The sequence below is a fragment of the Sphingobacterium sp. UBA6320 genome (assembly GCF_002440335.1).
Classification (GTDB): domain Bacteria; phylum Bacteroidota; class Bacteroidia; order Sphingobacteriales; family Sphingobacteriaceae; genus Sphingobacterium.
On record NZ_DJTA01000011.1, the window covers coordinates 1 to 57,671 of the forward strand.

The window sequence follows — 57,671 nt, forward strand, 5'->3', positions numbered from 1 at the left end:
AACTTATTTCAGGACGGGACAAAGTTAACAAAAAGAGCCACCTAAAATTAAGTGGCTCTTTATTAACTCAGTAGTCGAAAACTACCAACCTGCTGTTTGTGTTAATGTATATCCTCTATCCTTATACTCATTTATTTGAGCTTGACCTACAGGAGCCATATAAGAACGATCTGTAAAAGACTCTCTATTTTGTGCGTTTTCAACCATGTAGAAACCAACCAACTGATCCGCATTCTTACCATCATAAGTAATGATCGCACCCGATGCATTCACAATTCTTAATTTACCTTGATTGCTAGCACTTAACAAGCTTGGCATATCCGTTTTAACATCCAACCAGGGACCTAAGAAGTAGTCTTGATTTTTACTATAATTCATATAATCAAGTTTTTTCCAACGTTTAATATCCAATAATCGAAAACCTTCATATACAAACTCCATGCGTCTTTCACGACGTATTTCCCACATTAAAGGAGAAACATCTGCGTCACGAGAAGGATCTGCTACTATACTTCCTAGGATTAATGGAGCAGTCTTTTTAACACCTTTAGATGTTGCAACTGCATCAATAGGACGATTTCTGATTGCATTAATTGACTTATCTAAATCTGACTGGGTAACAGCAGCTCCACCAAATCCTTCAGCTAAAATCTGTTTAGTTTCCACCCAATTAAGCACAACTTCTGCCAAACGAATGACAGGGGCATCACTGGTGTTTGTGTTGCTAGCCCAAGCTGCAGGATATGTTTTGCCCAAATAAGTAAGTGCCTCACGAGATGCAAATTTAAAAGCATACAATAAAGTAGCAGAAGAACTTAACGGTTTTTCATAAAACGAAGCTTCAAACCTAGGATCTCTAGAGACTGCTAAATCCTGTATTTTGAAACTATTTGCATTGGTTACAGCAGAATTTTGCCAAGGTTTACCATCGTTACAAATAAACGATTTCATCAGTATTAGATTTGCTGCTGAGTTTTGTCCTTCAGTCCCATTACTATAAGATCCTACACTATGGGTAACACTTTTACCATTATCATAAGCTCTATACATAATCACCTCTTTGTTAGCACTTAGATCATCAGAAGAAAACAAACTTTTGAAATCACTGGTAAATGAATATGCATTTGAGCTAATGACGATTTCAGAAGCCTGCTGTGCTAATTCTAAATATTTTTTTGCTCTATCTTTATCCAAATTATGATAGTATTGAAATGATCCTTCAAACAACATTAATCTAGAAATAAAAGAGGCTGCAATATATCTATTCAAATATTGTTTACCATCATTGATTCGCATATTTTCCAAGGCATATTTAAAATCTTCGTAGACTCTATCCATCACCTCACCGCGTTTATCACGATCTTTATACATCAATTGATTATCATTATCTGCTAATTCACGATCAAAATATGGAACATCACCAAAAACTTCCACTAAGCGACTATACTCAAACCCTCTAAAAAAGCGAGCAACTGCAGTCCAATGATTATAGGCTTCAGCCGTAATATTTGGTTTTGTCCTAGTATCGATTCTATTGATAAAAATATTTGCTTTTCTTACCCAGGCAAAATTCCATGTAGGTCCAGAATATTGAGTCAACATAGAGGGAGCCTCCATCGCAGTAATAGTAGACCCAGAACCCACACGAGATGCAGGTATAGAATTCTCAAAATTGGTTTGAACATTTCTATTGGTTAGATCATCCGAGAATGTATATCCAATTACCGGAGCATAATCTGTGCCCCAAGCACTATTATAACCCACAAAGTAATTTTGATAAAATCCATTTGCATATAAGCGAAGCCCTAATTCATTTCCCCAACTATTTTCATCTTCCAACTGTGTCAATTGATTTCTATCTAACACCTCTTTATTACATGATGAAAACAAAGTCATTGCACCTAAAGCAATGTAAGCTATTTTCTTTGAATATTTCATTTTCATTGTTATTAAAAATTAACTTGAACACCAAACGATACAGATTTGAAAGTTGGCGTACCAATTCCCGTTCTACCCGAATTATAATTTGTTTCATTAAACATAGAATAACCATTGATCACTTCAGGATCAATAGGAAGTCCATTAACATGGTCTTTTGTAAAGAAATTCTCTAATGATGTATACACACGCGCAGATTTAATATAAACCTTATTCAACATAGTTGCCGGCAATGAATATCCTAATGTGATATTTTTAACTCGTAAATATGAAAGATCTAGCAAATATCTCGATTGAATTTGCATATTATTATTCAGATTATTACCACCATTATTATAAGCTCTAGGATAAAATGCCTCTAGATTATCAGCAGACCAAAAATTATCAGCAATAGTCGAAGGCATTGCACCATCAGATGATTGGTAACCAGCTATAGCCAAAGAACCATTTCCCCACATCTCGCGTTTACCTATACCTTGCACAAAGGCAGAAAAATCAAAACCTTTAAAATCAAGACCTAATCGGAATCCATATTCATATCGAGGCGTTTCATTACCTAAAATTGCCAAATCGCCATGATCATTAACAGTCTTACTTCCATCATTGATAACACCATCTCCATTTAGATCAGCAAACTTGACATCACCTGGACCAAAGAAAAAGTCGCTACTATTTTGCAAATATCCTTGGTATGCACCATTAGGATCAGATAATTTATTCACTTTCTTACCGTTATTAGTTGTTGTAACTAATTTTCCAGCTGCATCATATTCAAAATCCGAGGCTTGATATAATCGATCAGTTTTATATCCCCAGATTTCTCCCACTTTTTTACCAACATAATAACTACTAATCAATTGAGTGTCGGTATATTTTAAAATAGTGGATTGCGCATCAGCTAATGTACCTCTCATATTTAAACCTAAACCATTACTAAATCTATGGTTAAAGTCTACTGCAAGCTCCCATCCTTGAGTTTTCATATCACCGTAATTACCTTGTGGTGCAGGAGCCCCAAATGTTGCACTTACGTTTCCACTAGGAACAATCATATTTCTCGTATTTCTTCTATACCAATCAAATACAAAACCCAACTTATTATTTAAAACTCTTATATCAGCTCCTAAATTTAAAGTTTCAATATTTTGCCATGATATATCCGATCTCACTGATGTTGGTGTACCAATCGCATATACTCTACTACCATCTGCCGCTAACCAACTCACTTCACCAACATTCATAGTTGAAGTATATAAACTTGGTTTGATAGTTTGATCACCTATTGAACCCCATGAACCTCTAAATTTCAATTGGCTTACAACTGGCTTTGACCACTCCATAAAACTTTCTTCAGATGCTACCCAACCCGCTGAGAAAGAAGGAAACCACTTCCATTTCAAGTCTGTAGGAAATTTGGATGAACCATCGTATCTTATATTACCCTCGAAAAGATATTTATTCTTATAGGCATAATTTACACGACCAAAGTATCCTAACTGCGCTTCCCATCTCGCATCTCCAGTAGCTTGTTGCGATGCAGTATTGATCCCAAATCCTAGTTGTGGGTTATTTAAATCAATTAAATTAAATGTCTGAGAAGAATTCTCTGAATAATCTAATGTCACCCGGTTCAAACCTGCAATAAATTTGAAATCGTGATCATCATTAACTCTCAAATTATAAGTCGTTAATGCATTTATTGTATTATTCCGCTCATTACCTGCTGTTCTTTTATAATGATCCGGATTACCACCGTTTGGTGTATATTGGTAATAATTTAAATCATAAGCACGCATGGCGCCCGCAGCACCCGCCGCTACTACACTTCCCGTGTTATCTACATAAACAGGAGCCCCATTAGCATCATTTCTAACCACACCGGCTACCCATGAATCTGCACCTGTAAATCGTGTTCCTGGATACGTATTGATCATCTCATTATTTGCAAAAGTATAATCAATATCAAACTTCCAATTATCATTAATCTTTACAGTAGCTCCTAAATTTAGATTTAAATAGTTGTTTTGTAAACTAGCAGTGTTAGCAGCAGATGTTTCGCTCCAAGGGCTTCTAATGGCTCTATCATTTTCATCCACTCCCATTGGATATAACGAACTCCATCGGTATAGATATAACCATGGATCGGCAGTTGTTGAGCTAGTCGTATACGGGTACTGTTTATTTCTTCTTGAAACCATCGCACCCGCTCTCACAGTCAAATATTTATTAAGCTCTGTAGAAATTCTCAATGAAGCATTATAGCGTTTAAACTTATCATTATCAGTCGTTTTCATCATACCAGCCTGATTAAGCGTAGCCATGCTTAAATTATAATCAGTTTTACCAGTAGATCCAGAAAAAGATAGATTGTGCTGGGCTGAAGGAGCAACATCACGAATCATATAATCTTCAGGATTATAAGTTCTCACACCATATTTTTTAGTTGGTTCAGCTGGATTCACATACCAATCTCTCCCATATACAGTTGGATCGTTAACGCCTAACTTACCTCCATATAGTTTCTCCCATTCTAAAGCGCGATTATAACTCTCTCTGTTTACTTTATAAAAAGCACCTGCTTCCGTTCCGCCGACACGTTCCACAGCTTCCAGCGTATATTTCAAAGCATTAACCCCTGCCATATTATAATCAATGGCCGAACTTTGAAACGAAAAGTTGTTTGAATAATTGATATTTACTTTTTCTCCCGAACCACCTTTTTTTGTGGTAATCAACACAACACCAAAAGCAGCCTTTGCACCATAAATTGATGAAGCCGCAGCGTCTTTAAGGACAGTTATAGATTCTACATCCGCCGGATTAACCAACTGAATACTCGGAATTTCAACATTATCTAATAAAATCAGTGGATTTGAGGTTCCTGCTATAGATCCCATTTGTCCACGTATTTTCATTACTGGATCAGAGCCCACCTCTCCACTTGGAATAACAACAGTCAAACCAGGAGTAGTACCCTGAATACCTCTTCCAACATCAGCAATTGCTCTTCCCTGTAAATTGTCTTTTACGGAAATCGAAGAAACAGCACCTGTCAAATTCCCTTTTTTCTGTGTACCGTAACCAACAACTACCACTTCTTCCAAAGATTCATTACTTGATTCTAAAGTAACGTTCACAGTGTTAGAACTTACCGTTGCCTCTTTTGTAGCATAACCAATGGACGTAAATCTCAACTTACTCCCGATAGGAGCCGTAATCTTGAAACGTCCTTGAGTATCTGTTTTTGTAGAGGCTGTCCCTCCGACAACAACTACACTTACTTCCGCCATTGGCCCATCTGGCCCTGTCACCACCCCCTGAACTGCATTTTGAAGCACAGCTTTGGATGAAGCTAAAAGTGACTGTGTTACATTAGGGCTATTCAGCACTCCTTCTTTGCTCACATTACTGAAAGACTTAGAAGGCACACTCAGACCCACAGCAACAGAAAATAGTATAAATTTTCTCATTGTATCGTAGCGTTTTATAATAAATGAATTTTTATATTGAAATTTAGTTAGTTTGTTTTATTCAAAATCGGGGTATAATAAATACTTCTTGCGCATCACTTTATATGCCGCTAAATCAGCTGCCCACGAAGCTCTTATCTCCTGTTCCGATTTTCCGGCAAGAATCTGCAGCCTCAATTGATCAGTCCCAGCAAGTTTATCAAAAAATGCAGGTCGAGCGAAAAAAGTAGATTTATCTGGAGTTTTCTTGTAAAAATCCAATACGTATTTTAAGGTAAATTTATGTTCAGAAGGAACTACACCTCGAAGGTCAATCCCATAATTAATAGCACCTTTACCTTCTACATGCTTACTCATACCGTGACGTTCACCAGGAGTAAAAGTAAATGAGCCATACACAGGATTGGTATAACCAATAATTTGAAAAGGCCAATCCGTTCCACGTCCTACAGAAATATCTGTCCCCTCGAAAAGGCACAATGACAAATAAAGTCTGACTGAAAGAGGATTAGGCAAGCTAGGCGAAGGAATAACAGGAAGATCATACATCATCTTATGGTCATATCCTTTAACAGGTACAATGGTCACATCACATTGTTTGCCATTTTCTAACCATTTTTCACCATTGATCATCTTAGCCAATTCACCAATGGTCAAACCATGGATCATCGCTATTTTATGCCAAGAAACATCTGATTTAAACTTATCATCATGTCTTACCGGACCATCCACCTGATCACCATTCGGATTTGGACGATCCAATACAATAAGTTTTTTATTGTGTTTTGCACATAATTCCATCACCCGATGCAAGGAAGTGATATAGGTATAAAAACGCGCGCCAACATCTTGAAGATCAAAAATCATGACATCAATTGCATTTACAATAGAGTCTTGTTTTTGATTACCTCCATATAAAGTATATAATGGCAATCCAGTTTTTGAATCAACATCATTACCAAATTTCTCTCCACGCTCCACATCCCCTCTAAAACCATGCTCAGGCGCAAAGGCAAATTTTAAATCCACTTTCTCACGCAATAACACATCTACCAGATGCTCCTTAGATGCCCCTACGATAGAAGTTTGGTTTCCCATAACACCTACTTTCTTACCTTTTAACATACGCAAGTAAGATGAAAGCTGATCTGCACCGGTTAAAATTTGCGCATTTTTATTTGGAGAAGTAAATGAAGTCTGATTTACGACTACTGATTTACTAGCACATGAAGTGAAAGTAAGAAAACTCATTAATAAAAGGAATCCAAATAGTCTTTTCATATTTTATTAAAAATTAATGGTAGCGTACCTATCATACTGGCAAATAGATGATAATTCGTGAATAAATGTAAGTAGATGTTTTCGTTTTTTTAACTAAATCACTCACAAAAACGCAAAACAAAGTAAGTAGTCACTTTTATTTTCTATACACACCATTAATTGTTATTTAACATTATTTAACAAAAAACATTCAATAAACATGACAAATACCTGAATATCAAAAACATATTAACAATAATTAAGAAATACAAAAGCATAATTAGTGTAACTAATACACATATTTGTAACATTATTATTACAAATAGAAACTGCGGCATAAAACAGCAATTAATGATTTTTCAAAAAATTACATCAAAATACTTTAGAAGAGATAGTAATATGATTAAAAAAACATCCACATTTCAAGAAATCAGATGAAAAAATACAAAAACAAAAAAGGAGTTCACAAGAACTCCCTTTTTGTTTTTTATAATCCTGTTATAAAGATAATAGATTCAAATCAATCAACCTTCTCCTTAATTTGATCATAAAATCATCTCCAGGATCTGACTTTGAAGTGATATAATTTGAATTCGTTTCTTTCCAATATTTTGTATTACGAAAGGTCTTATATTCGTGATGACCAATTACAAAATTTATTGAATACTTGCTTTTTAACTGCCTAATGAGAGCCTCATTCGCCAACAGCTGCTTTTCGGTAAGTGGATACTTATCACCACCAATATTTTCAATACCGATCGCACAATAATTCAAACCAATGGTATGTCTAGCGAATACAGTATCAGGCAAAAATTGATAAATCGTACCATCTCTATCGATCACATATTGCGACGAAACATTTAACGGGCTTGCTTTAGTCAATTCTGGCCTCCCAGGCAATAATACTGGATTAAACGTATTAAAAGTTGCTTGTACACTATTGTTTGCTGTCCAATGCACGACGACCATTGTTGGTTTGATCACAGCCTTTTGCTGCACAATACCATGCCTATTTTGAAGATAATCCAAAGATAGCTGCTCCCGCTCTGCATTCCAAAGAATAGGTTTTTGGATAATCACAGGTGTTTGTGCACAAAGCCAAATTGGAAATAGGGTTAAAATTAATTTTAAATAATATTTCATACTTCTAACTATTATCATATTAATACGAAAGCCGCAAATAGCGGCTCTCAAAGATAAATTATTCTTTTATGTCCCACCAAACCGGAAATGACCAGATATCATCATTCAAAGCATTTGGATGCGAAGCTTTTAAGCTTTCAGAATTGTAATTAATTTCATGTGAGACTTGACGTACCCTCCTGAATTGTTTACCTTGTGGTATTTTTGTTTGTGCTGCCGAAGTTACAGTATACTCATAAGGTACTTTCCAACCTGGATACACCATACTACTAAAATCGTATCTTCTCATATCATTCCAGTTTTGCTGCGAAAATGATAAAGCAATAAATTTCTGAGTCATTATTTTTGCCAAAGTAATATCTGCAGCAGTTCCAATACCTTTAGTAAGAAAATTATCTATTTTACTCTGAGCCATAGGAGATTTACTTACATTTTCATTTCCGTAAGTACTTAGCTTCATATTCATCAAATCAATATGTCCCTTAATACCAGAAACATAAGCATTATAAGCCCCAGCTTTATCTCCTTTATTAAATAAAACCTCTGCCTTTATAAAACACATTTCAGGATACCCTAACAAATGAGTTGGGGCATCAGGACGAGAATAAAATGTTCCCGAAGCTGCTACCACCCCATCCTTCCATTTGTACGTGTCAGATACATCACTATCGTACCCTTTTGAACTACTTTTTATCGAAACGTACACCGTGTCTCCCCAGCGTTCTGAATTTGCAGAATTAACATACCAAGAATGCGGTGGAACCGTGCGACCATTATTTTGAATGGCATTACCGTCCGCATTATAAGAAGCAGCTATTGGCCCAGCATTCATACGGATAGTTGATTGCATATCAATTCCTTTAGATCGAACAAACTGCTTTGGGGATCCATATTGTGCCCAAGGGAGAAGCTTATCGGCCCTTGGGTCTTCTACTCCAGTATTATCAAAATTTGTCAAAATATCAGCATACCATTTTGTCACTAAAGTATTGGTATTCATACCAGCATTATTAAAAACAATTGAAGTCTTCACGGGGTCCGCAAATAAAATATCCCCAATATTATCCGCAGGATCATCCTGATGCGATATTATCGTACTTTCGCCTATAGATAACGGAGATTTTTCAAGCGCAGCCAATACTTCATCAGGCTTATATAAACTCGATTTCTTAGATAGATTATTTAACCATCTTGCCTTCAAACCATAACACATTTTCAGCCATTTATCTACATTTCCTGCATTCCAACTATCTCCTTCAGACAATGCTGTCGCAGTATTGGGCTGAGTCATATTAAAATAAGCTATTGCCTGATCAATATCAGCGAGACAACCTTCATAAATCATTTTACCATCATCAAACTTTGGCGTATTGATTTCCCCCAGTGCTTCACTATAAGGCATCTCACCATACCAATCCGTCATCAACATAAATCCCATAGCACGAATTGCTTTCAAAGCACCTAGATAATGGTAAGCATTTTCGGCTGTGGCTTTTTCTTCCAAATCTTTAAAATTAGATCCTGCACCTACAAAAAAGAATTGATATGGCGTGGTCGACATACCTGCAACGGGGTTCCATCCTGCAGCCATACTTTGTTGCCCAGTGCTACTGATAAAAGTCAATTGTTGGGTAACATATCCTGCCCTTGTACCAGCTGTTCCTTGCGCATACAAATAGTAATGTTGTATCCAAGCCAATCGACTTTTAACAGAAGCAACAGTACTCGATGGTGTATTGGGGTCCACATTAATATCCAACCATTTTTTACTACATGATGAAAACAGAGTTAAAACCACTAGTAGTGATAAGATTTTTTTATAATTATTCATGAGCTTACTATCTTAAAATTTAAAGTTTAATCCAAACATAACTCCAGCTGTGTTAGGTACACCATTGTAATCAATACCAACAGAGCTTGAACCAGTTACCCCAGAACCGGCGGCAGAAGTCTCCGGATCCATACCTTTATAGTTTGTCAAAAGCCATAAATTATTTCCTGTTACTGTTGCAGTTAGACCTTTTACTACGTGCGAAATCCCAGCATTTTTTAGAATTCCGTTTGTAAAATTATAAGACATTGAAATATTACGCAACCTTAACCAATTTGTATTAGTCATAAAATTTGAACTTTCACGAGCATAGAAGTCACTCCAATAATCTTGAATAATCTTTCGCCCACTAGTTTTTACACCTTTAATATCATAAATTTCATCTGCTAAAAAAGTAAAGGTTTTATCTTCATAAATGGGAGCCTGTTCGGTACCGCCATTGCGAACTGCTCCATTTAAAATCAATTTATTACGATCTTCCGAACGCTTACTCATACCATTAAGTGTCATTGCATAATCTGTCCCATTATATATATCTCCACCTATTCTGAAATCCAATAAGAAAGAAAGGTTGAAATTTTTATAAGTAAAACTATTATTAAATCCTCCTGTCAATTTTGGTTCACGATTACCAATGTTGTAAGTGGTTTGATTGTCACTTGTAGGCATTCCCGTATTGGCATCTAAAACCACCCTTCCTTCTGAAGTACGCGTCCATTTAGAACCAGAAATACCCATAAAATCACCACCGTTGAAGGAAGCAGCCTTTGCATTACCAACCTGAACATCCGTTACATATAAAATATTAACTCCTGCTAACAAATTATCAACAGTACCCTTATTTCTAGACATATTCAAAGTTGACTCCCATGTAAAATTATTATTTACTATTGGTTTTCCTGTCAATGACAACTCCATACCTTTATTATAAATATCACCACCGTTGACAGAAACAAATATATAACCTGTTGATTGACCTAGTCGTGGGGAAAGTATTTGATTATATGAATTGTTCGTATAATAAGCATAATCGATACCTAATCTTCCCTTAAAGAACCTTAATTCGGCTCCAATTTCAAAAGAACCTGTCGTTTCAGGTTTTAATAAAGGATTTCCTTTCTGCCAGTTGTTACCAGCTCCAACTATACCACCTAAATATTCAATAGGTCTCCAAAGATAAGTATTGGTGACATATGGATTAGCATCTTTACCAACTCTTGCCCAAGAAGCACGAAGCTTTCCAAAAGTTAACCAATCCACTCCACTATCTTTCAATAGTTCTGAAAACACAAAACTACCACCTACCGACGGATAGAAGTAGGATCTATTTGCAACAGGAAGTGTGGAAGTCCAATCATTTCTTCCAGTTACATTTAAATAAAGCATGTTTTTATATGAAGCTCGCAATTCACCGTATAAACCAAAAAGTCTTTTTGTGGAATTATTGACCCTAAATTGTTTATTAGAAGCGGCAATATTTTCAAAGCTGTAGAAATTTTCCACCTCAAAATTATATCCCAATCTTTGATTATTGGTTGTCTTAGTTTGTTCTGAGAAAAAACCAAATAATGCACCTAGATCGAAATCACCGAACTTTTTATTAAAATCTGACATCAAGTTCGATGACCAATAATTGTACTTAAAGTCACTTTCGGACATCATCCCATTTTGCCATATTTTTTTTACAGCTCCATCCTCTCCCAATCGAGTTGAATTTTTGGTTAAATAGCTATCCGCACCAACACGATAGGTCACATTCCACCAATCAAAAATGGGTAAAGTAGCGTTAATGCTTCCTGTAAAACGCTCTGTATTATCACCAAGAACATTACGATTAATTGTCCAATATGGATTTTCAACATCATCTTCTAAAGGTTGAAGTCCTGCAAACATTCGATATTTAGTACCATCATCATTAAGATATTTCTTCATATCATCACTTCGGGACCAACCATACAATGACTCCAAAGCACCAGTACCACCTGAACCATATAATCCAGCTGAAGTCAAGGTTTTATCTGTATTTGCTAAAGAATAACCAACATTAGCTCCAACAGTTAACTTTCCAAATTTTTGGTCACCATTAAACCGAAATGTCGTTTTATCAAAACTTGTATTTGGAATAATACCTTGTTGATCAAAACGAGAGGCCGATAAATAAAAAGTGCCATTCTTATTACCTCCGGACAGATTTACAGCATTATCGAATATGGTAGAGTTTTGAAAAAAATCTTTAATATTATCATACATAATATCATCAGGTCCAAATTCTTCCCCCCAAGATTGAGTCGTATAAGTATCTAATTTACCAGCACTATTAAAATACCCTCTCTTAAATTTACTTTGTTGTTCTGGTAACCGATTTACCCAACTATTAGAAACTCGGCTTGAAAAACCAATCTCAGTTCGACCATCCTGTCCCTTTTTCGTTGTAATAATTATAGCACCTGCTGCTGCTCGAGATCCATACAAAGCCGCTGCTGCTGGCCCTTTTAAAACTGAAACATTATCAATATCTTCAGGATTAATATCCATTACCCTATTGCTATTAGACGAAGATGTAGCTTGTGCACCGTCAAAACTACTATTCCCACCTATTACTGTTGAATTGTCATAAATAACTCCATCAACAACGAATAAAGGTTGATTATCTCTTTCTAAAGATGTACCACCTCTCAAAATAATTTGTGCTCCTGCCCCTGCCGCTCCAGATGACTGTGTTACATTCACACCGGCTATTTTACCCGCTAATGAATTCACAACATTCGCAGTTTTATTCTTCATCAACTCATCAGCTTTGATATCTTGAACAGCATATCCTAGAGCTTTTTTCTCCTTTTTTATCCCCATAGCTGTGACAACCACCTCGCCCAAGGCTTCTTCACTTCCAGAAAGCGCAATATTGATGGTAGAACTAGAACCAATGGTTTGCTGTGTTGACTTAGAACCAATAGCACTAAAGATGAGGACGTCTCCAGGTTCAGCTTTTATTGTAAAACTTCCATCTGGATTAGTTTGTGTACTGACTGCTTTACCTTTAATACTGACAGTCACATTCGACAGGGATGTTCCATCAGATGCATTGGTCACTTTGCCCGAAATAGTTTTCGTTTGCGCCCACAAGCTGGTAGATAACATCACTCCCGAACAGAATAAGAGTAATTTTTTATTCATAATAATAATTTAGTTAGTTGCAATTGTTAAAATCGGGTGGTTTTCCCCGACTGGTTTACGATCATTACACTACAATAGTATAAAAAGGTTCCAAGCTTTGCAAGATTATGCGTAATTATTTTAATAATATGCCTTAAAACACAACCCTAAATCATCTCTTTGTAACACAATCGATTGAATCGAGCAAAAATTAAAAAAACAAAATGCAGAAATACGCACAATTTGAACATAAAAAAGAAAAATCATTACAACATGATCTTAACATCATAGCGTTCCCTGATATAATTTAACTGTTCCTCCGAATCAGATTCCAAATCAGGTATTGCGCGCTCCCTTTCTTTATCGATCTCAATTTTAATGATACTTTTATAAAACCGAAACACCTCTTTTTCATTCGATAATGTCAAACGCGGAACACGAACAGAATTTCCATGCTCATCTTTTGCCACCATTGTAAAATAAGAAGAGTTGCAATGTTTTATTTCACCAGATTGAATATTCATAGATTCAACACGAATACCGACTTCCATAGAAGTATTGCCAACATAATTTACCGAAGCTATGAGGGTAATCAATTCCCCTACTTCAATCGGTTTTAAAAAATTAACTTTTCCCACCGATGCTGTCACACAATAATGTCCAGAAAACTTTGAGGCCACAGCAAAAGCTATTTGATCCATCAAGGAAAGCACATATCCACCATGAATTTTACCTCCAAAATTGGCATTGGAGGGTAACATTAACTGAGACATCCGTATAACAGACTCACCAGCTTTTTTATAAATTTCTTCCATATAATTAAATATACTTTAGAAAAAAATCAATTCCTAATCGATCCCGCTCAAGCAATTACATCCATGACTTCCATTCATAGACGACATGATCGACCAAAATCATACTTTACAAAAAAGGGTTATCCAAGTTGGATAACCCTTTTTTTAATATTTTTTAGATTACTTAATCTTTTCAGCAATATATGGACTTTCATTACTCAATCTATCCACCGCTTTAACCGCAACATATTGCAACTTTTTGCCATTCTTAATTTTCGGAAGCTCTCGAGCTGTTACCGATGGATCTAGAATATCATAAGACCATTCTCCTCCATAATTGGTATAAAGAACCCAATGAAACACTTGGTCAATCTGCTTGTGTTGCCATTTTGCAAACATAAAATCTTTCTCTGAAGTCAACAACAAAGTTGGTTTCAACATCGGATTTGCATTCAGCCAAGGTGTCCTAGGAATCAACACCTTATTTTGGTATGGACCTTCAAAAATAGCTTTTGCCATACTAGGATTTTTGGTCAAACCTGCTAAACTCCAATGAACAATACCTTTGCTATCCGGAACAATGTTGCGCATTGCCGCAATTTGATTGACGATCTCAGTAGAATATTCTGCCGTACGTTTACCCACAGTATTAATGCCGGGCCACAAATGCCTGCGCATCGTATTTTCACTCTCCCACCATTTTAGCAAAGTCGTAAAACTCTGTTTGGCCGGCTGAATAGGCCAATATAATTGTGGCGTATAGTAATCCACCCAACCTTTATTCAGCCATAATTTTGCATCCGCATACAATTGATCATATTGACTTGACCCTTGAATACCTGCTGGATAACCTGGCTTCCAAATTCCAAAAGGACTGATACCAAATTTCACAAAATTTTTCTCTGCTTTAATTTCTTTATAAATACGCTCTACAAATGTATTCACACTATTTCTTCTCCAATCCGCACGTGTCAATGTACCACCACTTTTCTTATATTCATTCCAACTATCACTATCAGGAAAATCTTGACCACCGTTATATTCTGCGTAAGGATAGAAATAATCGTCAAAGTGTACCCCATCAATATTATAACGTTTTACAATATCCATCACAACACGTGATGCATGATCTTGCGTTGATTGTTTCGATGGGTCAAACCAATACCATCCCTGTTTCAAGCGAACGACAGAATTACCCATCTTTTTAGCCATGGAAGATTCTGTCAGCTTACCTCCGGAAGTATGGTGCGCACGATATGGATTTAACCAAACATGTAACTCAATACCTCTTTTATGTGCCTCTTCAACCCAAAATTCTAATGGATCATAATATGGAAAAGGAGCTTTTCCTTGTTCTCCTGTTAGGAAATAAGACCAAGGTTCCAAATCACTTTGATACAAAGCATCAGATGATGGACGAACCTGAAAAATAGCTGCATTAAAATTGTTATTCTTCAAAAAATCCAAGATTTGGATAGCCTCTTGCTTTTGTTCATCAGTAGACAAGAAATTCTTACTTGGCCAATTGATATTCGCTACAGTAGCGATCCATGCAGCACGAAATTCACGTTGCACTTCAGGAAGCTCAACTACAACCTCTTTTTTCTCTTCAGCCTTTTTCTCTTCAATATTATTTTTTACTTTCTCACGTTGAGGCTTATCTTTTGCATCCGGATGTTGCAATTTAACTTCAGTAGTACCCTTTACCTGCTCTTGTTTTCTATTCTTTTTGGAAGAACATGAAAATAAAAATAAAGCAACTGATAGTATTAATAAGTGATGTTTCATTCAAAAATGTTAATGTGTTGTTTCAAAATAAGCTACAAATGTACGGATTATGATTTTGTATCGACAGAACTACTTCGATATTAACTTTCCTTTAACCAACACTTCCTGAAGTTTATAATCCGCAGAGAAGATTAAAAGATTAGCAATACTACCCAGATTTAGATTACCAATATCTGTTCGCTTCAACAATCGAGCAGGATATGTAGTCGCCATACGGATTGCTTCATCCAATGGGATACCGACTTGCTGTACAGCATTTCTAACCGACTCAAATAAAGAGACAGCAGCACCTGATATCGTACCATCTGGCAGCGAATAGTAACCATCATTCAAGACATGCTGATAAATCCCTTTCGAACAAGCTGCTACAGCATCTGTAATTAAAAATAAACGTTCACCCATCTGTTTTTTTGCAATTTTAACAGCTTCAAAACTCACATGATGCCCATCTAAAATAATACTAGAGCATACTGTAGGATGATTAAAGATTGCTCCTACCATTCCTACCTCTCGATGGTGCAAAGCTGACATCGCATTGAATAAATGAGTTCCTGTAGGAATACCTAGATCGAATCCCTTCGTGCCTTCCTTATATGTAGCATCACTATGACCTGCGCTTAACAAAAGTCCATAAGATTGTAAATATTCAAGCACGTCGTCATCTATACACTCTGGAGCAATGGTCATCATTTTCACAATAGAAGGATGATCGCCTAGCAGTTCTTTGATATTCTCTTTCGTAGGTTTTACAATCAATTCAGCAGGGTGGGCACCACGCTTTTTACTATTCAGAAATGGTCCCTCCAGATGTAATCCCAATAATGCGTCATGCTTAAAATGACCAGCAACTTGAATAGCTTCTTGAAAAACATGAAATGTATTTGTTGCCAAAGTCACCATATAAGAAGTCGTTCCCTTACGAACTAGTCCATCCGAAATTCGCTGCAAAGACGCTGCTGTCAATTCAGCGGAAAACAAGTCATCGCCATCGCCATATAATTGTAAATCAATTAAACCAGCACACATATTCGCACCTTTGACGTCCAATTGCTCCCAATCAGTTGGAATTTCTTTTGGATCTACGATAGCTGTAATTATTCCATTTTCAACGAGTAGAGCTTTGTGTTCAATCAGATCATAATCTGAGAAGATTTTGCCACCAACTATAGCAAGTTTATTCATTATCTTTTATTTTTGATTGTTTAAAGATAATCATTGCGATTATCAATTTACAAGCGTAACTTAGTTCCATGTACTTTTTTAGAAAAAAAGACCCCAATCGCCCCACCAACGGCAATCTAAAAGCTATGCATATCATCAATGCCATAGCTATCAGTGTTTTTATATTGGCGTTGATCTATAAAATATTCCTTGCATCCTAAATACCAACATATGTCTCAAAAAATTATTTTAAATACAGAAAAAGCACCCGCAGCAATCGGTCCATACAACCAGGCAATAAAAGCCGATAAAACATTATATGTATCTGGACAGATTCCTTTAGTTCCGGGAACGATGGAATTAATCACAACAGGAGTTGCAGATGAAGCTCATCAAGTTTTAAAAAATGTAGATGCTATTTTAAAAAACGCAGGTTATGGATTTGAAGATGTTGTTAAAGCATCCATTTTCTTAAGCAATATGGATGACTTCGCGACAGTCAATGAAGTATATGCACAATATTTCACCACTGTACAACCGGCACGTGAATGTGTTGCTGTTAAGACACTACCAAAAAATGTAAATGTAGAAATTTCCGTGATTGCTTGGAAAGATTAATGATAACCAAAGAACAAGATACTGAAGGCCGCGGAAAGTATTTCTTAGCGGCTTTTTTAGGTCCTTTAATTTGGGGATTTATGGCTGTCCCTATTCGCTTGTTAAAAAATTGGTCAGCAGAGGATATTCTGCATTACCGCATCATATTAGCCGTTTCACTTCTTTGGCTCTTCAACTTTATTTTCAGAAAAAAAGATCTTAAAAAAGACTATCGCAGTTTTCAACTACTTCCTAAGAATAAAAGAATTAAAATCGTTTATCTTACACTTGCATCAGCTATTCTACTATTTGCAAATTGGTACACCTATATCTATTGCATCAACAGTATTAGCGTACAAGCGGGTGCGTTCGCATATATTCTATGCCCATTGATTACTACTGCAGGTGGTTATTTCATTTTAAAAGAAAACTTAAATACCACTCAAAAACTATCTTTAATTATTGCTATAACTGGCGTATTCATGCTAGCAACGGGGTCTCTGACAGAAGTATTATGGTCCTTAACGATTGGTTCACTATATGCCTTCTATCTGGTCTTACAGCGTATCATACAAGGTTTTGACAAACTCAATATGCTAGCGATACAACTAGCCATGTGTACTTTATTTATTATACCCCAAATGATAATGGATGAAAGTCCAATACCTCAAGAAGGCACATTCTGGAGCATTATATTAATCACAGCATTACTATTTACCATAATACCATTATTTTCAAGCATGTATGCGTTAAAGAAAATATCTTCTTCGACACTTGGCATCATGTTATACATCAACCCAATCATTGCATTTACACTAGCTGTTACCTATTTTCAAGAACAGGTAGATCCATATAAATACTGGGCATATGCTCTGATTTTCACTGCCATTATTATTTTTAATTTCGATAAATTAAAAATTCTCTTCAAAAGGAAAAATTATTTGTAGCATTTCAATTTCTTAATGCGTTTAGATGGTTAATAATCAATTATTAATCATCTAAACCTTATATCTGTGATGAGAATTTGCCAAATTTTTAGGATTAGTACTTTAATACTGATACTCTGTCCAATTCTTATATTTTAAATCTATAACCTTTATGATCATGATCAAACAGCTTAGCTATCTTACGCTATTTATTTTACTTGTTAGCGCATGTAAAAAAGATGAAACAACTTCACTGCAATGGGGTGAACTAGCCAAAGAAAAAAGAGAAGCCATTGAGCAGCTCATTGCTTCAGAAAAATGCGAGAGCCTAAACGATTGGACCATTGAAAAGGCGGCAAATTATTGGTATGGACACAGCTATTTCCCTGTGCACAAACATATTAAAACACAATTTGAAAAACTTTGGAATGAATATCGTGAACTTGAATCTAAAGGAATAGATGCAGGAATCCGAGAAGGAATTATCTACGAACCCTGTGAAGAAGGCATTTGGCATGTTTCTGCCCCTATTCAACTTATCTGTGAAAATGGAAAAGCCAAGCTATTATATATGAAAGATCTTAGTTTAGCCGATAGCAAAGCACAAATAATTCCTGTAAAAACTAGGATAGACGATTATCTAAATACCCTTAAGTGCGACGGAACAAATAATTGGACGACTACTTTACTTTTAAAAGATTGTGGAATTGATTATATCCCTTATTTAACGACAGCTAACCTAATTGAAATCAAAAAAGATATTGCACTTTACAATTCTTTAAAAAAGAATATCCTTGAAGGTGAAAAACCAAATTGCCCAGTGGGTGAATATATGTATCCGACAGGCGTAAAATGTGTCAATAATAAACCTGTCGTCGAACTCTCTAAGTAATTAACACAACCGTTATTTAATAAAAGGCAGTCATAGCTTAGTAGCATGGCTGTCTTCTTACACTAAATTCTTCCCAGATAGAAAATAGTGATTTCTGAAATAAGAAGAACCTTATGATACATAATAACAAATATCTAAAAAATATGACAAAAAATAAATCAACTGTAAAACAGACAGATAGGTAAGATAAACAGAAATACTGTATCACATTTGTTATAAAATCCTTTCAAAATTTCCAGAACAATAGTACTTTAGATTCCCATTACGAGAAAAAACCGTCTCGCTAATAAATTATATTGATTTTATTTTACGTCTATCTGATACGTACCCTCCTATATTCAATATAAGACACCTAACTAACCAATGAGCTAAATTGAATTAGCCATTGCTTATAAATCAATTCTTATGAAATGTGTAAAGACATAATTAGATCATAACACATATTACTACATGAATAGTAAATTACAAACAACATTGAAGATCTTGGGTATTGTTCCAACAATGCTCTTTTCAGCATCTTTACTTCTTGCCCAAAACACGCAGGTGAAGGGTACTATTGTGGATGGCCAGTCTAATTCACCAATAGCGGGAGCTACTATTAAAGTTTTGGGAACATCTAAAGCCAGCTCATCAGATGCTAGCGGTGTTTTCCAAGTGAACGTTGACGATAAAAATCGTATTTTGAGCATCAGTGTTATTGGGTATGAAACCAAAACCGTAACACTTGCTCCAAATGAGACTACTGTAACCGTAAGTCTAGTGCCGCAGACACAACAACTCGAAAGTGTGGTTGTAACAGCACTTGGGATCAGCCGCGCTCAAAAATCGTTGACCTATTCGACCCAACAACTGAAAGGCGACGAATTGAATCGTGTGAAAAGCACCAATTTGGCCAATAACCTAAATGGTAAAGTAGCAGGTGTCAACATTGCTTCAAGTTCATCCGGACCAGGTGGATCTGCCAAAGTTGTATTAAGGGGAAACAAATCAGCTTCAGGAAATAACCAAGTTTTATATGTTGTTGATGGAGTGCCGATCAATAATCAGACATTAGGATCACAACCTGACAATGTATTTGGAGGTCAACGCGATCCTGGAGATCCTATTGCCATGATCAATCCCGAAGATGTGGAGAATATTTCCGTACTAAAGGGAGCATCAGCTGCCGCTTTATATGGTAGTCAAGCAGCCAATGGTGTTATCTTAATCACGACCAAATCTGGAAAAGGTGGCCGCACCACAGTTAACTTCTCCTCCAGTGCACAGATCGAGCAAGCAACCTCGTTACCAGAATTTCAAAATCAATATGGGCAAGGATCCGGAGGCAATGCTAGCACGACAAGTGTAACCAGTTGGGGAGCAAAAAATGATCAAACGAACTTTGATAATGTTAACAAGTTCCTAAGAACGGGTAGCAATTTCACCAACTCATTGACATTATCTGGAGGAAACGAGAAAAATCAAACGTACTTCTCTTACGCCAACACTTTAGCAAAAGGAATTACGCCAAATAATGACATGACCCGTCACAACTTCAATCTTAAAGAAAGCGCCAAGTTTTTTGACGACAAACTAACGGTAGAAGGAAGTGCTAATTATATTACTCAAAAACTAGACAATGCACCGACATCTGGTTTTTACTATAATCCTTTAGTGGGACTTTATTTATTGCCTCGCAGTGTTGACATTTCTCCTTATAAAGAATTCGAGAAATTCAATCCAAGCCGCAATCTTTATGATCAAAACTGGTTTACGCTCTCAGATGACCCAACCACACAACAAAACCCTTGGTGGATCGTCAACAGAAATCAAAATAGTTCAAAAAGAAACCGTCTATTGTTAAACGGTAGTGCCAAATATCAAATCGCACCATGGATCAATGTTCAAGCACGTGGAAGTGTCGATCGTACCAGTGAAGTTTGGGATAGAAAATCATATGCAGGTACACAGTCTATTTTAGCCCGACCTAATGGAGGATATAGTTATACCAATACAACCATTACTCAGCAATATGGGGATTTGATCGCCAACATGAATTTCAATTTCAACGATAAATTTCAAATTGCAGGTGTAGTAGGTACCAGTATCACAGACTGGAAGACAGAAGGTGTCGATTACAACAGTGGTACAGCTGGTCTACAATATCCAAATCAGTTTATCATCCAAAATTCAACTACACCAACTCCAACAGGTCTATTGAACAACAGAAGACAATTACAATCGGTCTTTGCTAGTGCCAATTTATCCTACGATCAGTGGTTATATCTGGATCTAACAGCACGTAACGATTGGTCAAGTACCCTAGCTTTTACAGAATCAAATTCATTCTTCTACCCATCGGTAGGTCTAGGTGTCGTTTTAAATGACAAGTTAAATATGCCCGATTTTGTCAACATGGCCAAAATTAGAGGATCGTATGCTATCGTTGGAAATGATTTACCACCTTATACCACTTTATTGACCAATAACCTCAATGCATACGGGGTCATCAATCTTAATGATATCGCATTTCTCAAAGGTTTGAAGCCAGAAAAAACCCATTCATTGGAAATTGGTACTGAATGGCGTATGTGGAACAACCGCTTAAATGTAGATGTCACTTATTACAAAACAAATACGAAAAATCAGTTCTTCAAAATTGCGGCTAGTCAAGCATCATTGTATGATCAATATGCTATCAATGCTGGTGATATCCAAAATCAAGGAGTTGAAGCATTAGTATCATTAGATGCCATCAAAAATGACAACTTCACGTGGACAACAAGTTTAAACTTTACGTATAACAAAAACAAAATTATCAAGTTAGATGATCGCATTAAAGAATTTGCATTGACCGGAGATGGACGTAATAACTATGCTTCCAAATTTGAAGTTGGCGGTTCTTTCGGAGATATTTATGGACAAGATTTTGCGCGTGACGATCAAGGACGTATTCTAGTATCTGAAGATGGATCTCCACAAAAGAATTCAAACTATACTAAGTTAGGCAACTCAAATCCAATTTGGCAAATGGGATGGAACAATAGCTTCAATTATAAAAACTTCAATTTAAGTTTCTTGATCGACGGCAAATTTGACTACGAAGTCATGTCCATCACACAAGCGCTTCTTGACGGTTACGGTGTTTCAAAAACAAGTGGCGATGCCCGTGCAAATGGCGGAGTTGCTATTAATGGCATCACAGCTTCAGGTATTACAGTGACCAATGTTGATGCCGAAAAATGGTATACCACTGTCGGTGGAATGGGACCTGTAAGTAGCCAATATATCTACGATGGAACAGTTGTTAGACTACGTGAATTGGTATTAGGATATGATTTTAATATCAATGACAGTTTCTTTAAAAAACTACGCGTTTCAGCAGTAGGTAGAAATCTATTCTACTTGACTAAGAAAGCACCATTTGATCCAGAAGTAACCATGTCTACCGGTAATACCCTAAGCGGTGTAGATATCTTTATGATGCCACCAACCCGTAACTATGGTCTTACTTTGAATGCAACATTTTAAAAAAACAACGATGAAATACAATTTCAAAAATATAAGTAAGTTGATGTTAGCCTGTGTAGTACTAGGAAGTGCTATGAGCAGCTGTACAAAAAACTTTGAAGAATACAACAAAAACAACACCGGATTAACCGATGAAGATCTCGCTGCCGATGGGAAAGATCTGGTCTTATTCTTCAAAACAGCCCAAATGGCCATTTACAATTTCTCTGGAGGCGGTGATCCAAATTCATACCAACTTCAGCAAAATCTAAATGCAGATGTATTCTCCGGTTACTTTATGTCCCCTACACCTTTCAATAGTGGTCAAAACAATCTGAATTATGCTATGGTGAATGGTTGGAATGGCGAACCGTTTAAAGTTCTTTATCTAGATGTGATCAAATCTATTGATAAATTACAAAAAAACGGATTGGATAAAACCTATCCAGCTCTTGGGGGAGCAGCAAAAGTAATTAAAGTTGCAGCGGCCAACCGTGTAACCGACATTTATGGCCCCATCCCTTACAGTAAAGTAGGCACATCAGGTGACGTTCCTTATGACAAACAATCCGATCTTTATAACGCCTTCTTTACAGAATTGGACGAAGCTACTACAGCCTTAAAAGCCTTTAGTTCAGAAAGTCCAATGACAGATAAAATCGAAGAAATTGATTTGGTCTACCCAAATATGGATAACCAATCCCGATTCAAAAATTGGTTAAAATTGGCCAATTCTCTTCGCTTAAGACTTGCAATTCGTATTGTAAAAGCAGATCCACAATTAGCAAAAATACAAGCCGAAAAAGCGTTGGACCCTGCAAATGGTGGAGTTATTGAAGCAAATAGTGAAAACTTTAAAATTAAAGTTCCTACAGATGGTACATTTAGCAATCCACTTTGGTTTATTTCAAAAAACTGGGCAGATACACGTATGAATGCTTCCTTACAATCTTACATGACGGGTTACAAAGATCCTCGTATTTCCAAATATATGGAGTCCGTAGCGGTTGATAAACTGACAACAGGATTTGCTGGAAAATACATTGGTATCCGCACAGGTGCCGCAGCTATTGAAAAAGATAAATACCAAGTATTATCTGCTTTAAATACAAATGGGAGTACACCATCATTTACTGCAACCACTGCACCCATTTTAATGACTGCAGCAGAAGTGTATTTCTTACGTAGCGAAGCAGCCCTAAGAGGTTGGGCAAATGTTGGTGGAACAGCAAAATCTCTTTATGAAAAAGGTGTTGAAACCTCTTTTGCACAGTGGGGTGTAAGTGGTCTAGCCACATATTTACAAGACAATACCAGTAAAGCTGATGCCTACGTTGATCCATTTAACGCCAGCAATAATGCAGACTCACCGACAAGCTTAACCATCCAATGGAATGATGCAGCCACTAATGAAGAAAAACTGGAACGCATCATTACCCAAAAGTGGTTGGCTATCTTTCCTGAAGGACAAGAAGCATGGAGTGAATTCCGGAGAACTGGATATCCAAAACTATTCCCTGTTGCGGTTAACAATAGTGCTGGTCTGATCGACACTAAGATTCAGATTCGTCGTTTACCATTCCCGCAAAATGAGTATAACACCAATGCGACTGAAGTACAAAATGCCATTTCATTACTTGGCGGTGCCGATCATGGCGGCACACGTCTCTGGTGGGATGTCAATAAAGGAAATTTTTAATCGAAATTAATATACTATAACAAGAGCGGGGGTGGATCATAAATCATGATCACCCCCATTTTTTATTATTTTAGACCTATACATTTACTGTTATTTCTTCAAGTCAATAACCTAGTTTCATTTATGATCCATCACGGTTAACCATTCCAATTTTAAAAAGCGTATTTTATCAGCCAATTATCAATCAAAACCTCAACATGATGTCGTTAAATCAAGACAAATGACCAAACAATAACAGTACTTTGCTAAAATTTTAAGTAAATTCCTTAAATTAGCGAATTAGAAGAATGGCTGATTTATCTTTAATAACCCCCATAGAATATCTGAAAGGCGTAGGCCCTCAGAAAGCTGATGTAATTAAGAAAGAATTGCAGATTTTCACTATTGGTGATCTGCTCAGCTACTATCCTTTTCGCTACATTGACCGTACTGTCTTTCATAAAATAAGACAGCTTGATGCCGATATGTACTCTGCTCAGGTATTAGGAAGACTTATTGGACTTAAAGAAGTTGGAGAGAAAAAAGGCAAAAGATTAGTTGGACAATTCAAAGATGAAACTGGAAGCATCGAGTTAGTATGGTTTCAGTCCATTACCTGGCTCCAGAAATCGTTAAAAGTAGGTGCAGTATATGTGATGTATGGAAAACCATCCGTTTTTAACGGACAAATATCCATCACACATCCCGAAATGGAGCCATATCAAGCCCAAGCAAAAAACTTAGGGAACATGACGCTACAGCCGGTCTATTCTTCCACTGAAAAACTTAAAAAATTCAATTTAGACAGTAAAGGAATTCAAAAACTACAGCAAACAGCATTAGAAACTGTATTTCGTCAACTTCCCGAGCAAATGCCGGCATACCTATTGGAAAAACATCAACTGATGGATCAAGCCCGGGCAACCGTTGCTATTCATTTTCCACAGAGCCAGGAAGAACTGACTCAAGCAATCAAGCGAATCAAATTTGATGAATTATTCTATATTCAACTCAAATTACTAAAAAACAAACAGCTCAACACTAAAAAATTCAGAGGGCAGATTTTCTCTAAAGTAGGTGACAAGTTTAATACTTTTTTCAAAGAACGTATCCCATTTCCATTAACAAATGCACAAAAACGTGTCGTTAAAGAAATCCGACAAGATACGGTGACTGGAGCGCAAATGAACCGTTTAGTACAGGGAGATGTAGGATCCGGAAAAACGGTGGTTGCACTCTTGACCATGCTCTTAGCTATCGACAACGGTTTTCAAGCCTGCATGATGGCACCAACGGAGATATTAGCGACACAACACTTTACCGGATTGAAAGAATTACTCGGTGAGGACATCTGCAACATCAAATTATTAACTGGCTCAACCACAACAAAACAGCGTCGTGTCATCCATGAAGAATTAGAAAATGGTACTTTAGATATTCTCATCGGAACCCACGCCTTAATCGAAGATAAAGTACAATTCAAGAATCTGGGTTTTGTCGTCATCGATGAACAACATCGCTTTGGCGTAGAACAGCGGGCTAAATTGTGGCGTAAAAATAGTATCCCACCACATATGCTCGTGATGACTGCAACACCAATACCCCGCACGCTGGCCATGACCATGTATGGCGATTTGGATATTTCTGTTATAGACGAACTTCCGGCAGGAAGAAAACCCATTAAGACCGTACATTTTTTTGAAAGCTCCCGACTACGCATGTTTGGCCTCATGCGTGAAGAGATCGCAAAAGGCCGACAAGTTTATGTTGTATTTCCACTGATCAAAGAAAGTGAAAAACTAGATCTATTATACTTAGAGGCAGGATTGGAAAATATACAACGTGAATTTCCACTTCCTGATTATAAAATTAGTATTGTACATGGCAAAATGCCAGTCAAGGACAAAGATTTTGAAATGCAACGTTTTGTAAAACATGAAACCCAGATCATGGTTGCAACCACCGTTATCGAAGTCGGGGTCAATGTGCCCAATGCATCCGTTATGGTGATTGAAAATTCGGAACGTTTTGGTCTCTCACAACTCCACCAATTAAGAGGACGTGTAGGTCGGGGAGCAGAGCAGTCCTTTTGCATACTGATGTCAGGAAATAAGCTTAGTAAAGAAGGAAAATTAAGGTTGAATACCATGGTACGTACCAATGATGGATTTGAAATTGCAGAAGTAGATCTAGAACTTCGGGGCCCAGGCGATATCTCTGGCACGCAACAGTCAGGTGTATTAGAATTAAAGTTAGCAAACCTCGCTACCGACCAACAACTGTTATCCGAAGCACGAAACTCAGTCATAGACATCTTCAAAGAAGATCCTGAAATGATAGAAGAACGGCATGCATTACTCAGACAGTACCTCGCAAGAAAAACGGATGGTATCACTTGGGATAAGATTTCATAAACATTCGCGCACTTGCTATTTCTTTCTAAAACAGCTCATAAGCTCTATTAATAAAATGAAGGGATAAGCTTTCCAAATAAAACAATTAAACTAAAAACGATTATCTTTGTATTATTATTAGGACTTCGTGATATGAAAACTGATCCTTTCATCCTCTATTTGTCAAGCCTTGAGGCTAACATTTCCACAAGTTTAATATACAATACAAAACTATAACAGAAAATAATGGCAAAAATCAAAATATACGATACCGCAGTAAAACCAGAAACCGCAATTCTCGTGAGCGTTATTCCACAGGGAGTAGCTGAAACAAAGGCTCAAGAATACCTAGAGGAACTTGAATTTTTAGTGCAAACAGCAGGCGGCGTCACAAAAGGCATTTTTACACAAAAACTGGCCTATCCAGACCGAGCAACATTTGTGGGCAGTGGAAAATTGGAAGAAATCCAAGCTTTTGTCATCGCCGAAGAAATTGACATGGTCGTGTTTGATGATGAATTGACACCTTCACAACTTCGAAATATCGAGCGTGAGCTCAAAGTCAAAATATTAGATCGTTCCAACCTCATCTTGGATATCTTTGCCAGCCACGCAAAAAGTGCGCAAGCAAAGACACAAGTAGAATTAGCGCAATTACAATACCTTTTACCAAGATTAACACGTATGTGGACCCACTTAGAGCGTCAACGCGGTGGTATCGGTATGCGTGGCCCGGGTGAAAGTCAGATTGAAACGGATAGAAGGATTATCCTTAACAAAATCAGTGTTTTCAAAGATCGATTAGAAACCATTGACAAACAAAATGAAACCCAACGTAAGAATCGTGGCGACATGATCCGTGTTGCATTAGTGGGTTATACCAACGTTGGGAAATCTACCATCATGAATATGATTTCAAAATCAGATGTATTGATTGAAAATAAGTTATTTGCTACTTTAGATACAACAGTGCGTAAAGTCGTTATCGACAATTTACCTTTCCTATTATCGGATACAGTTGGATTCATTCGCAAACTACCGCATCATTTGGTAGAATGTTTCAAATCCACTTTAGATGAAGTTCGCGAAGCAGATGTTTTGATCCATGTAGTAGATATTTCGCATCCCAATTTTGAGGATCATATACAAGCAGTAAATGAAACATTAAAAGATATAGGCGCATTGGATAAGCCCGTTATTACCGTCTTTAACAAAATAGATGCATTTGTTCCCACAGTTGAAGAAGGAGAAGACGGCGAACGTACTGTTACATTAGAAGATTTTGAAAACAGTTGGATGGCAAAAAATGCTGATCCTGCTATTTTTATTTCCGCAACAAACAAAACACATTTGGAAGAGTTCAAACAGAAGCTTTACGAAATCATTGTAGATATGCACAATGCGCGCTATCCTTACAATAATCTGCTTTACTAATTTAAATTTTTATATCTAAAATACGCTTGGATAACATCACATTGAAGACAATAACCAAGTGTATTTTAATTCTTTACAAAAGTATAAATGGCATAAAGCCATATCAATATGCAAAATAAGAAAGTAACATTTATCGACTGGGGCTTAGTAGACTATCAAGAAGCTTGGGATAGACAAGAAGAGATTTTTAAGAAAACCTTAGCAATAAAGCATGATAATCGTGTTAACAACACCGAATTGTCAACGGAAAACTATTTAATTTTTAACGAGCATCCCCATGTTTACACCTTAGGGAAATCGGGTAAACCAGAACATTTATTACTCGATCAAAAAGCATTAGAAGAAAAAGAAGCTCGCTATTACAAAATTAATCGCGGAGGAGATATTACCTATCATGGTCCTGGACAGATCGTAGGATATCCCATACTCGACTTAGATAATTTCTTTACAGATATCCATTTATATCTGCGCACATTAGAAGAAGCTATTATCCTGACTTTGCAAGACTACGGTATTCAAGCAGGAAGATATCCGAGTTTCACAGGTGTATGGATAGATGCTGATAACGAAAAAGCACGTAAAATATGTGCAATGGGTGTCAGAGCAAGCCGATGGGTCACTATGCATGGATTTGCATTTAATGTAAATGCAGATTTAAGCTATTTTGGAAATATCGTACCTTGTGGTATTGATGACAAAGATGTCACTTCTATGGAAAGAGAGTTGGGCTATAAACCCAATATAAATGAAGTAAAAGACAAATTAAAAAGACATATTGCCAATCTATTCGCTATGGAACTGGTTTAAAAAATAAAGGACTTACAAACTGTAGGCCCTTTATTTTCAACATTTACCTAACCTTTTTAATGATCCAACATGTTCAACATCTAACCTTCCTAACAATAAAACATACATTCATATCGAACAGCTTTTCCATTTTCAAAAGTAATGATAAAGAGGCCGGCGTCGCCATTTGGGATATGATAGACATGCGGAGTATCTATCCAGGTGACGGTCAATAAGTGTCCGAATTTTTCAACAAATTCCCGTTCATCATAGTTAGCATCCACACGTTCCTGACCAATCCGTAATACTACACCTTCCAGGAAGGAGGTTTGATAGACAGACCCGACTAACTCACCCTTGTTATTTTCTTCAAATGCGACAATAGATGATGGAGATTGATAATAATATTTCGGTTCCCATCCACATTCGGGCATATTAGGAATCTCTTCCACCCTTTTCATACCCAATTGTTTCATCTGATTATCCGTTATCTTTCCATCATAAAGAAGCATTCCCTTCCAATCGAAGTGCATACGAAGTGCCTCTACTTGACTCATGATAGCATCAAATGTTGGTCTATTTTGAAACCTTTCCGCGACAAGCAATTCAAAATCTATATCTATTTTTGGATCTTTTACACCAGCATTTTCAAATGATTGTTTCCAAAAAGTCAGAGCCTCTTTTAATTTTTTATCATCAGTCCAAGCGATTTCCCGCAGCCTTCCTGCCAATACCATTTCTTGCTTTTGGTCTTTACCTCTTACCTCAAGATAATCCTTCAACACTTTAGCGTAAGTTAATTCAGTACCTAAAAATTTAGCCTGAATGAATTCAGGTTTTTCATGAAAATGATCACCAATATATACCCAACCGTCCGAATAAAGCGGAATGTAATCCACACAAATCAATTCATTCAATCTGGCTCTTCTAACAGCTATACTAGCCACATTTGGAGCTTTTCGCACCCGTAATTCAGATACCTGAACAAAAAAATGAGGACATTGACTTCCTTGACTACCTCGATAAAAATATTGAGCAGGTTCACCCTCCGATCTCTTCCCAGACATCGCCTTTTGAAGTGGTTGCTTTTTGATAAAACCAATATCTCCATTACTCACTTTCACCTTATACTGTGTCTGATTAGAATCCAAAACGTAAATCGGCGCTTCCGTAGAAAAAATACCCAATAAATCTCTTTCATTATCTTCAGCACGATAAAGATGCCCCCATTCTGATGTATAGACAGGACGATCACCGGCCGATTGAGCAAAAGTATCCAGAGTAATAAAACAAATTAATACAGTAAACAAAAAATATAGTCTTTGCAACATAAACGCAGTATTAGTAGATATTAAAAGATTTCAAGAAGGACAGTACTTTATAAACAGAATACCTTCATTAAACAAAATAAGCTAAAATCTCAGCAATAAATTTCTTTTAATCCGTTATTTTTTTGAATTATTATTGAATATAATGGTAGATAAGTTTGTAAGTGCAATAGCTATGTTTAAGTGTGTTAAAACAAAAGGATAAAATAATATCCAAAATCATTTTTTCTCTAAAAAACTTATTTGTTTTTCAAGAGCAAGAATTGTTTTCTCTTGACTACGTATTGTCTGCTCTAGCGCATTGATCACTTTATTCATAGAATCGACCATCAGACTATCTTTATCTTGCGAAGCAACGGTCTGTTGATAAGGGATTGCATGATCTCTCATATTACCAAAATCATTCTTATACATTTCCCCAATCCCCATCAAGAGCCATACAGGGCTTATATCGACATACTTATTTAAAATAATGACCATCGTATCTGAACTTAGTGCGGAATATTTTTGCACACCTTTAAAGTTAGCATATGAAAGCCCTAATTCTTCAAAGAAAACTGCTTTATTGATCCCTTTACTTTCCGCGATTAACAGGACACGTTCTTTAATACCAGACATTATTTTTAATTTAATTTGTAAAAGATATTATAATATCCTATTTTTAACAAACAACTATAATATAATAGCTTCTACCAGAAGCATAACTTAACTAATGATTATGAAAAATACACAAAAGAAACTAAAAGCGAAAAATTTTCGCTACTTAACTAAGCAGATTATCGATAATCCGATGCTCTACATCCATGATTTTTTCCGCAACCAAACCGATCTCATTAACTGGCAAAATGATATCCATCTCTTTGTTATAAGTGGGGCCTATCCTGCAATGTCCACTGGAGGTCATCCCGAAAATGGTTACAATTGTAATCAAATGATCAAACAGATTGAAGTTGCCTATGTCATTTTCAAACAATGTGGCCTCACGAAACACCAGAATCCTTTAAAATTATTCGCGACAAGAAACGATTACTTCAACTACTCGTATGGACCTAAATTCACCTGTAATGACAAAAAAAATCCCTACGATTTGATTTGTAAGTTTTTCTCTTATCATTCATTAAGAAAATGGTATAAGATCATGGATGAATTAATGGAACAACTAACTTTGAAAAGATCTCTAGACAATGCACAATTTGGAGATAAGATTATTGCTATTCGCGAGTTTCTCATCTGTTTGGCGCATGCATTATATTACATATACGAAAATGACGGTATTACCTTACCTCTACCTGCATATGCGCATATAAAATCTACCATAGCGCAACAATAATAGAACGCGTATGCGATAAGAAAACCCGCAATAATAAGGCGTCTGAATACCATGTTACATTTAATCTCAGTATCTACTGATACACCATAGTAAAACGGGACAACACACCTCAAAAATGTAGCAAATGAACTCACCAACTACTTGATATAGCCTTTCAGACTCCCTATTAGATTTTCCTCCCTTAAAAATCGACAAATAGAATATACGCAAAAAAAAAATACGACTTCTATCAAAAACTTATTATACCCAATCCACCTCATCATCAAAATCTAGAATTCAGCAGGTTTCACATCAGAAAAATTCTATTCTTCGTAATGACAAAGCTGACCATCGCGAATTACTAACGCATCAAATATTTCAGCAGTCATAAGTTTATCTACCTCTGCAGTAGGTTTATTCACAAAGGAATTATGACCATTTGTTTTTTTGAAAGCATTTAACGGTACAAAAGGTACCTCCAAAATTTTATAACGCACGAAAATGACAGGCAGATAACGTTCTACTCGAAACACTATTTTCCAAGTATCTAATTTATGCTTGATGAATACTTCATCTATACTCCTAATAGAAGTGCAATTCGCACTTACGAAATATCCGATACCTTGATACTGCTATAGTCCTTTAAAAACCTACAGGCATTTTATTACTGGCAATGCAGTACTAAACAACCCATAAACAATTAACCAAACGGATTCGTTAACCACACATACTTGATCTCATATCATGTTGAAAGGTATTCAAATTGATTACATCAAAAACTTCGGTTTCCTCATAGCGAGTTGCCACTGAAAGTAAAATATCTTCACAGTGCGATCTAAAAGTTTCGTGAACAAGTTCTACGCTGTTATTTTCGCCAGAAAGATGGGTTAACATCAAGTGCTTTAATCTGGATGTACGATGTGTGTTAAACAAATCTAGAGCGACAGTATTGGAAAGGTGACCCCAACCACTACTAATTCTATTTTTTAAAAAGTAAGAGTAACGACCATTTTTCAGCATCTCTTCGTCAAAATTAGATTCTAATAACAGCACATCAACATGCTTAATCACATGTTCAACATTTTTGCAAGGGCGTCCGATATCGGTTAAAATTCCAATATTATGCGCTCCGTCTGAAACCAAAAAACTGCATGGCTCTTTAGCATCATGGTACTTTGGAATACCATAAATTTTCATGTCACCAATTTCTGTCACCGCATCTGGTGCGATGATATGAACCAAATGTGATGGAAGATGCAAGCGTGTACCTTCATAACTTCCATTTGTGATATATACAGGTATATTATACTTTTTGACAAAGACAGATAAACCACGAATATGATCGCTGTGCTCATGTGTGATGAATACGGCTTTAATTTGTGTAGGCAATATGCCCAAGTTATACATACGCAGATGTATGTGCTTACTGTTTATGCCAGCATCAATTAAAATAGCCGTATCGCCTTTAGCGACATAATAACAATTTCCATTACTGCCAGAGGCAATAGCACAATATTTCATATATATTACTATTTATTCTTTAAAGATCGTGGCTCATATTCACCCTGTATTTCTGCCAACCGAGTAGCTGAATATGGCGCGCTAACAATCTGAAAAATTAACATTCGGGTAAACTTAGTGGTATTTGTACAGCCAATCCACCATCTGCTGTTTCTTTATATTTAACATTCATATCTAAAGCCGTTTCCCACATGGTCTTTACGACCGCATCCAAACTTACTTTAGCTTTATCAGGATTGGACTGTAAAGCCAATTGTGCAGCTGTAATGGCTTTGATCGCTCCCATTGTATTACGCTCAATACAAGGAATCTGAACCAATCCACCGATCGGATCGCACGTCAAACCTAAATGATGTTCCATCGCTATTTCTGCTGCCATTAGCACCTGTCTTTGAGACCCTCCAAGACACTCTGTTAATGCACCTGCAGCCATTGCTGATGAGACTCCAATCTCTGCCTGGCAACCACCCATAGCAGCGGAAATCGTAGCTCCTTTTTTAAAGATTGACCCAATCTCTGATGCTGTTAATATAAACTGAATGATTTTATCCTCAGAACCACCATGATGAAAGGTGATATAATATTGTAATACTGCAGGAATTACACCTGAAGCACCATTCGTTGGTGCGGTCACAACTCGACCAAAAGAAGCATTTTCCTCATTAACAGCCAAAGCAAAACAACTTACCCAATCCAAGATATACTGAAAATTTTCTCCACCGGCTTTTATAGCAGCGATCCAACTGTCATAATCATGATAAGTACGATCCTTAAGCAATCGATGATTTAGCTTTGCAGCTCTCCTTTCAACATTTAACCCCCCAGGAAGAGTACCAGAGGTATGACAGCCTCGATATATACACTCATAGATTGTTTTATATATATTTAAAACACCAGCACGCGTTTCTGCTTCTTCACGCCAAGCATGTTCGTTTTCTAAAACGAGTTCAGATATTTTCAATCCAGTCTTCCGGCACCAGTGCAATAAGTCCTGCGCGGTTTCAACTGGAAAAGGTAAATCAACCTCTGTAGAAGTGTTACTTGTTTCATTATCCTGTACCACAAATCCACCGCCAATCGAATAATAGGTCTCACTAAGTGCTTTACCATCTTTTAAAAAAGCCTGAAAAGTAACTGCATTAGGATGATAGGGTAAACTTTCGCTATAAAGAAAAAGTAAGTCTTCCTGATAGGAGAAAGAGATTGGATGGGTACCTGCCAATCTCAATTCATGTACAGATTTGATATGTTCTACTTTTGGAGTTACTTGATTGACATCAAAAGTAACGGGATCATCTCCACTTAATCCCAAAAGGACTGCAATATCTGTTCCGTGTCCTGTCCCTGTTTTCGCTAAAGAACCATAGAGTAAAATTTTGACAGACTCCACCATATCGAGCACAGCTTTATCATGCAATACTTTCGTAAATTGCTGTGCAGCTCGCCATGGGCCTAAGGTATGCGAACTGGAAGGTCCTATACCAATTTTAAACATATCAAAAACGGAAATTTGTTCTTTGCTCATTCTATAGTTATAAAGCGCTATCAAAATCATGTTTTTAGGACAGTCCAAAAACATTGCAATTTACAGAATATAAAACAACAACAAAGTTCTTACAAAGATTTAATACTTTATCAATAAAGCTTAATTATCTTTGTTAACTTATCATTAAACAAATGAGATTTAAACACGTTCTGCACTTACTTGGAGTATTTTTTCTAATCGCACTAACAGCACAACTTTTATGCGCCCAACCTAGCCCCAAACGAGAAGTTCGTGGTGTTTGGATTGCCACTGTCGGAAATATTGATTGGCCCACACTGGCCACAGGCACCAATGTTGAAAAACAAAAGCAAGAACTTATTCATATTTTGGATGAGCACAAAAAATCAGGTATGAATACCATTCTTTTTCAGATACGACCATCGGCAGATGCTTTTTACGGTCGTGGAAGAGAGGGATGGAGTCGTTATTTAACAGGTAAACAAGGAAAAGCTCCCGATCCATTCTATGATCCTTTGGATTTCATTATCGACGAGTGTCACAAAAGAGGAATGGAATTACATGCATGGATTAATCCTTATCGTGCATCTACAACACTCAATCCCAATCATTTTTCTGAAGATCATATTACCAAAAAGAAACCTGAATGGTTTTTTACTTATGCAGGCAAAAAACTATTCAATCCAGGTATTCCTGAGGTTCGTGAATATATAATTGGTGTCATCATGGACGTGGTCAATAATTATGACATTGATGGAATCCACTTTGATGATTATTTCTACCCCTATCCTGATAGTCGTAACACTCCGATACCTGATCGCATCACATTCGGGCAATATGCCAACAATTTTTCGAATATCGATGATTGGAGAAGAAACAATGTAGATATACTCATACGTGATCTAGGAATTGCGATTAAGGCCAAGAAGCCCTGCATCAAATATGGCGTTAGTCCATTTGGTATTTGGGACAATAAAGATGCAAATAAAGATGGTTCTAATACCCATGGTCTAAGCGGTTACCGAACTCTTTTTGCCGATGGTGTAAAGTGGATCAAAGAGGGATGGATCGATTATATCAATCCTCAGATTTATTTTCCATTTCAAAACCGCGCTGCAGCCTATGAAATATTAGTAGCATGGTGGCAAAATCATACTTATGGCCGTCATTTTTATATCGGACATGGAGCGTACCGGGTAAATGAAAAAAAACCAGGATGGACCGACCGGAGCCAAATTCCGCGGCAAATTCGTTATCTACGCGAACAGCCAAATGTCCAAGGCAGTATTTTCTTTAGTTCCAAATCATTAACCGATAATCTCGCTGGATTACAAGATTCGCTTCAACGTAATTTGTATCACGCATCTTCTTTACCACCAACTATGCCATGGATTGATAGCATTCCACCGCATGCTCCTTTTGGATTACAACTAAAACCATCAGATAATAAAAGAATGAATAATCTCGTATGGCAAAAACCTGATCGTGCTGCAGATGGTGAGTCAGCTTATGGCTATGTGGTATATCGTTTCAAGGAGGGGGAAAAACTAGACTTAAACAATAGCAGCAAGATCATCCACATTACTTATCATGAAGATGATCTGCAGTATACCGATATTGATATCAATCCAAAAGAGCAGTATTATTATTTTGTGACAGCACTCGACCGTATGAAAAACGAAAGCGAACCTTCCAATATCAGAAGTACAGAAAAATTATCGAAGTATAGTTCTGTTTACACGATGAAGTAAAGTAAAAAAAAACAGGAAAATAGTGTGAAACTTATAATTATAAACATTGTAGTACACGATCAAATCATTTTAATTAAAAAAAAGGAAAACCAAAATTTATAGCGTTAGTTTTCCTTTTTTTATTTCAATCGACGCTTCTAAAAATTAAGTAGTCATTGGGGCAATCGTTAATTTGACACGCCTGTTTACCGTTATTTCAATAAAGCATTTCGGTATTCATCCGTGATAGCGGGCAATTGAATCTCTTGTCCTTCCTTTTTAAGGGAATCTGCAAAAGCATTTGTACTGGATATGGCCTTCAAATATGCAGAAACAACAGCATCTGAAACTTCAATTTCTTTTCCATCTTTAATATCTGCAACATATTGATTATCGACTAATTTAACTTTACCAAAAAAACGATAGGCCGCAGCTTTCAATAGACTTAAATCATCTTTAGATAACTCTTCAATACGTGCTCCTACAGGCAGTTGAACATCAATAAAGGTATCGCCCTTTGCCAAACTATCGATTGGCTTTTCCAAAGGAATGGCGGATAAAGCCGCTAGATTAAGAATCGGTACTCCCGCTTCTTGTTTGTTGTGGCAACTGGTCACTAAAACTGTTGCCCATATCAGGTGAAAAAAAATACGCATTTACAATAGTAAAAATAAAAGGGCTTTTTGACGAATCGAAAAGCCCTTTAAATAGTATCCTTACACTGCTATTACTTTAGCAATTCTGCCAATTTAGCTTGTAGTTCTTCTCCACGGAGATTTGAAGCAATAATTTTACCAGTCGGATCAATTAAAAAGTTTTGTGGAATACCACGTACTTCATATAATCCTACTGGTGCTGATTTCCAACCTTGCAAATCTGATACATGTGGCCACTGTCCCAACTGATCGTCAGCGATTGCTTTCATCCAAGCATCCTTTTTACCCGGGTTGTCCAATGAGACACCAAATACAGTAAAGTTTTTGTCTTTAAATTTGTTAAATGCAGCTACTACATTGGGGTTTTCATGACGACATGGTCCACACCAACTCGCCCAAAAATCTAATAACACATACTTACCTCTTAAAGAAGACAATGCGATTTCATTTCCGGCAGTATCTGGCAATGAAAAATCTGGTGCCATTGAACCGATAGCAACTGCCTTCAATTTCTCAATTCTAGCCGCTAATTCTTTACCCTTTTTACTATTTTTCAGATCAGCAGAAAGTGCTTGATAACTTGGAATAATTAAAGAATTGACATTTTCACCATCTAACTTATCAGAAAGTAGATCCAATGTAATAAAACTTGATTTATTATCCTTAATAAATTGTTCGTCCGCTACTTCTTGTTTCTCATTGATCTCACCTGCTTCTTTCTGTAAACCTGCTATAAAAGTTTGATCATTACGTTGCTCATCCGTAGCTTCAGCATAGCGTTTATTTAAACCCTGAAATGCATCTGTATAAGACTTGGTTGCTGCTTGATATTTTGCGAAATCAGTATTAATAGCATTACCTGAAATAATAGCATTTTTCATTTCGCCATCAGTGTCTACCTTAATGACACCACTTGACAAATAAACTTGTGTTAGATCAGGATTTTGAATTTCTTTGATGGATGTGCCATCGGCAGAAAGTATTACATAAGCTTTTACTGGTCCAGCAACTGAACCATTAAACTTAAACTGTCCTCCAGTTATAGTCGTAGAATCAATTTTACGTGCATTATTTTCAACATATTGCATAAAAACTTTTGCTTTATCCGAAGCACCTTTTACCTTACCTGTTAAGGTGAAGTTTTCTTGTGCAAAAATTAAAGCTGGGATACAACTTAATCCCAATAATATTCCTTTTTTCATCAGTATATAATTTGTTTTTGATCTATTATGAAGCTATTATGAGCAAAATTCATCCGTGTTTGATCACACTTGCTCATGATGGCTTCGTTATCTTAAAAATTTATTTATCCTTTGCTATTCTCTAATTGTTATCTGTTACCATCTGCCGCTGGCACCGCCTCCGCCAAAGCCGCCACCACCAAAACCGCCGAAGCCACCTCCATCACCACCGCCGCCGAAGCCGCCGCCGCCAGATCCACCTCGACCTAGACTATTAAGTAAAGTCCACCAAAACAAATCAGAAGTTCCTCTACCATTCATTACTTTACCACCGCCGTTACCGCCATTGCCCCCTTTGCGTGAGATTAGAGCAATAACAATCATGACAACCACAATGATGATCAACATTTTTGAACCACCACCTTTTCCTTCTGGTTGCTTCGGGTCTGCTTTATATTCTCCTTTAGTATATGAAATCAATGCATCTGTCGCACGGTTTACTCCTGTATAATAATCTTGCGCTCGAAAGGCAGGCTTTATTTCATTTTCAATGATTCGATGTGCGATCGCATCGGGGACAGATCCTTCTATACCATATCCAGTTTGAATAGTAACTGCCCGATCTCCAATTGCTGCAAGGAGCATGATACCATTGTTGTACTTTTTATTTCCAACGCCCCATTGTTGAGCAAGTCGTACTGCATAATCACTAATATCATAAGATCCTGTCGAATTCATCAGGACTACCGCAATCTGTATAGAAGTTGAGTCTTCAAAAGCTAGGAGCTTTTGTTCCAGTTGATCCACCTGACTTGCTGTCAATGTTTTTGTATAATCATTGACCAATCGGTTTGGTACAGCCGGAAAATCCTGAGCAAGCAAACTGACCACACTGCACAGCATAGCAATCGTCAATGCAAAAATATTGATGCTTGAAAATCTAATTTTGGTCAATGACCTATATTCCTTCAGTTTATTCATTTTTATCTATCGCCAAAAACAATATCATTCGGTAATTCATTAATATCATCCTCTTCTCTCGGATAAAATTTTGCCAATTGGCCTCCAGCATGCACAATTCCTTGAATCAATCCTTCTACAAACTGTTCTTTTCGAAATTCTTGCACCATAATTTCTTTTGTACACTCCCAGAAATCGTCCGATACTTTCTTATGAATACCAGCGTCTCCAATGATCGAAAACTTATGATCTTCATGCGCCAGATAAATTAAAACTCCATTTCTTAAAGCAGTTTTATGCATCGCCAATTTCTCAAAATAATATGTTGCCCGATCAAAAACTTCTCCAGGACAGTGTTTTTCAACCACCACTCGTATCTCACCCGAAGTTTTATTCTCCGCTATACTGATGGCATGCACCACTTTTTCCTGCTGTTCTGATGAAAATGTTCCCATTACTAAAGTCTTATAAAAATAAAAAAAGATGAATGTGTGCACAAGATAAGCCCATCATTCATCTTTTCTAGTAAACTATTGTGGTATATTTAGAAAGATACTGCTGGTGCTTTATCTGCACCTTCTTGTGCTGTAAAGGTTCCTTTCGCTTTGAAGCCAAACATACCTGCCATCAAATTATTAGGAAAGCTTCTTACCGTAGTATTAAACTGCTGTACAGCTTCATTATACGCTCTACGCTCTGTTGAAATTCTGTTTTCAGTGCCCTCTAATTGTGCTTGCAGTTCTAAAAAGTTTTGATTTGCTTTCAAATCAGGATAAGCTTCTACTGTCGCCATCAATTTACTCAAAGAACCAGAAAATTGATCTTGTACCTTTTGATATTGTGCAATCGTTTCTTCATTCAAATTAGTAGGATCTACCGTAATAGAAGTCGCTTTTGCACGAGCTTCAACAACAGCTGTTAATGTACTTTCTTCGTGCTTTGCAGCTCCTTTAACGGTATTGACCAAATTAGGAACTAAATCTGCACGTCTCTGATATGCATTTTCAACCTGAGCCCATTTACCTTTTACATTTTCGTCCTGCGATACCATTGTATTGTACCCACATGAACTGAAAGATAATACGACCATTAAACCAAAGAATGCGACTAATAATCTTTTCATTTTTTCGTTGAATTAATATATTTCAAATAAATTTTAATGATATGCTTACTACAAAGCTTATACCACTCCCACGAATATAAGAATAATTTTAGGTGCACACCTACTAATCACTAAAAAAATACAGTAGATATCCTTAACTTTGACCTGTTTTTGGGATAAAAACCCAGCAAGAAATTTATGCAGAAAGAAATTGAATTGGCTATCGCTCCAGAACGAATGGAAGACGATACTTACATTTTAAATCAAGGTGCCAAATCCTTGAATATAAAACTTGAACGGATTAAAGGATTTAAAATCCGTAAACGTTCAATAGATGCCCGAAGTCGTCATGTTGTTTTTAGAGCTCGTATTATCTTTTTTATAGACGAGCACCCCATTACCGAAAGTTTTAAGATCAACTATCAATATGTCCAAGATGCACAACCTGTTTTAATTATTGGTGCTGGGCCAGCGGGTTTATTTGCGGCACTCCAGTGTCTTGAAAAAGGTCTAAAACCGATCGTCATCGAGCGTGGCAAATGTGTACAGGACCGTCGTCGCGATCTTGCCAAGTTAAATCGCGAGGGTATCGTGGATGAAGATTCAAACTACTGTTTTGGCGAAGGAGGTGCTGGAACTTATTCAGACGGCAAATTGTATACACGCTCTGACAAACGTGGTGATGTTGAAAAAGTATTAAAACTATTTGTCTCTCACGGTGCAAATGAAGATATCCTGGTCAATGCACGTCCACATATTGGCACTAATAAATTACCGCATATTATCCAAGCGATTCGTGAGACCATCATTTCTTATGGAGGCGAGGTTATTTTTGAACAGCGTGTGGTCGATATCAATACGGAAAACGGTCACGTTACGGGAGTTACACTTGCCAATGGTACAACATTAACTGCAAGCCATGTCATCGTCGCCACGGGACACTCTGCACGTGATATATTTGAACTCTTCCGTAAAAAAAACTGGTTACTGGAGGCAAAAGCCTTTGCTTTGGGAGTACGCATCGAACATCCACAAGAGATTATCGATCAGGCGCAATACCATTGCGAAATAAGAAGCGAACATCTTCCACCGGCTTATTATAGTCTCGTGGAGCAGGTAAATGGTCGCGGAGTGTTTTCTTTTTGTATGTGTCCTGGTGGAGTTATTGCTCCTTGTGCTACAGCAGACAATGAAATTGTGGTCAATGGCTGGTCACCTTCTAAGCGGAATAATCCACATGCCAATTCGGGCACTGTTATTCAAATCAATCTCGAAGATGTTGAGGGATCTGAAAGTAATCCATTTGCCCTATTAGATTTTCAACGTGAAATAGAAAGACGCGCTTTTGAAGCTGGTGGAGGCAAAATGGTCGCACCTGCCCAACGTATGATTGATTTCGTAGAAGGACGTATCTCCAAAGATCTCCCTGAAAACTCTTACAAACCGGGTACAATTTCTGCTGATTTAACTCAAGTATTGCCACAGTTTGTATATGAGGCGCTACGTGGTGTGCTACCTATTTTTGGGAAAAAGATGAAAGGATATTATACCAATGAAGCGATCCTAGTTGCCGTAGAATCTCGGACATCATCTCCTATTCGCATTCCGCGTGACAAAACGACATTACAACATCCTGAAATTAAAGGACTTTATCCATGTGCCGAAGGCGCTGGATTTGCTGGCGGTATTATTTCTGCAGCTATTGATGGTATGAACTGTGCCAATGCGATCAATTAAATTGATAAATTTTTAAATTGGTCTTGCAAAAATTCAAATAAAGCCGTATTTTTGTAAGACAAACGCGAAAGTAGCTCAGTTGGTAGAGCACAACCTTGCCAAGGTTGGGGTCGCGAGTTCGAATCTCGTCTTTCGCTCAAAATAAAAGCTTCCAAAATTTGGAAGCTTTTATTTTTTTCAGGAGATTTTAAACTATTTCTTTCCTAAGCGCATTACTGCTGGTGTAAAAAAGGATAATATGCCTACAACCATCATCAGTATTCCTGCGATCACAAAAGCATGAGCAACTCCAATAACATCTGCAATAAAACCGGTAAAAAGTAGTCCAACGACACTTGGTAAAATAGCAAGACTAAAATAAAGGGAAAACACACGTCCCAACATTTGCGGAGCTACTTCTTCTTGTATAGTGGTCATAAATGAGGCAGAGAACAGCGACATCGCCATTCCTCCAATCGCAGTCACTACGACAAATGGGATAAACCAGGTAGCAGGAAACCAGCCTGAAAATGCAAATGTCAATCCCAGCACGATATGCATGGTATTAATCATGATCACTTTCGAGAACTGAACTTTAAATGCACTCAACAAGCCACCTCCGACTAACATACCAACTCCCCAGATAATTTCAATTACGCTCATCTCCCATTTACCACCGTTGAAATGACCAATGGTCAGCAAAGGAAACATGATGGCTATAGGCATTACACAAAAAGTGGCGATCATGGCATACAAAAACAGTAGGCTCAATCCACGATTATGATAGATGGCTTTCATACCTTGTTTCAAATCATCCCAAACCTGTGCAATCGACAAGGTGGACTCTACCGCTAGATGTGGTATGGTCACGAAGAGTAAGGATATAATGGCTACAGCAGCACCAATAACATCGAGATAAAGCACTTGTGAAATTGAAAAATAAGTAATAGCCAATGTACCTAGTGCAGGTCCTGCGATACTGCTCACCGATTGAAGCATCTGATTGATCCCTGATACACGCAAGAGCTTATCCTCGGGCACCATCAATGGTGCTATAGCTTGCATCGCAGGAGCATGAAAAGCAGATCCAATAGAGCGACATGTTAATAACAAATAGATCACAGATAAACCGACAGTTGATCCCTGAAGAACAAATGTCATGAGCAAAGTACAAAGCGCAATAAAAGCATCTGCAAAAATCATCACCTTTTTGCGGTCCCAACGATCGATAAAAACACCAACAAATGGGCCGATCAATGCTTGAGGCAATAAGCCAGCTATTCCGGCCAAGGCCAATACTTCTGCAGATTTGTGGGTTAAACTTAACCACACAATTACAGCAAAGTTAACCGCAGAACTGGTCAATAACGATACAAACTGTCCAATCCAAATATAAAGATAGGTCTGAAACCAATTTTTCTTTTCCATAAAATAATTCAGTAAAATACAACTGTCAGTGATAGTACAATATCACTGACCTCATGAAACAAAAAACCTAATGAACGAAATTGTCCTCAGATTAGAAATAAAATGTTGTATATAAAGCGACTTTCATAATGGCACAAAAATAGAAAAAATTTAGCGATCCAGCCACATTTGAAAATCGGATGATTTATCTTCACTGACTATGACTTCAACTCCTACCGGCAGAGCTGGTTGCAGTTGCAGGCGAATACGGTTTCGTCCTACTTTTAACATATCCGAAATGGAATCAATATGTATGATAAATTTGCGATTGATCTGAAAAAAGAACTCTGGATCTAGCCTTGATCCAAGTCCTGTAATAGTATCTTCCACAATAAACTGATCGCCATCTTTGGTATATCCATAAAGCAGTTTATCTTCAGCCATAAAGTAAGCAATATCAACTGTTGGGATAGATTTTAGCCTTATTCCATAGCGTACCAAAAAACGACTTTTGTACTTTACCTCATCGGTTTCTTGAGCAAAAAAGGGTGTAATTTTATTCAGAGCTTCTTGTAACTCGTCTTCATCATAAGGTTTCAATAGATAGGCATAGCCTTGATGTTGAAATGCTTTTAATGCATAATCTTCAAAAGCGGTTGTAAAGATAACAGGTACGTTGATTTTTACTTGATCAAAGATCTCAAAGCTGAGTCCATCACCAAGCTGAACATCCATAAAAATGAGATCGACCTCATTTTTAAGCAACCAATCAGCAGCTTCGCGCACTGTCGTTTTAACCGTAGATTCAAACTTTGAGGAAATCAATTGGCTCAATTTCTCCAGTAAACTTTCCGAAGCCCAATTTTCATCCTCTACGATTAATATCTTTTTAAACATGTGCTGAATTTATAAAAAAATCCCCATTCTTTTCAGAATGAGGATTGAATTTTATAAAAATGCGTTAATTTTATAAATCTGGATTATTCGAAATTGATTCTTTTGGATAACGAATCACATAACGGGGGTCATTTTTCTGCAACTGATAAACTTGATCCAAATAATGGTGTTCAATCGCGGGTCTACTACTCCGTTTTAAATCATACCAGCGTAAACCTTCTAAAGTCAATTCACGTCCTCTTTCGACAATAATCTCTGCCTTTAAAGCGTCATTGGATAAAGTTGCCAATCTCTGTATTGCTTCTGAGTATGTCTCTGGGATTAATCTATTTTTCAATAAAGTAGATAACGAAGCTATTGCCTGATCCTTTTTACCCAACTGCGCTTCGCTTTCGGCTTTAATCAAATACAATTCTGCATTTCTAAACGTAGAATTATATCGTGTATCTGTTCCTTTTGCAGAAACATAATCATGACCTGATTTTTGGAAGAAACGAGTTAAACGCAAGTCCCCTTTTGAATAACTTGCCATAAACTGAGGATTAATAAAAGTTGAACGACTCACTTTCGAGTCTCCTACTCTTTCCCAAGCCTGGATCATTTCTTTTGATTCGAAATCTGTCGGAATTTTTGAATTCGGCAGATTCAAATTTTCCAGATCAGCATTTATTGCCAAAGCTTTATTTGCGGCTTCCACTGCTAATGACCATTCTCCTCTATACAAACGTACACGAGCTTCAAAAGCATAATATGCTCTTTTGGAAAATCTATATTTTACATTGTTTGCATTATCGCTTACATGCAACAAAGCTTCAGCCTCTTTCATATCCGCTAATACCTGTGCATATACCTCTTCTACCGAAGCTGGTTTAAACAATTGTTCCAAATCAACACGTAAAGAAATAGGTATACCACGATCTGTTGCTGCACTAGCCGGATTAAAGTTTTCCGAATAGGTATTTAACAATTCGAAATGCGAATAAGCACGAATTAAATAGGCTTCCGCACGAATTTGTTGCATCTCATCAGAGTCTCCAGCCACATTCTTTCCTTCAGCAATCACATAGTTTGCATAAAAAATTGACTTATAGATGGTCTCCCAAGCCATAGGAAAGGTTTTCACATCTGGATTCTGATCATTCCAAAGATATAAATCTTTAATTTCTCCAATATCTACTGAATATTCATCCAAAATTAATTCATCTGTACGCAAATTCAGTCGCGATTTATGCGCTGGATAACTGATATATGCCGAAACCATTAAGGCTCTAAAATCTGATTCTGTTTTAGGAATAACCGTTCCTACGGGTTGTATATCTAAATACTTATTACAAGAAGAGGTCAATAAAACTGCTGCAAGTAATCCGATAAATAATAAATTCTTTTTCATATTTAGCTTAATTAAAATGATGCATTTAAACCAAAGGAAATAGACTTAGAGATGGGTTGCGCGTAGTTATTTCCATAAGTCTCTGGATCGAAGTAACCTTTATAACTTGATCCAAATACCAATAAGTTACGTCCTTCGACATTAAAGCGAATGTTTGATGCCTGTACTTTACTAGCAATATATTTAGGCAAGGTATACCCTAAACGAATACTATTGATGCGCACATAACTCATCTTTTTTGACCAGATATCTAAGTTCTTATACGATCCGACTGGATCATTGTCCATCATCCAGCTATAAGCCATCCAACGATCATTTAATTCTGAATTTGAAGAGCCAATTTTTGGAATACCAGCTGCCCCACCCTGTACCGCTGTTAAAACATCTGTAGTATAATTAAACCCACGATCCACCATAGATGGATTATAAGTTGGTGTACGACGCATCCATTTATCCACATTAAATACTGCAGAAACTGCTAAATCAAAGGCTCCTAAACGAAATCTATTGGTCATACCTCCAATAAATTTAGGATCCAATGAACCTTGGTATTTAAATTTCTCCTGATATGTCTTTTCTGTTAGGCTTGTTGACACATTATAGCCCGGTAGAAAATCTGCCCATCCATCATATAAACCATAAAAGTCTTCATAAGAAACAACCTCTCTCTTATCATTATAGAACTGAGGTAGACCGTCTTTGTCTAAGCCAGCGGTTTCTAATACATATAAAGAATTAATTGGGTCTCCTTCACGTACATCTACTGAATAAGCCTTCGGGTTACTGATAACACGAGTCAATTTACTACGGTTATGTGCAATATTAAAATCGGTAGACCAAGTAAAATGTTCTCGTACAATATTACGGCTACTGATCATGAATTCAATACCATCATTATTTACTGAAGCCCAGTTACGTTGTACATTCTCGAAACCATTTTCCAAAGGTAAACTACTTGTACCAATTAGATCTGTAGATTTGCGGTTGTAATAATCTACTGTAAACTGTAGTCTATTTTTTAAGACAGCTAAATCTAAGCCTAGGTTCCATGATTTTGTTTTCTCCCAACGCAATTTATCGTTTGCCGGTGTAGTAACCACAATCGTTTCTTCCGTATTACCAGGTAATATTGTTCCTGTGCTGTAATTACCAATGATGAAAGGATAGGTATTCCTATCAATATTTCCTTGAATACCGTAAGAACCTCGAACTTTTAAATTCGAAATCCAAGTTTGCTCTTTAATAAAATCTTCCTCACTGGCATTCCATGAACCAGAGATTGACCAAATCGGTAAAAATCTATATTTCGGATCTACACCGAACATATTTGAACCATCGTAACGAATACTTCCGTACACATTATATTTCTGATTATAGGTATAGGAAGCATTGGCATAGAAAGATGCGTAAGATGTCTCCCCAATTACTTTGGCATATTGGCGATATAATGCATTATCTATATTTGTTGCATTCGGAAAAAGAATACTTTGAGTCGTCAAGGTTTTTGGGTTATAACCAAATCCTTTAGTAGCAATTCCATCAGATTTTGATCGACGTAATTCTGTACCACCCATAAATTCAAAATCGTGTTTATCATTTAAGGTTAGGTTATATTGTGCAAAGGATTTCCAGTTATATTGAAAGATACTGCGATTATCATTTTGAATGGTTCCGCCATCAGGCAAGAAGTATTTAGTCTTTTTCGCGACAGAGTCATAGTAACGTGTACCCTCTCTTAATTTTCTCGTATTGTAGGACTCCTTGTCCGCAAATCTCTCTGAACGGTTCTCATCAAACTGCAAACCAAATTCAGTACGTAACAATAAGGAAGGCAATACTTGATAAGATAAGTTAGCAATTGCCTTTAAAGCTTTATTATCTAAGTTATAGCTTGTATTTTGACGTTCCTCGATAGAATTAAACGGGATATAAGCATTTTCATATCCATCAATATCAGGGTCATAAACAAATTTACCCTGTGCATCTCTTATGGAGAGATATGGGTTTACCGAACGGATATAATTTACAGGATTCGTAAGGGCATCAGCGTCTTGAATAAAGTTATTTCTTGCAGTTGTTGAACCTAATAAATTAATTCCGGCCTTTAGCTTATTACTAATCGTAAAGTTATTATTTAATGTCAATGAGTAACGGCGCATCCCTACTCCCCTTGTTGCAGCTTGTTCATCATAAAAACCACCAGATAGGTAGAAATCATGATTATCAGACCCTCCAGAGATGGATGCTGAATATTGTTGGTTTAGTGCTGCACGGAACAATTCATCCCCCCAGTTTTGATTTTGATTCCTTAAGTTTTGAATAGCATCTTGCGTATTATTAGATAAAGCCGATAAGCCACTCTGACGGAAGAGATCCAACTCATTTGACTGATTCAATAAACGTGCAATAGCACCTTTACCGGCTCTGTAATCTAAATCATTACGTTGAGCCATAGCCAACTCGAAATCAACTTTCTGCGACGAATTCATTAAGTTCAAGCGATCAAAATGTGGTTTTTGAGTTACAAAACTATTGGCAGAAACTGCAACTTGGGTAGGACCACGCTTACCTTTTTTTGTTGTAATGACGATAACACCATTGGCTGCTCTAGCACCATAGATGGATGTTGCCGCTGCATCTTTTAATACCGTGATATCGGCAATATCATCCGGGTTGATACCTGCGATAGGTAAATTTTGTAAACTATTTAAATTATCCTTATCAAAGGAGTTTGGCAGAGCTGTTCCTTCAATGGGCAAACCATCGATTACCCAAAGTGGATCTTGCGTACCATTGATAGATACAGTACCACGAATACGGATCTGCGGAGCTGAATTTGGTCCTCCAGTTAAGTTGGTCAATTGTAACCCAGCTACCTGACCTTCTAATAATTGATCAATACTCGATACTCCTGTTTGCTTGATATCATCGACTTTAAGTTTAGTATAAGCAGTAGTATTTTTTTTCTTTGCAATTGGATTATATCCAGTCACGATAACCTCTTGTAAGGAATTTTCAAGAGACTCCAAATAAATCGTATTAAATACTTTGGCAACCTGGATTTGTCTAGTCTGATAACCCACAAAGGAAACTGTAAAATATTTAACGTCCGTCGGCACAGTTAAAGTAAAATTACCAGCGTTGTCGGTCACTGCTCCCAATGCAGATTGTTGTATTTGACCAACTACGCCCGTAGATTCCCCTACTGCTGTACTTTCAACAAATACAGTTGCTCCTAAAATTGGAGCTTGCGTCTTGCTATCCAACACCTTTCCTTTTAAGATGACTGTCTCTTGGGCAAAAGTCAGTAAATGGAAACAAGAAAACGCAATAAAGAGTAAGAATTTGTTCATTTGTTTTTGATAGATTTAGTTATTTACTCATATTTAAAGTACTACTAATTCGCATTAATAGGTCTTGATAATGTGCTTGTGTGGTAAAATCGCCTGATGATTGTGCCGCTTTCAACAACTTTTGGATCTGAATGAGTTCAGCACGTTTTACGGTCAACATTTCAGCGGTTCTACTCATACCCGAAACATGTACATTACGTAAATGAGATTCATCAGTAGCCGCATGTGTTGTGCCGTGTATCGGACAAAAAGTTGGCTTGGCTGTTTGCATAAATTGGTCCACAAAAGATAATTTCTTTGTGTTTAACTTATCCATACTTTTATTATTGGTAATCAATAAAATATCGATATAATTTTGCTGCAACATACGTGCATCGATATCTAAGTTTTGCTTTGCTATCGTTTTTGCAAAAATATCTTGACGCAGTGCTTTCAAAAATTCTTCTACACTCCAAGCTTGGCTACGTCCAAATAATAATTCCATCTCGGTCATACGCAGTAAGCGTTGGTCTTGAAGCAAATTATACAACAAACTGTATTGAAACTCTCTTTTTAATGTATAGGGCGCATATTCAAATGATCCTACTGGACTATCTTTTAATGGGAAAGTTTTTGTCATCAATTCCTTACGGAACAACCATTCTGGCAGCTTGAAGACATGTTGTTTCAAATAAGCTAATGCTTCTATTTGTGTCTGACGTGGTACTGCTGCATAAGCATCTTTGCCATCTCCCAAAACAGGATTATTTAAGTAGATACCTCCAATATTATTAGATACATGATCGGCATAAGTATACCACTGACCGATCACTGCCATATACAATTTACCTGCTTTATAATAATCTTGACCAGAAGTCGTTGTCCAATTAATAATTTGAGGCATGATGCGTTTTAAATTTTTCAAACCATAGGTTCCGGCAAGCATCGCATTATCGCCCAAATCCTCAGATTGTGATCTTGGGTCAATTGTATTTTTAGGGTCTTGTTGTTCTCCATACCAATAGTAAGGATTGTCTTGCTTGGCTTCGATTTCTTTTTTCAACAATGGTAGTTCTTCCCAAGCTGTTTTATTTGGATACCAACGATAAGCCCATGCAATCGCATATTTATCATACAACCCGATCACTGGTGTGATGGCTTGCACTTGATCTTCAGGCTGTGCAACATAATTAAAACGAGCATAATCCATAATGGATGTTGCTGTACCACCCATCTTTTGTGTAAAAGATGCCGAACGCAAAGAGTCTACAGGAAAGCCAAAAGAAGAACCCATATTATGTTTCAGCCCTAAGGTGTGACCAATCTCATGAGAAGACACAAAACGAATAGCATGCGCCATTTTTTCGTCCGAAAATATATTACCACGAACTGTTGGGTCAATAATACCAGTCTGTACGCGCATCCATGAGTTCAATGCGGTCATTACGTTGTGCCACCAAATAACGTCTGCTTCTAGAATTTCACCAGTGCGAGGATCTACAACTGAGGGTCCCATGGCATTGGCCTGTGGAGATGCCGCATAGGTAATTGCAGATGTATTGGCATCATCCATATCAAAATCCATTTCTTTAGGAACTTCTTTTGCAATGATCGCATCTTTAAAACCAGCTTCTTCAAAAGCCTTTTGCCAATCATGTACTCCTTCGATGATTTGCTGACGCCATTGTTGCGGAGTAGCCGGATCAATATAGAAAACAATAGGTTTCCTAGGCACAACCAATTCACCTGCTAAATAACGTTGTACATCTTCTTCACGAGGTTCTAGACGCCAACGAGTTACGAGTTCCCGCTTCTCTAATTCTTGCTGTTTATCTGAAAAGTACCAACGCGGAGTCGTAAAATAACCAACCCTTGGATCTGAGAATCTGGGTTTCATGGCATTCTTTGGCAGTTCTAATATATTACTTGTTATCGTCAAACTAATCGGAATCGATTCATTCCCCTCTGTTACTCGAGTCGATAAAACGGAACGGATGACAATATTGTTATCAAATGATTTCATTTGACCGATAATCGATAAAGCAGTCTTTGGTGATGTGCCTAGACCAATATTGGTAAATACATCATTGAAACTTTTTTCCGTACCATCGAATACTTTATTCACTTTGATGATGACCGAAGAAGAATCCTTATTATATCCCTCAATTTTGAAGGATTCAATGAAAGATGGTGTAAAATTATCCGCTACTGAACGCGCTATCGCATCTTCTTTAGGCACTTCAACCTGTGGCTTGATTTCACTAGCCCAAATTTCTTTACGTGCTTTTTTCAGAGAAAAACGAATAACTTTATTTTCGTAATTCATTCCCTTATTTAAACCGGCTTCGTTCAATGCTAATGGCACTGAAGAGATTTTATTGATCAATAAAAAATCTTGATCTAGCTTTTCTACAGGTATCTCAAAAAAGAAATCTTTCTCTTTATTAATCACATTAAAAATTCCGCTATCAATTTTGGCATTTTTTAAAAACTTATCATATACCAAAGCCGAATCCTTTTTTGTGGAATCAGCGACAACATCTTTCTTTTTACCTAAGCCTAATGGACTGAGCAGCTGACAAGAATTGAGGATAAAAATGGAAAAGAAACTTAAGCTTGCTAATGCTGAATTTCTTTTGAAAGGCAGATTATTCATTTGTATTAAATTAATATAGGACTCATAGATATAGGGTGGTGAAGATGCCAATATATTATCGTTCCAAAAAGCAAAATCGAGTGAAGGCGTTGATTTCAGGAGTGAATCCGCAGTAATACTAGAAGAATAGTCTAGCGCTATTAAATTATTATTTTAACTTTATTGACTATCGATATGAATAAAGGGGAGGTAAACTATAAAATATGCCTCAGTATACTGTATTTCAAAACCTTGGACATGATAAAAATCATACACATGTGCGATCATTTGTGTTCCATAGCCCGATGAATCCACATCTGGATTTTTTAACAACACCGTGTTTCGCACAACAAGCTGGCCGTGGGTTTCAATAATGGAGATCGACAGCGGTTTTTCCTTATTGAGTTCATTATGCTTAATCGCATTTTCGATCAGGATTTGCAAACTAAAACGGGGAATATATAAAGCCATCGATTCTGTCGAAATATTGATTTCTAAAGGATTTAAGGTGTCTGCAAAGCGAATCTTTTGTAGAAAAAAATATTCTTCTGCTAGTACGATTTCTTCTTTTATTGTTGTCAACCCAGTTTCATCACGACTTAAGAACTTACGGTATACCTTTGCCATTTTGCCCACAAAAGCCTTTGCTTGGATTGGGTCTTTACCTATTAATTGCTGCAAAGAACCCAATGCATTGAATAAAAAATGAGGATCGACTTTTCTTTTTAAATTTTCAAATCGCAGCAAAGCATCTTCTTTCTGGTACTCCAAATTCCTTAACATCAATTGCTTCGCTTTTCTGTTTTGCAAATCAATTAAAAACATAAAAACCAACATAGTAGCTATTCCAATTGCTCCAAGAAGAAAAGTTGTATTACCAATATCGCGAACTTCTTCTTCTGTCATTATTAATAATACATTTACAAAAAGTTTACTGTTTGACCATATGCCTTGAAGCTTAAACTCTTCCATCAAAACTTCCATGTGTATATAGTCCGACACCATTGTACTATCTTTTAATGGGTATCTCTTCCAGGTCGTCACTCTCTTTTGTCCAATACGCTTTACATCAGGATAAATGAGACATATCCCATCTGCATCATAAACTTCAAAATAGGCATGCCTTCCAAAATTTCTTCCCCAAAAATAAGCGTTCAACTTATGTAGATCTAATGTCAGCTGCAATATTCCGGCACTGGTCGTGACATAAGCATGTATGTACATTCCTTTGTTACTCTTTATAAAACGAGTCGAAGAGCGGTCAACAGATAATTCATTACTAATAATAGCGGAGTCTATATTTAGCGAATCAACATACCATGTGAGCCTTTTTGAATAATTTCCCGATTCAGGCTTCCAGTACGTATAGGCAACAAGAAATTGTTTAACGCTGTCTTGTTCAATGAGTTTATTCATAAACTCTTGCTGACCTTCATCTGCAGCAAGTCCCATTAAGTGAAAAATGCGATCAAAATCGTCAAATTCTTTTTGAACAAGCTCTGATTTTTCTAATGATACCTCCTTTAAAATACGTTTATTCAATCGCTCCAAACGTTGATCTATCACACGAAACATGATGATATATATGGACACTACAAAAACGAGTGCCAGACCTAAGATGCGTATTCTATTGCGTGTAAAAGAAATTGAAGCCACTATGTATTTATTCAAAATCAAAAATTAAAACAACTATTAACCTATTTAAAAGATCAAATGACCTATGAATTACTATATATTGAAAAATTTATATGGAAATAGCAGAAAAAACACTAACTTAAAGTATTGAATACCACAAAAATACTTCATTATGAAAAATTATAGACCAAAAATCAATGGAGGAACCTACATTTGGTTACTGATTATCTTAACTATCCTTATTTTTAAATATTATGGAAGTATTAATAATGGAATTTATCTAAGTGCACTGTTATCAACCGTATTTCTTGGTTCCATCTGGTACATCATTTTTATATTTCCAAAATATAGTATTGTTGACAAATCCTTGAAGTTAAATCATTTTTTAGAACAGAAGACAATTTCAATTCCTTCAATCCGAAAAATTGAACGAAATCAAACTAGAGGACTGTACCCATTTTTTAATCCATATCAAAAGGGGCTGGTGGTACACTTTAATATATATGATGATGTCTTTATCAATCCAAATTCCGAGGTTACTTTTCTCCAGGAAATTTTAAAAGTAAATCCAGCAATTGAAATTATTTCATAGTAAAAGCGTTTGAATTAGAGTTCAAACGCTTTTTTATAGATAGAGCAATTGGGAGTGACCTATTTGCTTGTTAAACTTTCTTCAACTAATTCTTCTACATATTGACGAACAACATCATTTGAAAAACGACTTGTTACATCAAACGCAAATGCATGTACTAATAAAATACGTGCTGCTTGTTCTCCTATGCCTCTCGCTCTTAAATAGAACAAGGCATCATTGTCAAACTGTCCGATGGTACAACCATGTGAACACTTAACATCGTCAGCAAAAATTTCCAACTGCGGTTTTGTATAAACTGCTGATTGATCTGAAATCAACAAATTATTATTTTGCTGGAATGCGTTCGTTTTTTGAGCATCTTCACGCACAAAAATTTTACCGTTAAAAACAGCTACTGACTCGCCTTGCGTAATGTTTTTGTACCATTCGTAAGATTCACAATGCGGTTTCATATGATCGACTTCCGTATGGTTATCCACCAACTGTTTATCATCTGTCAAGTTAATACCATATAAGTGACTCTCTACATTTTCGGCATCAAGACGTATATTGATATTATTTCTAATAAAAGATGCGCCAGGGAAGTTACAGTTATAATTATTATAAAGGCTATATTTCTCTTGATATACTTCGGTATGATTGAAATAATGACTGACAGCTTCTGCGATTTGCAAATAATAGTGCTGCATTTTCGCATTCTCCTTGATCACGATTTCCGAAACTTTATTTTGAATGTTTTTAGCAGCGCCATCAACAGTCATATAGGACTCGATAATTTCTACTTCAGCATTGGCCTCTACAACAATCAGATTACGAGTTTGCGAGAAGAAATCTTCACGGCCTGTCGCAACATGGATAATATGAATTGGTTTTGATAAAATTGTATTTTTTGCTAGTGCAATAAAAACACCATTTGTATAACCGGCAGTATTTAATGCTACGAAAGGGTTATTGGCTTTATCAGCATGCTGCGCAAAATGAGCTTTAAAAGCAGGTTCCTCCACAGCATCTTCCATAGTTTTTACGATAAGACCATTTTCCTCTTCCAACGAAGAGAATGAAAGCATGTATTGACCGTTAACTAATACGATGCGGTGGGCATCCAAGTTTGGAATTTCGCCAGCACTAAAATCTAATCCTTCAATATCCACATCCGAATTCAATACATATGATTGATCGATAAGTTTATGAATATTGGTATATTTCCATTCTTCATCTTTCACAGTAGGAAAGCCAACTGCCGAAAAGCGATCAAAAGCTTGCTGACGTATCGTCGACAAAAAAGCAGGCTCTGCCACTTGCTCTTGAAAACTGTTCAACACTTGTTGAAGTAATGATTCTGAAACTAATGTATTCATTTTATATTTTAATCAAATCGCTTAAAAAACTCTATTCTTTCACAAGATTTAGGGTGATTATGCGTTTTGTGCGTCTAATTCTTTTAACCAATCGTAACCTTTTTCTTCTAATTCTAAAGCAAGTTCTTTAGGACCAGATTTCACAATGCGTCCGTTGTATAATACGTGCACAACATCAGGCACGATATAATCTAAAAGACGTTGATAGTGTGTGATCACTACAAAAGCATTATCTTTAGAACGCAATTGATTCACACCGTTAGCTACGATACGTAAAGCATCAATATCCAATCCTGAATCTGTCTCGTCCAAGATAGATAATTTAGGATTTAACATCGCCAATTGAAAAATTTCATTACGTTTTTTCTCACCACCAGAAAATCCTTCATTTAATGAACGATTCGCTAAGTTAGCAGAGAATTCAACCAATTGTTGTTTTTCTTTAACCGTTTTTAAGAACTCCTTTGCTTCCATAGGAGGCAAACCTTTATATGCACGAATATCGTTAACCGCTGTCTTTAAGAAGTTAATGTTTGATACCCCTGGTATTTCGATTGGATATTGGAAAGCTAAGAATAGACCTTCACGAGCACGATCCTCAGGAGATAAATCCAATAGATCAACATTGTCCAATAAAGCTTCACCTTCAGTTACTTCGTACGCATCACGACCAGCTAAAACATTTCCTAAAGTACTTTTACCAGCGCCATTTGGCCCCATGATGGCATGAATCTCACCTGCTTTTACTTCAAGATTTAAACCTTTTAAAATTTGTTTGCCGTCTACAGACGCGTGTAAATTTTTTATACTTAACATTTCTTTATTAGTATTATGTATTGCCTCAAGTGCTATTAGCTAGCTCTTATTACGCAACTATATTTTTATATCTATCCTACTGAACCTTCTAATGAGATTGCTAATAATTTTTGAGCTTCTACTGCAAACTCCATTGGCAATTGATTTAACACTTCTTTGGCGTAACCATTGACAATAAGTCCTACAGCTTTTTCAGAATCAATACCCCGTTGATTGAGATAAAAGACTTGATCTTCTCCAATTTTTGAAGTCGTTGCTTCGTGCTCTAAAGTTGCTGTATTATTACGATTTTCGATGTAAGGAAAAGTATGTGCACCACAACGGTCGCCAATTAGTAAAGAATCACATTGTGTAAAGTTTCTTGCATTGTCTGCATGAGGACCGATTTTCACCAAACCTCTATAGCTGTTATGGCTTTTACCAGCAGAAATACCTTTAGAAATAATTTTTGATTTTGTATTCTTTCCGATGTGAATCATCTTGGTGCCTGTATCAGCGACTTGCATATTACGGGTCATCGCTACGGAGTAAAACTCACCAACTGAGTTATCGCCTTTCAAGATTACACCTGGATATTTCCATGTAATTGCAGAACCAGTCTCCACCTGTGTCCAAGAGATCTTACTATTGTCTCCTTTACAGATTCCTCGTTTTGTAACAAAGTTAAAAATACCACCTTTACCATCTTTATCACCAGGATACCAGTTTTGAACAGTAGAATATTTTATTTCTGCGTCTTTTTCAGCGATCAATTCTACCACTGCTGCGTGCAATTGATTTTCATCACGCATAGGTGCAGTACAACCCTCCAAATAAGAAACATATGCTCCTTCTTCAGCTACGATCAACGTACGCTCAAATTGACCGGTGTTTTGCGCATTGATACGAAAATAAGTAGACAATTCCATCGGACAACGAACGCCTTTCGGAATATATACAAATGACCCATCAGAAAATACAGCAGAATTTAATGCCGCATAAATATTATCAGTTTGAGGAACAACTGTCCCCAAATATTTTTTCACCAATTCTGGATGCTCTTGAACAGCTTCTCCAAAAGAACAAAAGATGACACCTTGCTCTTTTAGTTTTTCACGGAAAGTCGTTTTCACAGAGACCGAATCAAATACAGCATCTACAGCAACCACACCTGCTAAGATTTTCTGTTCATCCAAGGGGATCCCCAATTTAGCAAACGTAGACAACAATTCTGGGTCTACTTCGTCTAAACTATTTAATTGCGGTTTCACCTTAGGTGCCGCATAATAAGAGATACCTTGAAAATCAACTTCAGGTGTTTCAAAATTTTGCCATTTAGGCATTTTTAAGGTCTGAAAATGACGGAATGCTTTCAATCTCCACTCCAATAACCATTCAGGTTCATTTTTCTTTGCCGAAATAAAACGCACGGTGTCTTCTGTAAGACCAATCGGTGCAAATTCCATTTCGATGTCTGTCGTGAACCCGTATTTATATTCTTCGAGCTCTAGCTCTTTTAGTAAATCGTCGTCTTTAGTACTCATAGTTCGTTCTCACGGTTTAAAAAATTGCACTCGGGTAAAACCCACAATCTTCTGAACGACAAAGTTACGATTTACCTGTCAATAAAACGTTACTTTTAGCAGTTTAGAACCTCATTTTGATTAAAAAAGTGACAAAAGTCAATTTCTAGGCGTTCTAAGCTTAACGTATATCACTTTTTTACAAATAAATGATTTACGATAGTTAAAGTCTATAATACAGCATTCAAACTATAAACAAAAGCTATATAAAAAATTAAAAACCAAAAACACGTACCATCACCAAATTAAATTTGGAACAATTGTGTATATTTACAGAATATCACCATTAAAAATAGTTGAATAT

42 protein-coding genes and 1 tRNA gene (1 of these 43 running past the window's edge) are annotated in these 57,671 nt (G+C 36.7%); 15 read left to right on the top strand and 28 right to left on the bottom strand.

What is annotated here, in order from left to right; translation table 11 throughout:
* Positions 1–81: 81 nt before the first annotated feature.
* The 9 genes from B3P23_RS06775 to nagA form a co-directional block, all read right to left on the bottom strand.
* Entirely contained in the window at positions 82–1,938 is a 1,857-nt protein-coding gene (locus B3P23_RS06775; protein ID WP_045755339.1) for a RagB/SusD family nutrient uptake outer membrane protein, read from the bottom strand.
* 11 nt (positions 1,939–1,949) lie between these two features.
* Positions 1,950–5,408, bottom strand: a complete 3,459-nt coding sequence (locus B3P23_RS06780; protein ID WP_293925191.1) for a SusC/RagA family TonB-linked outer membrane protein — start codon at positions 5,406–5,408, stop codon at positions 1,950–1,952.
* A 57-nt stretch (positions 5,409–5,465) separates the two neighbouring features.
* A complete protein-coding gene (locus B3P23_RS06785; protein WP_293925192.1) occupies positions 5,466–6,689 on the bottom strand; it encodes an exo-beta-N-acetylmuramidase NamZ family protein in 1,224 nt (407 codons plus the stop codon).
* Between the two features lie 477 nt (positions 6,690–7,166).
* Positions 7,167–7,811, bottom strand: a complete 645-nt coding sequence (locus tag B3P23_RS06790; protein WP_293925193.1) for a peptidoglycan recognition protein family protein — start codon at positions 7,809–7,811, stop codon at positions 7,167–7,169.
* Between the two features lie 58 nt (positions 7,812–7,869).
* Positions 7,870–9,642: a SusD/RagB family nutrient-binding outer membrane lipoprotein gene (locus B3P23_RS06795; RefSeq protein WP_293925194.1), complete on the bottom strand. Its 1,773-nt coding sequence runs from the start codon at positions 9,640–9,642 to the stop codon at positions 7,870–7,872.
* Between the two features lie 12 nt (positions 9,643–9,654).
* Positions 9,655–12,816 carry a SusC/RagA family TonB-linked outer membrane protein gene (locus B3P23_RS06800; RefSeq protein ID WP_293925195.1) on the bottom strand — a complete coding sequence of 1,054 codons (3,162 nt, stop codon included), beginning with the start codon at positions 12,814–12,816 and terminating at the stop codon, positions 9,655–9,657.
* A 245-nt stretch (positions 12,817–13,061) separates the two neighbouring features.
* A complete protein-coding gene (locus B3P23_RS06805) occupies positions 13,062–13,610 on the bottom strand; it encodes an acyl-CoA thioesterase (protein ID WP_293925196.1) in 549 nt (182 codons plus the stop codon).
* A gap of 159 nt (positions 13,611–13,769) precedes the next feature.
* Positions 13,770–15,377: a glycoside hydrolase family 10 protein gene (locus B3P23_RS06810; RefSeq protein ID WP_293925197.1), complete on the bottom strand. Its 1,608-nt coding sequence runs from the start codon at positions 15,375–15,377 to the stop codon at positions 13,770–13,772.
* A gap of 69 nt (positions 15,378–15,446) precedes the next feature.
* Positions 15,447–16,559, bottom strand: coding sequence for an N-acetylglucosamine-6-phosphate deacetylase (gene nagA, locus B3P23_RS06815; protein ID WP_293925198.1), 1,113 nt, complete (start codon positions 16,557–16,559; stop codon positions 15,447–15,449).
* Positions 16,560–16,627: 68 nt separating this feature from the next.
* Here nagA and B3P23_RS21405 point away from each other — a divergent pair, with 68 nt between their 5' ends.
* The 9 genes from B3P23_RS21405 to lipB all read left to right on the top strand — a co-directional run bounded on the left by B3P23_RS21405 (position 16,628) and on the right by lipB (position 28,754).
* Positions 16,628–16,759 (top strand): DUF6728 family protein, encoded by a 132-nt coding sequence (locus B3P23_RS21405; RefSeq protein WP_317233181.1) that lies wholly within the window; start codon positions 16,628–16,630, stop codon positions 16,757–16,759.
* A 10-nt stretch (positions 16,760–16,769) separates the two neighbouring features.
* Positions 16,770–17,156 (top strand): RidA family protein, encoded by a 387-nt coding sequence (locus B3P23_RS06820; protein WP_293925199.1) that lies wholly within the window; start codon positions 16,770–16,772, stop codon positions 17,154–17,156.
* Entirely contained in the window at positions 17,156–18,082 is a 927-nt protein-coding gene (locus tag B3P23_RS06825) for an EamA family transporter (RefSeq protein WP_293925200.1), read from the top strand. The genes B3P23_RS06820 and B3P23_RS06825 overlap by 1 nt, the downstream gene beginning before the upstream one ends.
* 157 nt (positions 18,083–18,239) lie before the next feature.
* Positions 18,240–18,953, top strand: a complete 714-nt coding sequence (locus B3P23_RS06830) for a hypothetical protein (RefSeq protein WP_293925201.1) — start codon at positions 18,240–18,242, stop codon at positions 18,951–18,953.
* Between the two features lie 450 nt (positions 18,954–19,403).
* The gene (locus B3P23_RS06835; RefSeq protein WP_293925202.1) at positions 19,404–22,463 is read left to right on the top strand and encodes a SusC/RagA family TonB-linked outer membrane protein; all 3,060 of its coding nucleotides are present in this window, start codon (positions 19,404–19,406) and stop codon (positions 22,461–22,463) included.
* Between the two features lie 10 nt (positions 22,464–22,473).
* A complete protein-coding gene (locus tag B3P23_RS06840; protein WP_293925203.1) occupies positions 22,474–24,141 on the top strand; it encodes a SusD/RagB family nutrient-binding outer membrane lipoprotein in 1,668 nt (555 codons plus the stop codon).
* Between the two features lie 287 nt (positions 24,142–24,428).
* A complete protein-coding gene (gene recG, locus B3P23_RS06845; RefSeq protein ID WP_293925204.1) occupies positions 24,429–26,534 on the top strand; it encodes an ATP-dependent DNA helicase RecG in 2,106 nt (701 codons plus the stop codon).
* A 225-nt stretch (positions 26,535–26,759) separates the two neighbouring features.
* Entirely contained in the window at positions 26,760–27,947 is a 1,188-nt protein-coding gene (gene hflX / locus B3P23_RS06850) for a GTPase HflX (protein ID WP_108158136.1), read from the top strand.
* Positions 27,948–28,055: 108 nt separating this feature from the next.
* Positions 28,056–28,754, top strand: a complete 699-nt coding sequence (lipB, locus tag B3P23_RS06855; protein ID WP_293925205.1) for a lipoyl(octanoyl) transferase LipB — start codon at positions 28,056–28,058, stop codon at positions 28,752–28,754.
* Between the two features lie 89 nt (positions 28,755–28,843).
* On the opposite strand, the gene B3P23_RS06860 is transcribed toward lipB, so the two are convergent.
* On the bottom strand, positions 28,844–30,043 hold the full coding sequence (locus tag B3P23_RS06860) for a hypothetical protein (protein WP_293925206.1): 1,200 nt from the start codon (positions 30,041–30,043) through the stop codon (positions 28,844–28,846).
* Positions 30,044–30,280: 237 nt separating this feature from the next.
* On the bottom strand, positions 30,281–30,679 hold the full coding sequence (locus B3P23_RS06865; RefSeq protein WP_293925207.1) for a hypothetical protein: 399 nt from the start codon (positions 30,677–30,679) through the stop codon (positions 30,281–30,283).
* A gap of 100 nt (positions 30,680–30,779) precedes the next feature.
* Here B3P23_RS06865 and B3P23_RS06870 point away from each other — a divergent pair, with 100 nt between their 5' ends.
* Positions 30,780–31,391, top strand: a complete 612-nt coding sequence (locus tag B3P23_RS06870) for a hypothetical protein (RefSeq protein WP_293925208.1) — start codon at positions 30,780–30,782, stop codon at positions 31,389–31,391.
* Positions 31,392–31,693: 302 nt separating this feature from the next.
* Here B3P23_RS06870 and B3P23_RS06875 read toward each other — a convergent pair whose 3' ends face one another.
* The 3 genes from B3P23_RS06875 to B3P23_RS06885 all read right to left on the bottom strand — a co-directional run bounded on the left by B3P23_RS06875 (position 31,694) and on the right by B3P23_RS06885 (position 34,416).
* Entirely contained in the window at positions 31,694–31,903 is a 210-nt protein-coding gene (locus tag B3P23_RS06875; protein WP_293925209.1) for a hypothetical protein, read from the bottom strand.
* A 184-nt stretch (positions 31,904–32,087) separates the two neighbouring features.
* Positions 32,088–32,891 (bottom strand): MBL fold metallo-hydrolase, encoded by an 804-nt coding sequence (locus B3P23_RS06880; protein WP_293925210.1) that lies wholly within the window; start codon positions 32,889–32,891, stop codon positions 32,088–32,090.
* Between the two features lie 97 nt (positions 32,892–32,988).
* The gene (locus B3P23_RS06885) at positions 32,989–34,416 is read right to left on the bottom strand and encodes an L-serine ammonia-lyase (protein WP_293925211.1); all 1,428 of its coding nucleotides are present in this window, start codon (positions 34,414–34,416) and stop codon (positions 32,989–32,991) included.
* 152 nt (positions 34,417–34,568) lie between these two features.
* On the opposite strand from B3P23_RS06885, the gene B3P23_RS06890 reads away from it, so the two are divergent.
* Positions 34,569–36,146, top strand: coding sequence for a glycoside hydrolase family 10 protein (locus tag B3P23_RS06890; protein WP_293925212.1), 1,578 nt, complete (start codon positions 34,569–34,571; stop codon positions 36,144–36,146).
* A 191-nt stretch (positions 36,147–36,337) separates the two neighbouring features.
* On the opposite strand, the gene B3P23_RS06895 is transcribed toward B3P23_RS06890, so the two are convergent.
* From B3P23_RS06895 to B3P23_RS06915, 5 genes are all read right to left on the bottom strand, one after another.
* Positions 36,338–36,781: a hypothetical protein gene (locus tag B3P23_RS06895; protein ID WP_293925213.1), complete on the bottom strand. Its 444-nt coding sequence runs from the start codon at positions 36,779–36,781 to the stop codon at positions 36,338–36,340.
* Between the two features lie 71 nt (positions 36,782–36,852).
* Entirely contained in the window at positions 36,853–37,983 is a 1,131-nt protein-coding gene (locus tag B3P23_RS06900; RefSeq protein ID WP_045756233.1) for a TlpA disulfide reductase family protein, read from the bottom strand.
* Between the two features lie 135 nt (positions 37,984–38,118).
* On the bottom strand, positions 38,119–38,865 hold the full coding sequence (locus B3P23_RS06905; protein ID WP_084405451.1) for a TPM domain-containing protein: 747 nt from the start codon (positions 38,863–38,865) through the stop codon (positions 38,119–38,121).
* 80 nt (positions 38,866–38,945) lie between these two features.
* Positions 38,946–39,377 carry a TPM domain-containing protein gene (locus B3P23_RS06910; RefSeq protein ID WP_045756235.1) on the bottom strand — a complete coding sequence of 144 codons (432 nt, stop codon included), beginning with the start codon at positions 39,375–39,377 and terminating at the stop codon, positions 38,946–38,948.
* Positions 39,378–39,466: 89 nt separating this feature from the next.
* The gene (locus tag B3P23_RS06915) at positions 39,467–40,045 is read right to left on the bottom strand and encodes a LemA family protein (protein WP_293925214.1); all 579 of its coding nucleotides are present in this window, start codon (positions 40,043–40,045) and stop codon (positions 39,467–39,469) included.
* Between the two features lie 177 nt (positions 40,046–40,222).
* Here B3P23_RS06915 and B3P23_RS06920 point away from each other — a divergent pair, with 177 nt between their 5' ends.
* Positions 40,223–41,761 (top strand): NAD(P)/FAD-dependent oxidoreductase, encoded by a 1,539-nt coding sequence (locus B3P23_RS06920; protein ID WP_293925215.1) that lies wholly within the window; start codon positions 40,223–40,225, stop codon positions 41,759–41,761.
* Positions 41,762–41,825: 64 nt separating this feature from the next.
* A tRNA-Gly gene (locus B3P23_RS06925) sits at positions 41,826–41,898 on the top strand.
* A gap of 55 nt (positions 41,899–41,953) precedes the next feature.
* Here the strand turns inward: B3P23_RS06925 and B3P23_RS06930 are convergent.
* From B3P23_RS06930 to B3P23_RS06955, 6 genes are all read right to left on the bottom strand, one after another.
* Positions 41,954–43,168 (bottom strand): MFS transporter, encoded by a 1,215-nt coding sequence (locus B3P23_RS06930; RefSeq protein ID WP_293925216.1) that lies wholly within the window; start codon positions 43,166–43,168, stop codon positions 41,954–41,956.
* Between the two features lie 150 nt (positions 43,169–43,318).
* Positions 43,319–44,044 (bottom strand): LytR/AlgR family response regulator transcription factor, encoded by a 726-nt coding sequence (locus tag B3P23_RS06935; RefSeq protein ID WP_094773157.1) that lies wholly within the window; start codon positions 44,042–44,044, stop codon positions 43,319–43,321.
* A 70-nt stretch (positions 44,045–44,114) separates the two neighbouring features.
* A complete protein-coding gene (locus B3P23_RS06940; protein WP_293925217.1) occupies positions 44,115–45,434 on the bottom strand; it encodes a RagB/SusD family nutrient uptake outer membrane protein in 1,320 nt (439 codons plus the stop codon).
* 11 nt (positions 45,435–45,445) lie between these two features.
* Complete coding sequence (locus B3P23_RS06945; protein WP_293925218.1) at positions 45,446–48,787, bottom strand: SusC/RagA family TonB-linked outer membrane protein; 3,342 nt, start codon at positions 48,785–48,787, stop codon at positions 45,446–45,448.
* Between the two features lie 19 nt (positions 48,788–48,806).
* Entirely contained in the window at positions 48,807–51,422 is a 2,616-nt protein-coding gene (locus tag B3P23_RS06950) for a zinc-dependent metalloprotease (protein ID WP_293925219.1), read from the bottom strand.
* A 159-nt stretch (positions 51,423–51,581) separates the two neighbouring features.
* A complete protein-coding gene (locus B3P23_RS06955; protein WP_293925220.1) occupies positions 51,582–53,072 on the bottom strand; it encodes a sensor histidine kinase in 1,491 nt (496 codons plus the stop codon).
* A gap of 136 nt (positions 53,073–53,208) precedes the next feature.
* Here B3P23_RS06955 and B3P23_RS06960 point away from each other — a divergent pair, with 136 nt between their 5' ends.
* Positions 53,209–53,628 (top strand): PH domain-containing protein, encoded by a 420-nt coding sequence (locus B3P23_RS06960; RefSeq protein WP_293925221.1) that lies wholly within the window; start codon positions 53,209–53,211, stop codon positions 53,626–53,628.
* A 59-nt stretch (positions 53,629–53,687) separates the two neighbouring features.
* On the opposite strand, the gene sufD is transcribed toward B3P23_RS06960, so the two are convergent.
* The 3 genes from sufD to sufB all read right to left on the bottom strand — a co-directional run bounded on the left by sufD (position 53,688) and on the right by sufB (position 57,328).
* Positions 53,688–54,989, bottom strand: coding sequence for a Fe-S cluster assembly protein SufD (gene sufD / locus B3P23_RS06965; RefSeq protein WP_293925222.1), 1,302 nt, complete (start codon positions 54,987–54,989; stop codon positions 53,688–53,690).
* A 57-nt stretch (positions 54,990–55,046) separates the two neighbouring features.
* A complete protein-coding gene (gene sufC / locus B3P23_RS06970; protein WP_021192429.1) occupies positions 55,047–55,805 on the bottom strand; it encodes a Fe-S cluster assembly ATPase SufC in 759 nt (252 codons plus the stop codon).
* A gap of 71 nt (positions 55,806–55,876) precedes the next feature.
* Complete coding sequence (gene sufB, locus B3P23_RS06975; RefSeq protein WP_045753408.1) at positions 55,877–57,328, bottom strand: Fe-S cluster assembly protein SufB; 1,452 nt, start codon at positions 57,326–57,328, stop codon at positions 55,877–55,879.
* 341 nt (positions 57,329–57,669) lie between these two features.
* Here sufB and B3P23_RS06980 point away from each other — a divergent pair, with 341 nt between their 5' ends.
* Positions 57,670–57,671, top strand: a 2-nt sliver of a protein-coding gene (locus B3P23_RS06980; RefSeq protein WP_045753407.1) for an Lrp/AsnC family transcriptional regulator. Its footprint extends 469 nt past the window's final position; just 2 of its 471 coding nucleotides fall inside the window; the start codon is cut by the window's right edge — 2 of its three bases fall inside, at positions 57,670–57,671; its stop codon lies off the right edge, out of view.

Coding starts and splice junctions, on each gene's coding strand:
- B3P23_RS06810 (WP_293925197.1), bottom strand. CDS start 15,377: ATGAAACATCACTTATTAATACTATCAGTTGCTTTATTTTTATTTTCA.
- B3P23_RS06950 (WP_293925219.1), bottom strand. CDS start 51,422: ATGAATAATCTGCCTTTCAAAAGAAATTCAGCATTAGCAAGCTTAAGT.
- B3P23_RS06825 (WP_293925200.1), top strand. CDS start 17,156: ATGATAACCAAAGAACAAGATACTGAAGGCCGCGGAAAGTATTTCTTA.
- B3P23_RS06935 (WP_094773157.1), bottom strand. CDS start 44,044: ATGTTTAAAAAGATATTAATCGTAGAGGATGAAAATTGGGCTTCGGAA.
- B3P23_RS06840 (WP_293925203.1), top strand. CDS start 22,474: ATGAAATACAATTTCAAAAATATAAGTAAGTTGATGTTAGCCTGTGTA.
- B3P23_RS06945 (WP_293925218.1), bottom strand. CDS start 48,787: ATGAACAAATTCTTACTCTTTATTGCGTTTTCTTGTTTCCATTTACTG.
- B3P23_RS06820 (WP_293925199.1), top strand. CDS start 16,770: ATGTCTCAAAAAATTATTTTAAATACAGAAAAAGCACCCGCAGCAATC.
- sufD (WP_293925222.1), bottom strand. CDS start 54,989: ATGAATACATTAGTTTCAGAATCATTACTTCAACAAGTGTTGAACAGT.
- sufB (WP_045753408.1), bottom strand. CDS start 57,328: ATGAGTACTAAAGACGACGATTTACTAAAAGAGCTAGAGCTCGAAGAA.
- B3P23_RS06785 (WP_293925192.1), bottom strand. CDS start 6,689: ATGAAAAGACTATTTGGATTCCTTTTATTAATGAGTTTTCTTACTTTC.
- B3P23_RS06790 (WP_293925193.1), bottom strand. CDS start 7,811: ATGAAATATTATTTAAAATTAATTTTAACCCTATTTCCAATTTGGCTT.
- B3P23_RS06920 (WP_293925215.1), top strand. CDS start 40,223: ATGCAGAAAGAAATTGAATTGGCTATCGCTCCAGAACGAATGGAAGAC.
- B3P23_RS06900 (WP_045756233.1), bottom strand. CDS start 37,983: ATGAAAAAAGGAATATTATTGGGATTAAGTTGTATCCCAGCTTTAATT.
- B3P23_RS21405 (WP_317233181.1), top strand. CDS start 16,628: ATGTACTTTTTTAGAAAAAAAGACCCCAATCGCCCCACCAACGGCAAT.
- B3P23_RS06930 (WP_293925216.1), bottom strand. CDS start 43,168: ATGGAAAAGAAAAATTGGTTTCAGACCTATCTTTATATTTGGATTGGA.
- lipB (WP_293925205.1), top strand. CDS start 28,056: ATGCAAAATAAGAAAGTAACATTTATCGACTGGGGCTTAGTAGACTAT.
- B3P23_RS06905 (WP_084405451.1), bottom strand. CDS start 38,865: ATGCTGTGCAGTGTGGTCAGTTTGCTTGCTCAGGATTTTCCGGCTGTA.
- B3P23_RS06830 (WP_293925201.1), top strand. CDS start 18,240: ATGATCAAACAGCTTAGCTATCTTACGCTATTTATTTTACTTGTTAGC.
- B3P23_RS06870 (WP_293925208.1), top strand. CDS start 30,780: ATGAAAAATACACAAAAGAAACTAAAAGCGAAAAATTTTCGCTACTTA.
- B3P23_RS06915 (WP_293925214.1), bottom strand. CDS start 40,045: ATGAAAAGATTATTAGTCGCATTCTTTGGTTTAATGGTCGTATTATCT.
- B3P23_RS06865 (WP_293925207.1), bottom strand. CDS start 30,679: ATGTCTGGTATTAAAGAACGTGTCCTGTTAATCGCGGAAAGTAAAGGG.
- B3P23_RS06910 (WP_045756235.1), bottom strand. CDS start 39,377: ATGGGAACATTTTCATCAGAACAGCAGGAAAAAGTGGTGCATGCCATC.
- recG (WP_293925204.1), top strand. CDS start 24,429: ATGGCTGATTTATCTTTAATAACCCCCATAGAATATCTGAAAGGCGTA.
- B3P23_RS06890 (WP_293925212.1), top strand. CDS start 34,569: ATGAGATTTAAACACGTTCTGCACTTACTTGGAGTATTTTTTCTAATC.
- sufC (WP_021192429.1), bottom strand. CDS start 55,805: ATGTTAAGTATAAAAAATTTACACGCGTCTGTAGACGGCAAACAAATT.
- B3P23_RS06795 (WP_293925194.1), bottom strand. CDS start 9,642: ATGAATAATTATAAAAAAATCTTATCACTACTAGTGGTTTTAACTCTG.
- hflX (WP_108158136.1), top strand. CDS start 26,760: ATGGCAAAAATCAAAATATACGATACCGCAGTAAAACCAGAAACCGCA.
- B3P23_RS06780 (WP_293925191.1), bottom strand. CDS start 5,408: ATGAGAAAATTTATACTATTTTCTGTTGCTGTGGGTCTGAGTGTGCCT.
- B3P23_RS06805 (WP_293925196.1), bottom strand. CDS start 13,610: ATGGAAGAAATTTATAAAAAAGCTGGTGAGTCTGTTATACGGATGTCT.
- B3P23_RS06880 (WP_293925210.1), bottom strand. CDS start 32,891: ATGAAATATTGTGCTATTGCCTCTGGCAGTAATGGAAATTGTTATTAT.
- B3P23_RS06895 (WP_293925213.1), bottom strand. CDS start 36,781: ATGCGTATTTTTTTTCACCTGATATGGGCAACAGTTTTAGTGACCAGT.
- nagA (WP_293925198.1), bottom strand. CDS start 16,559: ATGAATAAACTTGCTATAGTTGGTGGCAAAATCTTCTCAGATTATGAT.
- B3P23_RS06960 (WP_293925221.1), top strand. CDS start 53,209: ATGAAAAATTATAGACCAAAAATCAATGGAGGAACCTACATTTGGTTA.
- B3P23_RS06940 (WP_293925217.1), bottom strand. CDS start 45,434: ATGAAAAAGAATTTATTATTTATCGGATTACTTGCAGCAGTTTTATTG.
- B3P23_RS06775 (WP_045755339.1), bottom strand. CDS start 1,938: ATGAAATATTCAAAGAAAATAGCTTACATTGCTTTAGGTGCAATGACT.
- B3P23_RS06835 (WP_293925202.1), top strand. CDS start 19,404: ATGAATAGTAAATTACAAACAACATTGAAGATCTTGGGTATTGTTCCA.
- B3P23_RS06800 (WP_293925195.1), bottom strand. CDS start 12,816: ATGAATAAAAAATTACTCTTATTCTGTTCGGGAGTGATGTTATCTACC.
- B3P23_RS06885 (WP_293925211.1), bottom strand. CDS start 34,416: ATGAGCAAAGAACAAATTTCCGTTTTTGATATGTTTAAAATTGGTATA.